Here is a 56,628-nt window from a genome sequence, read left to right on the forward strand (position 1 = left end):
TGCTGTAAAAGGGTCGTAGTTTTGGCGATGAGGCACTGCTTCACGGGGCGCGATGGACTTTGGAGTGTAGGAACTACAAAGGTCGGAACGCCCCGTTTTTATGCCCCAATTTTAGTAGGGTAGAGTGGTGCCGGCGTATACCCGTTGGTAGCCCAGGGTGTCGAGGGGGCCGGTTACAAAGCCAGTGGCTGTCGTTGTTTTTAGGTAAATGACCACGCCCGTGAGCGGCACTACTTCGGTGCCATCCCATTTATCGAAAGCCAGCCGTGTAATGGAGCCGGCCTGGTTGATATCGGTTTGCAGGTACACGGTTTCGAAAGCGCCTTCGGAGCTGCCGTGGTTGATGGGCGAGAGAGCCGAAATCTGGTTGCCGGCGGTGACGGTAACGACCTGCGCGGCTGCCGTGCCCGCCGTGCCAAGCAAGGCCAAAGCACTAACGATAAGGGAATGTAAGGGTTGGGTCATGGGAAAGGGAAGTTGGGGTTGAAAAATTCAGCTTACAAAGTAAGAAAGTATCATTCATTAAAGACTAGCGCAAAAAACGCTCCCGACCCGGCTGCTTCCGTGAGTAGCTTTGTGGCATGGAACGACTCATCATTCTTGATTTCGGCTCGCAATACACGCAATTGATAGCCCGACGCATTCGCGAACTGCACGTATTCTGCGAAATTCATCCCTACACGCACGCCCCGACCCTCGCTTTAACTGAGGATATTCGGGGCGTCATTCTTTCCGGTTCGCCGTGCTCGGTGCGGGAAGAAGGAGCCCCCAACCCCGACCTGAGCCACTTGCTGGGCCACGTGCCGGTGCTGGGCGTGTGTTACGGGGCGCAGCTGCTGGCCCAGCAGGGCGGCGGCTCGGTGCTGCCCGCCACCATCCGGGAATACGGCCGGGCCCGACTGGCGGAGCTGAACGAGGCCTCGCCGCTACTGGCCAATATGCACGCCGATTCGCAGGTGTGGATGTCGCACGGCGATACCATCCAGACGCTGCCGGCCGGCTACGATATTATCGCCAGCACGCCCGAAGTGGCGGTAGCCGCCTTCCACATTGCCGGTCAGGACACCTACGGCATCCAGTTTCACCCCGAAGTGACGCACTCGACCGAAGGCAAGCAGCTGCTGCGCAATTTCGTGGTCGACATCTGCCGCTGCGAGCAGAGCTGGACCCCCGACCACTTCGTGGATTCGGCCGTACTGGCCCTGCAAAACACCATTGGCCCCGATGAGCAGGTGATTCTGGGCCTCTCGGGCGGGGTAGATAGCAGCGTGGCGGCCTTGCTGCTGCACCGCGCCATCGGCCCGCGCCTGCACGGCATTTTCGTGGATAATGGCCTGCTGCGGCAGGACGAGTTTGCCACCGTATTGAAAGCCTACGAAGGCCTGGGCCTGAACGTGACCGGCGTGAACGCCGCGCCCGAGTTCTACGCCGCGCTCGAAGGACTGACCGACCCGGAAGCCAAGCGCAAGGCCATTGGCCGCACCTTTATTGAAGTGTTCGACCGCGAGGCGCACAAGGTGGAAGGGGCCGCGTGGCTCGCGCAGGGCACTATTTATCCCGATGTAATTGAGTCGGTTTCGGTGCATGGCTCGTCGGTCACCATCAAGAGCCACCACAACGTGGGCGGCCTGCCCGATGATATGAACCTGAAAGTGGTGGAGCCGCTGCGCATGCTCTTCAAAGATGAGGTGCGCGAAGTGGGCGCGGCCCTGGAGCTGCCCGCCGAGATTCTCAACCGCCATCCGTTCCCCGGCCCCGGCCTGGGCATCCGCATCCTCGGCGACGTTACGCCCGAGAAAGTGGACCTGCTGCAACGCGCCGACAGCGTGTTCATCAACCTGCTGAAAGAATACGACCTCTACGATAAAGTGTGGCAGGCCGGGGCCATGCTCCTGCCCGTGCAAAGCGTGGGCGTGATGGGCGACGAACGCACCTACGAGCGCGTGGTAGCCCTGCGCGCCGTGACCAGCGTGGACGGCATGACCGCCGACTGGGCGCACCTGCCCTACGAATTCCTGGCCGATGTGAGCAACAAAATCATCAACCAGGTGCGGGGCATCAACCGCGTGGTGTACGATATTTCGAGCAAGCCCCCGGCGACGATTGAGTGGGAATAAGGCAAGGCCGAATGAACAAAAGAACGTCATGCTGAGCGCAGCCGAAGCATCTCACGTGCAATGGTAAATCCAGTCGATTGAATTACTCGAGCACGCGAGATGCTTCGGCTACGCTCAGCATGACGTTTTTCTTTAACCAAGAACAACCAGCGAAAATGCGCTTCTGGTGCCTCCAACACATGCCCGATGAAGGCCCCGGCCACGCCGCCGACTGGCTGGCCGCGCACGGTCATTCGCTCACCTTCACGCGTTTGTTCGAGCCCAACCCGCAATTTCCGGCCATGGGCGACTTCGATGGCCTGCTAATTCTGGGTGGAGCCATGAGCGTGCATGACGAGGAGACCCTGCCGTGGCTCCGCGCCGAAAAGGACTTCATCCACGAAGTATTGCGGGCGGGGAAGGTAACGCTGGCTATTTGCCTGGGCGCGCAGCTGGTAGCCGAGGCGCTGGGCGGCGAGGTGCGGCCCAACCCGGACCCGGAAATCGGGTTCTGGACGGTGCGGTTTTCGGCCAAGTCGCTGGAACACCCGCTGCTGCGCGGGTGGCCCGAGAAAGCGGCCGTGCTGCACTGGCACCTCGATACGTTTACGGTGCCGCCGGGGGCCATGCGGGTGGGCATGTCGGCGGCGTGTGCTACGCAGGGCTTCGTGTGGGGCGATGGGGTCATCGGCCTCCAGTTTCACCCCGAAATGACGGTGCCGATGGTGGAAAAGCTGATGCACTCTGAAGGGCACGAAACGGCCGGGGAGCAGGAATTCGTGCAAACCGCCGAGCAGATTCGGGCCAAGATGAAATCGGTGTGGAAGGGGCGAAAGCTACTGGAGGCGCTGCTGGCGAATATGGTGGCGCTGCATGAAGCCGAGACCACGGATTAGCACGGATTTAAGCGGATTTCACGGATTTTGTGGACGATTGGACTTGGCGATATTTTTCACTTACATGGGGGCATGTGCCCAAGCCAATCGCGAGATTGGTCCCCTGCAAAATTTGATTATGGGTTTCCGTCCACAAAATCCGTGAAATCCGCTTAAATCCGTGCTAATTCGTGGTCTAGAAACCCTTCGGCAGCTCAATTCCCTTAATCGTCTTGTATAGGCTCAGCGCGTTCTGGTCCGTCATACCAGCCACGAAATCGGTGAGCAGCAGGATTTTCTCATAGGGCGATACGCTTGCCTGCTGGCCTTCGGCGCGGAACTGCTCGGGCAGCAGGAGCAGCAACTTGCGGCTGCGGTGGCCCTGGCTGGCGTCGAATACGGCGCAGAGGAAAGCATCGAGCAGGCCACCGAGGACCTCGAAACCAGCGGCTTCTATCTCGAGCACCGGGCGGCTGCGGTAGAGCTGGTTGATGCTCAGGCGCTGCACTTCCTGCAAATCGGTCCAGCAGCTTAGCTCTTTGATGAGGGGCTGGTCGTACTCGCCGCGCAGAATGGCGGGGGCGTGGTGGGAAAATAGCTCCGCCAGCTCCGTTACCAGCTTGCCGATGAGGCGGGCGCGGACATAGCCTAGCTCCTCGCGCCAGTCGTGCCACTGCACGCTGCCGATGCGGTCGGCGGGGTCGTTGAGCATCTTTTTGAGCAGCGGCAGGCCGGTTTCGGGCGTGATGAGGCCCAGCTTCAGGCCGTCCTCAAAGTCGATGATGCGGTAGCAGAGGTCGTCGGCCGCTTCGACCAGGAAGGCCAGCGGGTGGCGGTGGTAGAAGCCGGCGGCCGCGTCTTTCGGCAACAGCCCCAGCTCGGCGGCGACGTGCTGGAAGCGGGCACTTTCGGTCTGGAAATGGCCGTATTTCTTCTCCGAAGCGCCGCCTTTTTTCGCTGTATCGGCCACCAGGCTGGGCTTGGGGTATTTGGTGAATGCGCCCAGCGTGGCGTAGGTGAGGCCCAGGCCGGCAGTGCCGGTACTGTGCGCCGCGTAGGTGTGCGTGAGGATGCGAAAGCCGGCCGCGTTGCCCTCAAAATGCTGCAAATCGGCGACTTCGGCGGCGCTCAGCTTCTCCAGATACGGGGCAGCGGCGGCACTGAGAAAATAGCTGCTGATAGCATCCTCGCCGGAGTGGCCGAAGGGCGGGTTGCCGATGTCGTGGGCCAGGCAGGCGGCGGCCACGATGTCGCCGCAGTCCTGGTCGAGGTTGGGCAGGAGCTGGGCCAGTTCGGCGTCATTCTCCAGCAGATGGCGGGCGGCGAGGCGGCCCAGGGAGCGGCCCACCACGGCGGTTTCGAGCGAGTGGGTGAGGCGGGTGTGCACGAAGTCGGTTTCGGGCAGGGGCATCACCTGGGTTTTGCGCTGCAGGCGGCGGAAGGCCGAGCTGAACACCACCCGGTCGTAGTCCTGCACGAAGGCCCCGCGCACGGGGGCGGCACTGGCGGCGGAAAGTTGTTGGTCGGGGAAGCGGCGCTGCGAGAGCAGGCGCGGCCAGTGCATGGTTTCTTCGGAAGGCATGGGGCAAATGTAGCGGCTGCCGGGGCGGGCGGGCTACTCCTCGTGCGCCCGCCCCAGCAGCCGTACCGTGCCGTAGCCCACCAGCAAAAACAGCCCGAATACCAGCGTGACGCCCCAGGTGCCGGGGAAGCTGAACGGATGCAGAATCCGGTTCACGATGTCGAAAAACAGCGTGAGCGGGTTGGCCAGCACATCCCAGGAATTAAACCGCAGGTAGCGGCCCAGGTAGATGCCGAAGCTGCTGAGCAGCAGCGCCAGCGTGGCAAAGGCCCAGCCGGCGGCCGTGCCCAGCCGCAGCTGCACCAGCCGCTGCATGTCGGCCAGGGAGGCGTAGGCCAGCATCAGCCCGTTCCAGGCGCAGCTCAGAATCAGGGCCAGGTCGTACCACAGTGGCACGCCGGCCCGGCGTTCGAGGTGAAACAGGTCGGTGAGGATGTAGGGTGCGTTGGGGAAGAACAGGAGCCACGCCGCGCCCACCGGTACCAGCAGCCGCGCCCGCAGCGGCCCCTTAGCCGTGCCCAGCATGGTGCTGAGCGCGAAGGGAATGACGGCCAGAAACAGGTTCCAGACCAGAAACAGGAACAGCCCGCGCCCGGTCATCAGCACGCGGCCTACCACCAGCAACAGGCTCAGGCCAAGGGAGGCGGCCAGCACGAAAACCAGGGTGAGGCGGGCGCGGGAAAACGGCAGACTGGCAGCAGCAGGGACTCGCATATACCTAAAGATAACGCCGAAATTCCGGCCTTTATTTTGAGTCCACTCGCGGCAAGTCCGGGCCGGCTACTCCCTCGCCGGTACATCTACCCCCGCCGCGAAGCGCAGCTGGGCCTGGGTTTGGGCATATTTGGCTTGCAGCTCGGCCAGCTTCTGGCGGGCCGCAAGCAGGCTGGACTCGCGGGAGTTAATGAAAAATACGGTGCTTTCGCCGTTATCGAAGCGAATCAGCTCGCCGTCGCGCAGGCGTTGGTAGTTGGCCGTGGCCTGCTGCTGGAGGCGCAGCTGCTCCACCAGGGCCTGCCAGTCGTTGGCGGCGGTTTGCAGGGCGTTACCAATCTGGCGCTGGTCCTGGTCGAGCTGCAGGCCGGCATCGCGCAGCTTGAGCTGGTTGAGCTGGCGCTTGGCCCGCTCGGCACGGAGCAGGAGCGGGTAGGCCACACTCAGCCCCAGCTTGTAGTTGTTGGTCGAATAGCCGCCCTGAAACGGTTGCGGATTGCCTTCGAACGGCCGGCCGGGCAGGAGCAGGTTGTAATCGACGTTAATTTTAGGCAATAGCTTGTTGAGCAGCAGGCGGCTTTCCAGCCTCAGCTGCACCTGCTTCACGCGGGTTTTCAGCAAGTCGGGGTGCAGCTGCTGGGCCTGGGCGGCCAGGGCGGCCAGCGTATCGGGGGGTAGGGCACGCCAGGCGGGGGCGGGCGGCAGGGGTTGGGCGCGGGCGGCAGGCGGCAGCTCGCGGGGGCGGCTCTCGCCGTCCCAGAGGTAGCTGGATGCTACCAGCGCGGCATTTTGGGCCTGCACGCGGGCAGCGGCGCGCTGGCCCTGGCGGCTTTGCAGTTCGGCCTGGGCCTCCACCGAGTCGATGGCGGCCAGGTCGCCGGCCAGCGCGCGCAGCCGGGTGGCGGCAAAGCGCACGGCGGCCACCCGCTCGTTGGCGGTCAGCAGGCGCAGGCGCTCATCAGCCAGGGCCCAGTCCCAGTAGTCCTTGGCCGCGCTCAGCAGCAGCTTGTTGCGGATGGCGCGGCGCTCGGCTTCGGCCAGGCCGGTGAGGGCCTGAGCCACGCGCAGGGCGGTGCGGCGCTCGTCTATCAGCAGGCCCTGGCCCAGGGGCACGCTCAGGCCCACGTAGCTCAGGCCGTCGGTGGCGGTGTAGTCCTGCGGGTTCACGAAGGGGCCCACGCCGCGGTCCCAGCCCGCTTTCACATCCACGCCAAACCAGGTGGGCACGCGCAGGTAGGTTTCCCAGTCGTGAAAATATTCGGTTCCCTTGAGCTGCTTGCCGTAGTATTTGCCGTTGAGCGCAGGGTCGAACGCCCCGCGGGCCTGGCGGATTTCCTGGCGCGCCCGCTCGGGGTTCAGCGCCGCTTGCCGGGCCACGGGGTGGTACTGCGCCACCAGGTCCAGAAACTCAGACAGCCGCAGCACCACCGAATCGGCGGCCGGAGTTTGGGCACTGGTTAGCATCGGCTGCCACAGCAGCAGTAGCAGCGCTACGCCAAAACGCGAGAGCCATGCAGCAGGTCCTGGAATTAAAAGCGAGAAATCAAAAATTAAAAATGCCCGACGACGGTGTGCTAAGCGACTCACTTTTAGCTCTTCTTCTTTAATTTCTAATTCAACCCTGCCTTTGTTACTGCTCACCATAGCCGGGGTCTTTAGTTGCCTTCACCGTTTTGCCGCCCTTGGCGGGCTGGCCGGCCGGGTAGGCGGTGGCGTCGCCCACGTAGTTGGGCGGGAAGCCGTTGATTTGCCGCCACAGCTCGTACCATATTGGCACATCGTCGAGCAGGGCCCAGCCATACACGCCGGAGCCCACGCGCAGCGGCGCGGGCCAGGCCTCGGTACCCGGCTCGTGCGTTACCAGAATACGGTATTGGCCTTGCGAGTCGATATTGTCAATCACCTGCACCACGCCGCCGAAGGTGCCGAAACTGCTGCCCGGCCAGCCCGTGAACACCAGCGCCGGCCAGCCATCGAACTGCAGCCGCACCAGCCGGCCCACGCGCAGCAGGGGGACGTCCATGGGCTTCACGTAGAGCTCGGCGGCCAGGCGCGGGTTGGAGGGCATCAGTGTCACCAGGTCCTCGCCTTCTTTCACTATTTCGCCTTCGCCTTCTTTCAGGGCGCGCACCACGTAGCCGGTTTGGGGGGCCGTGATGAAGTAATAGCCCGCCCGGATGCTCAGGTTGGCCAGCTCGTTGCGCATCTTGGCAATTTCGCCCTCGGTGCTGAACTGGTAGCCCGTGGCCGAGCGCCGTTCGCTCTCGCTCTTGGCCAGCTTATCGGCGTAGTCGGCATCCAGCGACTCCAGCTCGATGCGCGCACTGATGGACTCCTGGCGCGAGGCGGCCAGCTTGTTCTCCACGGCCTGCAGCTTGGCGGCGCTCTCCTGAAACTTTAGGCGGCGCTGCTCCAGCTCGGTCAGGCTTTTCAGGCCCTGCTTGTACAGGAATTCCTGGCGCTCCTGCTGGCGTTCGGCAATGGCAAAGTCGGCCCGGGCTGCCACCAGTTCCGCCTGGTCCGAGCGCACCTTTAGGTCGGCCTGGCGCACTTTGTTGCGGGCCTTGCCCAGGCTGGCCGCCAGGCCCAGGCGCAAGGCATCCTGCTGGCCGCCCAGGGCGCGGGTTTTGGCCGCGTTTTCGCGCAGGCCATTGATTTTGGCTTCGAGCTGCTCGCGGGTGCGGGTCAGCAGCTCGGGGTCGAAGTATTTTTCCTTGATTTCCACGATTTCGGCCAGCGTGTCGCCTTTGCGCACCAGCTGCCCTTCCTGCACCCGCCAACTCTTGATGCGCCCGCCAATGGTGCTGGGCACGGTTTGGGGGCGGTCCTGGGGGCGCAAGGTGGTCAGCTTGCCGGTCGAGCGAATGTTCTGAGTCCAGGGCAAAAACCCGGCGGCCAGCACCAGCAGGCCCAGGCCGCCGGCCCAGCGAGCCAGGGTCCGGCCGGCCCGTGGCGTGCGCACCCTGGCAAAGGCCGTGAAACGGTGCGCGTCGGGATGAGTTTCGGGGTTGGGATGTTCGGCAAAAGGCATTGTTCCGAGCGAATAGCTAGTAGCTAATAAGTAAGTAGCCAGTATTAAGTAATCAGTAGTCGGACCTCAAAATGCTGTCAATCAATAATTAATAACATGGCTGACTACTGAATGCTTATGTCTGACTACTTAATATGGTTAAAATCTTGCAGGAGTCGGCTATTTGCGGGCCGACCGGGATGGCAACCCGTTAGTTTTCGCCGGCCACCAACACCCCCCGCAAGGCGGGCGAGTCGCGCAGCTCCTCCAGGGTACCCTCGGCTACCAGCTTGCCCTCGTCCATTACGGCCACACGGGTCAGTAAGGCCAGCAATTCGGGCTGCGTAGTGGCCACGATAACCGTCCAGGGCAGGTCGGGGGCCACCAGGCGGCGCAGCGTGCGCACCTGCTCGGCCAGGGCGGCGGCGGGCAGCAAGGCATCGAGCAGCAGCAGCCGGGGGCGGCTCACCACGGCGCGGGCCAGCAGCAGCTTCTGGGTAGCGCCCGAGCCCAGCGAATAGCCGGGCCCCACGCGGGAGTTGAGGCCATCGGGGTGGGCATACAGGTCGTCGCGCAGGCCCACTAAGTCTACGGCCCAGGCCGCGTCGGCGGCCGTCAGGTGGGTCTGGCCGAGCGTAATATTTTCGAGCACCGTGCCCGAAAACAAATGTTGGTGGACCAGGCTGTCGCCCACGGCGGCGGCCAGGGCATCGGGGCTCAGGTCGGGCAGGGACAGTCCGGAATAGGCCACCTGCCCGGTGTAGCCATTCAGCTGGCCGGCCAGCAGGCGCAGCAGGGTGCTCTTGCCCCCGCCGTCGGCTCCTACCAGCGCAAGGTGGTCGCCGGCGGCCAGGGCAAACGTCACCCCCTCCAGCACGTTGCGCGTGGCCTGTGGGTAGCGGTAGGTGAGGTCGCGCACGGCCACGGTCAGCCCGGGGGCCGGCTCGGTGCCAGTGACGGTGCCAGTGGGCAGGGCGGCGGTACCGGCGGGCGGCGCCACCGTTTCCAGGTCCAGCACGTGCCCGATTTTGTCGATGGCCGTGAGGGCGTCGTACACGATGTCAATTTTGAGAATGATTTTCTCAACCGCGTTTATCGTGACGATGATGACGATTTCGGCCGCCACAAACTGCCCGATGTTAATCTGCTTGTCAATCAGCAGCCAGCAGCCAATGCCGAGCAGCCCCGCCGTGATGAGGGTTTTGAATATTACGAAGCCCCACGACTGGGCCACCAGCACCCGAAAATGGGCGTCGCGGGCGCTGAGGTGGCTGTTCAGCAGCTCGTCGGTGCGGCCCAGGGCCAGGTTCTGGCGGGCCGGCAGCCGGAAGCTGCCCACCGTGCGGGCCACGTCTTCGAGCCAGGCCACCACCTGGTACTTGTATTTGCTCTCGACAATGCTCGTGCGCAGCCCGCGCGGCCCGGTGGCGGCAATCAGGCCCCAGAGCAGCAGCACCAGCAGCAGCCCAAATACGATGAAAATGGGATGATAGAAGGAGAGCAGCACCAGCCCGAAGACGATTTGCAGGCCGGCCGCCGAAAACTCGACCAGCATGGTGGCCAGGCCCTTTTGCAGGGTGGGCACGTCGAGCAGGCGGTTCATGAGCTCGGGGAGGTATTCGCCCTCCAGGGACTCGGCCCGTACCCGGGGGAGGCGCACGGCAAAGTCCAGCGCCACCCGCGCCATCAGCCGCTGCTGAATGTACTCAATCAGGTGCAGCTGCATAATCTGGAGGCCGCCCACCAGCAGCGTACCCAGAACGATGAACCCGATGAGCACCACCAGCGAGGTGCTCACCGCGCCGCTGCTCACGAAGCCGATAACGGACTGCACGCCCAGCGGCAGGCTCAGGCTGATGACGCCCGCCAGGGCCGCGTATATGTAGAGGTAGACAATGTCGCGCCGTTCGGCCGCCAGCAGGCGGAACAAACGTTGCACGGGCGACAGGGAAGAAGCGTCGGACATTACCTGAGAATAAATGGGCTGGTGATACAGTTAGGGTAAAAAAGGGAGTTGCCGGGGCTTCCCCACGCACACCATACGTTACGTCTGGTCGGCCAGGGTTGGGTTGTTAAGCGCGGCAAATGCCAAATGTTCGAGAAAAGCGCAGATGGCACTTTCGGTGTTTAGGGGAGGCGCATCGGCGAGCGAGGGCAGGTGCTTGGAAAAAAAAAGCTGCTTGCGGGCGGTTTCCAGCAGCGTGCTTACCAGGGCGTGCGGAAACAGGTAGGCCGGATTTATTTCCTGTACCACCGTCACGATGCCGGCCGCCAGGCGCTTGTATTCCCGAAACAAACCGGCCTCGTTGTCCTCGTCCACCTCCTTGGTGAGGTAGGCTTTCGAAGCCTCACTCACTACGATGCGGTAGAGGGCGGCTTCGTCGAGCTGGGTGGTGGCGGGGTCGTCGTAGTGCGCGCGGGTGAGGATGCCCAGCACCAGGCGCAGGCGGGTGCGCGCGTCGGGCACGTTGTGGGTATGAAACCGAATCTGGTACCCCAGCCAGGCCCAGTGCCAGCTCACCAGGTACACCAGCAGCTTGTGCTTGTTCTCGAAGTAGCGATAGAGGGAGGCCTCAGTGGACTCGATGCGCAGGGCCAGTTTCTTGAACGTGAACTGCTCGAAACCGATTACGTCAATCAGGAGAATGGCCTCGGCTACCAGGCGACGGCCCAGGTCGGTGCTCTGCGGGTCGCGCAGGTACAGCTTTTCGTTGAGGTCGATGCGAAGCGTTGCGTGCATAAGAGAGCGAGAAAGCAAGCAGAGAAGGCGGTGAAATAAACTACAAAGAAACACGCTGGGCCGCGCCCATCATTCGCCCTGGCCCAGGGAGAAGGCCCGCACGCCGTTCATGAGGTACAGGTGTTCGGTCTTGATGACGTACAATTGGTGGTCGGCCAGGCGGTGCAGCAGGGCCAGAATATCTGCAAAAGGCATGCGGGTGAAATCCGGTTGGGCCCCAGTCACCCGCGCACTCGCGGCCACGAAGCGGCAGCGCCAGTGGTCGGTGCAAAAGGTTTCGGGGTGGCCATCGGGGTACACCTTCACCCCCCGGTTGGTGATGAGCTTGAGCTGCAACTGACTACCGGTGAGGGCTTCCAGCTGCTGGCCCAGGGTGGCGGCCTGCTTTCCATCCCAGCGCAGAAACACGTCGATGCCCACCAGCTGCTGCGCTACGGGGGCCTTGCCGTAAAGCGGCGTTTCGGTAGCTGAAGGCGGCGGGGCAGCGGCGGGCAGTGCGGGCATGGCCGCCAGCTGCCTGGGCTCGCGGCCCAGGCGGGCAATCACGGCATCGGCAAATTCGGTGGTGCTCACCTTGGCCCGGCTGGTGTCGGCCCGGTAGATGTCGGCCGGGTGCAGGCCGTCTTCCAGAGCGCAGAGCCAGGCGTTGTGGATGCGGGCCGCCACTTCGTGCTGGCCCAGGTGGCCCAGCATCAGCACGGCGGCTTGCAGCAGGCCCGAGGGGTTGGCCACGTTCTGCCCCGCGATGTCGGGGGCCGAGCCGTGGATGGCTTCGAACAGCGCGCCGTGGTCGCCAATATTGGCCGAGCCGGCCAGCCCCACCGAGCCCGTGAGCTGGGCCACGATGTCGGAAATAATGTCGCCGTACAGGTTCATCGTCACCACCATGTCGTAGCGCTCGGGCGTATCGGCCAGCCGCGCCGCACCGATGTCGATAATCTGGTGGTCCTGCTCAATGTCCGGGTACTGCCGTCCAATTTCCATGAACACCCGGTGAAACAGCCCGTCGGTGAGCTTCATGATGTTGTCCTTGGTCATGCACGTAATGCGGCGGCGGCCGTGGCGGCGGGCGTACTCGAAGGCAAAGCGCACGATTTTCTCGCAGCCCGACCGGCTCACCAGCTTCAGGCACTGCACCACGTCGGGGGTTTGCTGGTGCTCGATGCCGGCGTAGAGGTCCTCCTCATTCTCGCGGATAATCACAACGTCCAGCGTGGGATGGCGGGTGGCCACGGCCGGAAACAGCGAGCGGCAGGGCCGCACGTTGGCGTATAGGCCCAGGGTTTTGCGCAGGGTCACGTTCAGGCTTTTGTAGCCCCCGCCCAGCGGCGTGGTGATGGGGGCCTTGAGCAGCACCCGCGTGCGCCGCAACGATTCCCAGGCTTCGGGGCCGATGCCGGAGCTGTGGCCGGCCCGGTACACGGCCTCGCCTACCTCAATGAACTCCGGGGCCAGGGCGGCCCCCGCCGCTTCCAGCACCCGCAGGGTCTGGGACATGATTTCGGGGCCGATGCCGTCGCCGATGGCAACGGTGATGGGGACTTTGGGCATTATGGCTGACATGAGCGAATGGCGTGAAGGATAAAAGTAGAGCGGAGGCCGAACCAGGCGGGCCCCCAAATGACCACGCAAAGTTATACACACTTCTCCAATTAATAGTTTTACTTTTAAAAAAAATAGTCAAATAACTTAGTCTGATAGAATCACTAAATTATTTTGCCTTCGCTGCAACTTTTGAATAGGCACTTGTGTATATGATAGCAAGACTATCAATAATGGTAGTTTGACTACAAAGGTCCCATTGTCATGATACGCCCTCCGTATTCTTCATCCCACCTGCTTTGGCACCGCGCCAGGGCAGCGCGCCCCCGGCCCGCCGGGGCGGCCCCAGGCACGCCTACGATGTCGAGCTCAGAGGCCATCCGGGCGTTGGTCGAAACCTTTGGGTCCTATTGCTGGCACCGCGCCCTGCTGGTGCGGGGCCGGCGCACGGTGGCCGGCCTGCTGCTGGCCGGGGCTGCCCTGCTGGGCGGGGGCTGCACCACGGTGCGCCAGGGCGAAGTAGGGGTGAAGCGCACCCTGGGCCGCCTCGACCAGCAAGTGGTGATGTCGGGGCCCAAGGCGTTCAACCCCTTCCTGACCACCATCATCAAGGTGCCCGTCACGACGCAGAACCTGGAGATTCGCTCCAGTCTGCCGTCGAAGGAAGGCCTTTCGATTGCGTCGGATATCTCGATTCTCTACCGGGTGAAGGCCGACCAGGTGCCCGGCATTTTGCAAACCACCGGTTTGGGCTACGAGAACGTCCTGATTCTGCCCGTGTTCCGCTCGGCGGCGGCCGATGTGTGCGCCCGCTACTTTGCCAAAGACATGCACAGCGCCGAGCGCTCGGTGATTGAAAAGGCCATTCTTACCCAGATGAACGGAGTGCTCACCATCCGGGGCTTCGAGATTGAGAACGTGCTGCTTAAGAACATTGTCTTGCCCGGCGGCCTGGCCAAGGCCATTGAGGACAAGCTCGAATCGGAGCAGGAGGCCCTGCGCATGGAGTTCCTCAAGCAGCGCGAAACCCGCGATGCCGAGCGCCGCGTGATTGAGGCCGAGGGCCAGAAGCGCATCGCCGTGGTGCGGGCCCAGGGCGAGCAGGAGGCCAACATCATTCAGGCCAAGGGCAAGGCCGAGGCTATGCGCATTGAGGCGCAGGCCGTGCGCCTCACCAACCAGCTCATCAACCGCGACCTGACCCCGGCCGTGCTCAAGTACAAGTCCATCGAGGCCTTCCGGGAATTGGCGAAGTCGCAGAACGCGAAGACCATCATCACCGACGGCAACACACCCCTGGTTAACACGCTGGCCCAATGACGATGACCCGGTTTGCGCTTGTGCTCGCCGCGTCGCGGTCGCCGCCTCGGGTCGCGGGCCGTTGGCTGCTGGTGCTGGCCCTGCTGCTGGTGTGGCTGCCGCACCCGGCGCGGGCCTGCTGCTGGGGTTCGAGTATCCGCTGGCGAAGAAGGTGCTGCTGATGGGGGATTTTATCTCGGGCCGCAACGCTACCAGTGTTTCGGTGCTGGGTATCAACTACCTTGCTACGCGGCGAGTGCAGCTGTGCCTGGGGGCGCTGGTGCCCAACCCCGGCAGCCATAACCGGGCCGGGGTGGTGTTCGAGCTGAACCTGCTGGGCTATGATGCCGAAGACGATGCCCCGCCCGGCGGGCACTGAGCCGCCTTCTGTTTTTCCGTTTCACGCCCTAAGTTCACTTCGCCATGTATCGCTCGCTGCTGTTGCTATTCGTGTTGCTGCTGCCCCGCCCGCCGGCCGCGGCCCAGGACCTGGAGCTGATACAAAACCGGGCCTTTCAGGTGACCTACGCCGTGCCCCCGCGCTGGGCCCTGACGCATCAGCGCACCGACTCGGTGGAGGTGCTGCGCTACCACAGCCCCGACGACGATGCCCGGCTGTGGGTGGGGCAGCTGCGGGGCCGGCACGCCAAACTGCCGCCCGCCCGCGCCTTGCAGCGGCTGCTGCGCCACCTGGGGGCCACCCGCCACGAAGAGCACCGGATGTCGTCGCACGGACTCGACTTTCTGGAGAGCACCGGCACGTGCTTCGTGGGGGGGCGCGAGCTGCGCTACGATGCCCGCGTGACCACCTACCAGGGCCATCTGCTGCTCGTGTATGTGTACGCTACGCCGGCCGTGTTCACAACCCAAGCCCCGCTGCTGCACCAGATGCTCGACAGTGTCACGCCGCAACGGGGCAAGTAGCCGCCCCGGCCGGCTGGTCATTTCACTTTTTTCATCAACCTTTTTCCATTCATCGCCATGAAATCTATGCTTTTGCTGCTCGCTTTGCTGCTGCCGTTGGGCCTGTGGGCTCAATCTGAACCCGAAATACACTACGAGTCCGTCCGTAGTCCCCAGTACCAGCTCCAGTACCAGGTGCCGACCGGCTGGGACCAGCTGCGCCAGACGAATGATACCACGGTGTCCGTGACCCACCTCAGCCCCGGCCGCGACTTGATGCTTTACATCGGACAGCTGCGTGGGGCCGCCACCCGCATGACGCCCGACCAGGCCCTGTACCACCTGGCCGAGCAGTTCGGCATCACGGTCAATAAACAGTTTTCCACCACCTACAACGGCATTCAGTTTCTGGAAACCACCGGCTCGGGCAACCGCGACGGCCAGCTGCTGCGCTACGATGCCCTGGCCGCCCGGCACCGGGGCCACGTGCTGCTCGTCTGCGTGTCGGGCACGCCCAGTGCCTTTGCCACCCACGAGCCAGTGGTGCAGCACATCCTGCACAGCCTCGCTACCTACAAGCCGCGGCAAGCGCCGCGCCCCTAGCGCGGTTTGTAAAGCAGTGTACTGAGTTGGGAATTAAGAGTTATAAGTTAAATATTTGACAAACTGAATTTTAATCCTCAACCCTCAACCCTTAACTCTCAACTCTTAACTCTCCTTATGATACTCTTCAACCTGCTCACGATGAGCGCCCGGCATGCCCGCGAAGCCACCCAGCTAGTGCTTACCCAACACCTGGCCACGGACGTGTTCGTGGACGAGGCCATTGACAACTATTGTCTGGGGGCTGATGGCACCGTTGGCGTCCAGCCCTTGTACCGGGTGCTGTTTCTGACCAAGGCGCTGCTCTACCGGCGCATCGAAGAGCTGCTGACCACGCATTTTCCCGGCAACGACTTCCGCATCTACGCCACGGCCGTCACCCACGTCAACGATGCCGAGGCCAACCGGGTGCGGCAGCTCTGCGCGACTGAGCCGGCCGGGGCGGGCGCTGTCTGATGGGTAGGCGCTGCCCGCCGCCAACTGTCTTTTTCCCCAACCTTATTTTTTCATTCCCATGTAACCCACTTCTGTTTCTTCGCACTGGATTTTTCTGGCGTACCTGGTGCTCACGTTCTACTGCCTGGGCGCGGCTGTCATGAACGAGTTTATGGAGCATCAGAGCTGGGCCGACCTTGGCCCTTACCTGATTGCCAGTGACTTCGCGGCCTGGCACCTGGCCACGGCCCAGCACATCGTGCCCTTCCTCACCGTGTCCGCCGTGCTGCTGAGCGGCGTGCTGGTGCTGCTCTGCTGGCAGCGGCCTGCGGCCGTGCCCCGGCCCGCGCTATTGCTGGCCCTGGCTTGCCACGCGGTATTCTGGGCCTCCACCATATTCGTGCAGTGGCCCCTGGAAAGCGCGCTGAGTGAGGGCCAGTTCTCGCCCGATATGATGACGCGCCTGCTGCGCACCGACTGGCCGCGCAAGGTGCTGCTGGTGGTTGAGGCCCCGCCGGCCGTGTTCATGGCGCATCGGGTGCTGGGTGCGGCCAGCGCCGAGGCGAGCCGCGAGCTGGCGTGGCGCTAAGGCTGTCGCCAACGGTGGGCGTAGCGGGTGCGGCCGGGCGTTGCGTACTTTTGCGCTGCTCTCTTCGCATCCCCTATGCCCATTGTTTTTTTTCGCCAGCCGCTGGTTTCCTGTTGGCTGTTGAGCTTGCTCGTATTGATTGGAGGTACCCCCGCGCTGGCCCAAACGCCCGCTAAGCCCCGGCCCACCGCCGTGCCCCCCGCCGAGGCCTCGGTGCGCTACCGCAGCGGCAAGTCGCAGCTCGACCAGGGCCACTACGCCGCCGCCCTGGCCCAGCTCGAACCGCTGGCCCAGCCCACCGCCCGCTTCGCCCGTGCCGCCGATGCCGCCTACCTGGCCGCCGTGGCCGCCGCCCGTCTCAAGCAGTGGCCCGAGGCCGAGCAGCTCCTCAACCTGCTCCGCACTGAGTACCCGACCTACCCTAACCTGCCCGACGTGCTGTTCCTGCAGGGTCAGGCTTCCTTCGAGCAGGAGGATTTCGATACCGGCCTCAAAGCCCTGGCGCAGCTGCCGCCCGACAAGCTCACCCCCGAGCGCGAAGCCCTGAAAGTCGTCTACCTGCCCCGCATCAAGGAGCGCACCACCTGGCTGCGCAACCTCAAGCGCTACCCCGACGATGCCACCCTGGCCCGCGCCTACGCCGACCGCCTCGTGTTTGGCGGGGCTTACACCGATGCCGACCGCCCGCAGCTCGATGAGCTCATCGGCAAGTTCGGCCTCGACCGCGCCCGCTACACGCCGCGCCCCCGGGTCGGCAAAAAGTCCAGCTACAACGTGGCCGTGCTGCTGCCCTTCGAGCTCAATGACCCCAGCTGGCAGACCCAGCGCAAAAATCAGTTCGTAACCGACCTCTACGCCGGCCTGCGCCTGGCCCAGGACAGCCTGCAACGCGCCGGCCACCCCATCCAGCTATTCGCCTACGACACCGGGGCCGACACCCTGGCCCTGAAGCAGCTGCTGACTCTGCCCGAGCTGGCGGGCATGGATTTGCTCATCGGCCCGGTGTATAAATCGGGTGCCCGGCTGCTGGCCCGCTACGCCCGCGAGCATCAGATTGTGTGCGTCAACCCGCTCTCGCAGGATGGCGACCTCGTGCTCGATAACCCCTGGCACTACCTCTTCGCGCCCAGCGCCGCCACCCAGGGTCGCGCTGCCGCGCAGTTCGCCCTGAGCACCTACGGCGCGGGCCGGCCCGGCATCATTCTGCACGAAGACAGCAAGGACGAAACCGCCTTTGCCAACGCCTACAAAGCGACTTACGAGGGCGAGGGTGGTAAAATCAGCACCTTGCGCCGTTTCAACCCCGATGTGGACGAGAGCCTGGCCGCCGCCTTCGCGGGCCTCGACATGGCTAATGCCAGCCACGTAGTAGTCGCTTCCGATAACCGCCGTATCGGGCCCTATGCCATTCGGCAGCTTCAGCTTCAGCCCGCCGCCACGCGCCCTGGCCTGGTAGCGCCCGGCTCCTGGCTCGACAATCCGCGCCTCGACGTGGGCCAGCTCAGCGCCCCCGGCCTGTATTTTGTGCAGCCCAAGTATTTCGCCGAGCAGGGGCTGGGCTACCGCCGGTTCCGGCAGCTGTACCTGCAGCGCCAGCGCCTGCCGCCGTCGCAGTTTGCCAGCCAGGGTTTCGAGATGCTCCTGTATTTCGGCACGGCACTGTTCCAGTACGGCCCGGCTTTTCAGGCCAATCTGGCCGGAGCCGAGCCGGTACCCGGTGCCATTTTCGATGGCCAGAGCTACAGCGGCGGTGCCCACGACAACCAGGTAGTGCCCATTGTGAAGCTCAGCAACCTGGAGTTGCAGGTGTTGCGGTAAAACTGCAAATTCAGCCCAGCCATTCACATTTGGCCCCTGAATTTGTTGTACTCTGCGTACCTCCGCGTTTTTCTCCGCGCACCTCTGCGGTAACTTCTCACTCGCCTCTCCCCACATCCCAAACGGGTCAGCTCAACGACTCCCCCCTCCGATAACCATGCTCAATCTCACCACTTCCACCGCCCTCTTCGAACGCGCTAAAACCCTCATTCCCGGCGGGGTAAACTCGCCGGTGCGGGCCTTTCGCTCGGTGGGCGGCTCGCCCGTGTTCATGGCCAGCGCCCACGGCGCCTGGCTCACCGACGTGGACGGCAACCGCTACATGGACTTCATCAACTCCTGGGGTCCGATGATTCTCGGCCACGCCCCGGAAGTGGTGCTCGACGCCGTGCGGGCCGCGCTGCCCAACTCGCTCAGCTTCGGCGCACCCACCCACCGCGAAGTTGAGATGGCCGAGCTGATTCGGGAGATGGTGCCCAGCATTGAAAAAGTGCGGCTCGTGAATTCCGGCACCGAAGCCTGCATGTCGGCCGTGCGGGCGGCGCGGGGCTACACCGGCCGCGCCAAAATTATCAAGTTTGAAGGCTGCTACCACGGCCACGGCGACGCTTTCCTGATTGCGGCCGGCAGCGGGGCCCTCACCGCCGGCGAGCCCGACTCGGCCGGCGTGACCGCAGGTGTGGCTCAGGACACCCTCACCGCGCCCTACAACGACCTGCCCGCCGTGCAGGCCCTCGTCGCCGCCAATCCCGGCCAGATTGCCGCCCTCATCCTGGAGCCCGTAGTAGGTAATATGGGCCTCGTGGTGCCCGCCACCGGCTTCCTGGCCGGCCTGCGCGCGCTGTGCAACAACCACGACATCGTGCTCATTTTTGATGAGGTGATGACCGGCTTCCGCCTCGCGCCGGGCGGGGCCCAGCAGCTCTACGGCATCACCCCCGACATGACGACGCTGGGCAAAATCATCGGCGGCGGCCTGCCCGTGGGCGCATACGGCGGCCGTGAGGACATCATGAACTGCGTGGCTCCGGCCGGCAAAGTCTACCAGGCCGGCACACTCTCCGGCAACCCGATGGCCACAGCCGCCGGCATGGCCCAGCTGCGCTACCTGCACGAGCACCCCGAACTCTACACCGCCCTCGAAGCCAGCAGCGCCCGCCTCGCCGACGGCACCCGCCAGATTGCCGCCGAGCTCGGCCTGAACTACACCGTGAACCGCGTGGGCTCCATGTTCAGCCTGTTCTTCACCGATAAGCCGGTGCATAATCTCGACGATGCCAAGCAGTGCGACACCGCCGCGTTCGGCCGCTACTTCCACGGCATGCTCAACCGGGGCATCTACCTCGCGCCCTCGCAGTTCGAGGCCCTGTTCGTGTCCACGGCCATCACCGATGAGCTGGTGGAGATGTACCTGACGGCCTGCCGCGAATCGTTGGTAGAGGCCCATCGCGCAAAGTAGCGCGAAGTTGAAAAATCAAGTTTCGCAAAGGCCGCCTAATCCCGGCCTATCGAGGTATGAACAGTCGCCGGCCTTTGCGAAACTTAATTTTTCAACTTCGTGAACCGCAGGAAGGCGGAGCCAAACCTTGCGCTCTACCTTTGCCCGATGTTAAAACTACGCCTGTTAAGCTTTTTTCTGCTCCTCACGGCGCTTGCTCACGCCGAAACCCCGGCCCAGGCCAACAAGCGCCTCTTCGATAAAACCATCGATGAGCTGAACTTCCGCACCATGGAAACGGTGTACGACAAGTCGTTCACCCGGGGCAAGTTTCCGCTCACGCTACGCACCGCCGCCGCCCGCCGGCAGTTCGACGGCTTCGGTACCAATGCCGGGCTCAAGCAGCTGTTTTTGAACTACAACGGCATTGCCGAGCGCTATAAAAACCGCTTCGGCAACGGCCCCATGACGTTGGCGGAGTTCGAAAAACAGCTCAAATCGGTGCTGCTGGACAAGAATTTCGAGTTCTTCATCCACAACCTGCCGCGCGATGAGCGGGTGGCCCTGGTGCGGGCCGAGCAGCGCCTCATTCAGCAGGCCACCGCCCAGTTCAATGCGTCAGGGGCCGAAGAAACGGCCGCCATTCCGCCCGCCGACATCGACGCCCAGCCTGAAGCACCCGTCACGGCCCCGCTCACCACCCACGATGCCGACAACAATGAAGCCGCTCCGGCCGACGAAGTGCCCCTGACCAGCGCGCCCGCTGCCAGCACCGGCCCCGCCGCAGCCCACGACTGGCTCGACTACTTCACCCTGCTGCTCAGCCTGACCAGCGTATTGCTTCTGGCCCACCTCATTATCAACGTGCTGCCAGGTCTCAGCCGCCGCATCAACAACCTGTCGGCTGACCCCGAGCCGGAGCCCGAGCCCCGCAGCCTGGCCAGTCGCCTGCGGCCCACGCGCTCGCCCGGCCTGCGCGAAGACCGGTACGAGGACGATGAGGACGACGACGAAACGGAACGGCCTCAGCCTTACCGCCACGACGACGACTAAGAGGCAATCCGAACAGGCCGTCATGCCGAGCGCAGCCGAGGCATCTCGCCCGCTTTGTTGAGGTGGCGGCTGATTACTGCTGCACGCGAGATGCCTCGGCTGCGCTCGGCATGACCGTTCTTTTCTTGCCTATTCGGATAGGCTCTAAGGAGCGACAGAAACGTTATCTACCGGTCGTGCTTCGGCAGGCTCAGCATGACGGTCTGCTTTTTTAAGATTTACCAATCCCCACCCATGATTCTTACTGACCAGCAAATCCTTGCGGAAATCGAAAAAGGCGCCATCGTTATTGAGCCGTATGACCGCAGCTGCCTGGGCACCAATTCCTACGATGTGCACCTTGGTAAATACCTGGCCACCTACCGCGATGAGGTGCTGGATTCCCGCAAGCACAACGAAATCGACACCTTTGAAATACCCGAGGAGGAAGGCTTCGTGCTGCAGCCCGGCAGGCTCTACCTTGGCGTGACGCAGGAGTACACCGAAACCCACGCCACCGTACCCTTCCTCGAAGGCAAGAGCAGTGTGGGCCGTCTGGGTATTGATATTCACGCGACGGCCGGCAAGGGTGATGTCGGCTTCTGCAACTATTGGACGCTGGAAATCAGCGTATCGATGCCCGTGCGGGTGTACCGCCACATGCCCATCGGCCAGCTGATTTATTTCACCGTGCAGGGCGATGTAGCCACGCTGTACAATCGGAAAGAAAACGCCAAATACAACGAGCGGACCGATAAACCGGTGGAGTCGATGATGTGGAAAAACAACTGGTAACATATTCGGTGGGCACTATATCACCCCCATAATCCAGAACCGGAAGCCAATTTTCTTCGTTTAATTGGGTAACCGGCTGGTTAGCTACTGGCCCGGTCCTTGCGTAAGTGCGTAACGAAACCCCTACGACGATGACGAAGAAAACCGCTTTTGCCTCCCTTATTTTGGCCCTCTTGGCCGGTACTGCCAGTGCCCAGCAAGCATCCGTTGGCCCCGTTGCAGTGCAGGATAAAACGCAGTCCAGCCCCCGCCTCAATCCCGTGGAAGCCCGCGCCGACCGCCTGAGTAACAAGATGGTGCGCGACCTGCGCCTCAATAATTACCAGGCCACCAAACTCCGGGCCATCAACGCCGATAAAATCGCCAAGATGGCGGCCATCGAGCGTAAGAACGCAGGTAATCCGAAACTCATTGACGAGCAGTGCAACGGCGTTTGCAAAGAGCGCGACAAGGAGTTCCAGGATTTTCTAAGCACCGACCAGTATAGCGCCTACTTTGGCTCCCGCGCCACTTATTACCAAGCCGATAAGGACTATGCCAGCCAGTCGTCCAGCATCCTGCTCGCCGATGCCGTGCAAAATCCTGCTCCCGTTCGCGCCAACAATGCCTCGGTAGCACCGGCCCGCACCAAGCCGGTTAATCGGCCCGCCGGCAACCTCGGCCGGAACGCCCGATAAAAACCGTAGCACACGCTTTAGCTTGTGCATTGCTTGAAGTAAAAAAAGAAAAGCCCCGCCGGAATTATCCAACGGGGCTTTTTCATGTCCAATTAACCCACGCTAAAGCATGTGCTACTAGCCGTTCTGTTCCTGCCGGTCCAGATAGTCTGACAGCTCTTTGCAAAGCTCCCGCATCATATCGGCCATTTTCTTGTCGTTGGTGGCCGTTACGATATTCTCAGCCATCGAACCGATGTTATCGACGCAGAAGCGCTTCATTTCGTCAATCGGCATGTCTTTGGTCCAGAGGTCAATTTTCATGGTGCCCGCCTGCTCCCGGTCCCACAGCGCGATGTTGATGGCCTTGGCAAAGTGGATGTCCGGGCCCGCATCGGTGGCCGACCAGCTGATGGCCTCCGGCACCTTGTTGTCGTCGAGGGCAATGCTAAAGCGGATTTCTGATTTTTTCATGGGTTGTATATCGAAACGATAAAAGAAGAACGTCATGTCGAGCGTAGCCGAAACATCTCGCATGCAGCAGTAAACCAGCAGATTGGATTACTTCCACACGCGAGATGTCTCGGCTGCGCTCGACATGACGTTCAGGTAAAACGTTCTGCTAAACGTAGTTATTGAGCATCACCGGCATCACCAGCATCAGGATACTCTCGTTGTCATCGGCCTGAGTGGGCATGAGCAGACCGGCGCGGTTGGGCGTGCTCAGCTCCAGGGTAATTTCCTCGGAGTCGATGTTGGAGAGCATTTCGAGCAGGAAGCGGGCGTTGAAGCCAATTTCCATGTCCTCGCCGTCGTACTGGCAGGTGAGGGTTTCCTTGGCTTCATTGCTGAAATCGAGGTCCTCGGCCGATACCACCAGCTCGGAGCCGGCCAGGCGCAGGCGCACTTGGTGGGTGGTTTTGTTGGAGTAGATGCTGATGCGGCGCACCGAATTCAGCAGCTCGGCGCGGTTGATGATGAGCTTGTTGGGGTTGCTCACCGGAATCACGTTTTCGTAGTCCGGGTAGCGCTCGTCAATCAGGCGGCACACGAGGCGCATCTGGTTGAAGGAGAAGAAGGCGTTGCTCTGGTTGAACTCGATTTTCACCGGCGTGGCCTCCGAGGGCAGCGTGCCTTTCAGCAGGTTGAAGGCTTTGCGCGGGATAATGAGGTTGGCGGTCTGGCCGGCGCCCACGTCCTGGCGGCGGTAGCGCAGCAGGCGGTGCCCGTCGGTCGCCACGAAGGTTACCTGCGAGTCGGCCAGCTGCACGAGAATGCCGGTCATGGCCGGGCGCAGCTCGTCGGTGCTCACCGCGAAAATGGTTTTGTTGATGGCCCGGGCCAGCGACGACGACGGCATCTCAATCGGGGCCGAGCCCTTCACCACCGGCACGCGGGGGAAATCGGCGGCATTCTCGCCGGCCAGTTTGTAGCGCCCGTTGGCCGAGCTGATTTCGATGGTGTAGGTTTCCTCGTCCAGCGTGAAGGTCACGGGCTGGTCGGGCAGGTTCTTCAGCGTATCGAGCAGGATGCGGGCGGGCGCGGCGATGCGGCCGGTGTCGCGGGCCTCCACGGGCAGCTCGGTAATCATGCTCGTCTCTAGGTCGGAGGCGGTGATGGTGAGCTTACCGGCCTCAATCTCAAAGAGAAAGTTCTCCAGAATGGGCACCACGGGGTTGTTCGTAACCACGCCGTTGATGCTTTGCAGCTGCTTGAGCAGCGCGGAGGATGATACGATGAATTTCATGGTGCGAGGCTGGGGATGGGGGTTGGCGGAGGGCAAAGATAGGGGGTTGGGTTGGGCTTTGGAAGGGCGGCCGGGATTTGTGAACGGCTATTCTGGTAATGCCGTTTCTTTGAAGCTAAGCTGTATATTTAACAGACTAAATCACCTTCGCCATGACCAAAGAAGAAGTAATTGAGGCAATGAATACCTTGCCCGAAAAATTTGACCTCGATGCCTTAGTCGAGCGCCTTATCTACGTTGAGAAAGTTGAAGAAGGCTTCGCGGCAATTGAGCGCGGAGAGTCCAAGACACACGAAGAAGTAAAGGAACTAGTGAAATCATGGCGCAAATAATCTGGTCGAATCCTGCTATTAAGGATTTGCACCAATTGCGCGAATTTTATTCGCAGTTCTCCGAGGGCTATGCCGACCGGCTTATTGATAAGCTGATTGCACGAGTGGATATTCTGATAAACTTCCCTCAGAGCGGCCGCATGGCCCCACAGTTCAAGGACGGACTTACGCGAGAGTTAGTCAGCGGCAACTATAGCATCATTTACCGAATTCAGGATGCCGATACGGTTACCATCTCACGCATTCAAAGCAACGCGAAGCCGCTCACAAGGCTGAACTAAACGCGCATCCAGTTCAAAATTGGCGTTACGATTGCCAGAATCACCAAGGCTGCCATTGCCAAGGATAGTAGTGCAGCTATTGTATTCAATACGACGACCCGGCCGACGTTGGTGTAGCTATTTTCATACTCACTCGCTAACTCCTTTTGCACGCGCGCCTTATTCCGGTAGCGGAGAAATAAATACGCAACGCCGATTGGCGCGAGCACCAAAAAGGCAATGACCTCCCCGAAGACTGCGCTGAATATTTCTTCCATGATGTGCGGGATTAAAGCTGGGTAGGTAAACGAAGCTACTGGGTTACGCCCCAAACCCCGCATACCGCCGCTTGCGCCGCCACGCCCGCACCGCCCCAAACAACCCCAGCAGCCCCAGCGGCGCGCCCAGGTTCAGCAGCTGCCAGCCGCGGCGCTGTTCGGCCAGCTTCACTTTGTCGAGGGGGCGGAGGGTGATTTGTTTGCCGCGCACGGCGATGAGGCCGGTTTCATCAAGCAGGTAGTCGGTGGCGTTCAGGACCAGCTCGCGGTTGGCGAACTCGGTGTTAGCGAGGCGGTCGAAGCCCAGGCGGTAGGGGTTGCCGGTTTTGGGGTCGATTTCGGAGCGGATGAAGTCGCCGTCGGAAAGCACCAGGACTTTGCTGGGCTTGGCGTTGGCCGGCTTCTCGGGCTGGAACTGTAAGGTGCCGGGCCGGGCGCGGTTGGCGAACAGCGAGGTAAACTGGCCTTCGAGCAGGTAGCCCACCGGCTGAAAGCCTTTCTGGTAGAGCTTGGGGTTAGGCTCCAGACGAGCGTCGTTGAAGTTGATGGGCACCGGGGCGGGCAGCACGCGGGTGTAGCGTGAGGTGCTGAGCAGCGCGGTTTTGCGGATGCCGGTGGCCTTCACCGTGTCGAGGTTGCCGGTGAATTTCAGGTACACCGCGTCGAGGTTGCGGGTGATGGGGTGGGGGCTAAACTTGTTGATGAGCGGGTAGAGCTGCCAGGGCATGGGCTCGATTTTGGGCTTGTTGCCATCCATGCCGGTCACGAGCGGAATCTGGCCGCTGTTCAGGTCGAGCAGCAGGTTCTGGTTCAGGCGCAGGCCGTATTTGAAGAACAGGTCGTCGAGGTTGAGGTCGTAGGGCGTGGCCAGGGCCACGCCGTTGCGGGCCACGCTGTCGAGGTCCACGCGCAGGGCATCGACGAAGAACATGGCCCGGCCGCCCTGGGTGATGAACTGGTCGAGCTTGAACTTATCGTCTTCGGAATACGGCGTTTTGGGCTGGGCCACCACGATGGCATCCAACGCGCTCAGGTCCTTTACCTTGCTGAGCGTCACGCGGAACACGTCGTACTGCTGCTGCCAGCTGCCGAGCATGTCGCCGGCCTGCACGTTGGTTAGCTCGCCGTGGCCTTCCACCACGCCGATGCGCTTGCGCAGGGCCGGCACCAGCGTGCGGATGGTGCTGGCCAGCTCGTATTCCAGCCCTTCGATGCTTTGGTTGAGGCGCACATCGGCGGGGGCGGCCTGGTTGCCGCGCAGCAGGAGCACCGATTTGTCTTTGCCGCCCACGCTCACCACGGCGTAGGGGAAGATGATTTTCTCGACGCGCTTGCCGTTTTCGGTGGCACCGAGGTTGGTGGGTTTCAGGCCTTTCTTGAACAGCGAGGTGTAGAAGGCATTGCGGGCGGCTTCGGTGCTGGCCGCGCTGGGGTCGATGAAAATGTAGTTCAGGTTGGCCCCGCCATAGACCTGGAACTCGGTCAGGGTTTCGCGCACGCCCTGCTCCAGACGGCGGAAGGCGGGTGGGAAATCGCCGGTGAGGTACACCGTGACCGTGACCGGCTGCTTGAGGTCGCGCAGCAGCGCCTTAGTGGCCGGCGACATGGTGTAGCGCTTTTCCTCAGTCAAATCGAGCCGGAAAAAGAAGCGTTGGGCAATAAAATTGAACAGCAGCAGCCCCCCGATAATGGCGGCAAACGTGAGCAAGTCGCTGCGTTTTCGGGTTGTAGCGTATGCTTTAGCTTGCGCTGGTTCGAACGAGTTTTCGGATGGATTCATAGGTGCTAATTGATGGCAGATGGGAACAAGCTAAAGCGTGTTCTACTACCAATTTCGACTCCGTAAAGCCAGGCGCGTGGCCTGCAACGCCACCGCCACCACACTAAAGAAATAAACCAGGTCCCGCGAGTCAACCAAGCCTTTGCTTAAGTCGCGGTAATGCGCCGCGATGCCCAATTGGCTCACGTAATAAGCCGAGCTGCCTTGTAGCACGGAAGCCAAAGAATCGAAGCCGGAATAAATCAGAAAACAACCAACCACCGCCACCAGAAAGGCAATAATCTGGTCGCGCGTGAGGGCCGAGGCCAGCACGCCGATGGCTGCGAAAACTGCCGCCAGCAGCGCCAAGCCTAAATAAGAACCTACCGTAGCGGCCGAGTCAATATTGCCTTCCGGACTGCTCAATTTATACACGGAGAAATAATAGAGCAACGTCGGAATTAAGGCCAGTAAAGCCAGTAATAAACACGCTAAATATTTGCCGCCAATTATCTGTCCGTCAGTGAGCGGGCGAGTCAGCAGCAGCTCAATTGTCCCCGCTTTTTTCTCCTCCGCAAAGGTGCGCATAGTAATAGCCGGAATCAGGAACAGGAATATCCAGGGAGCTAAGTTGAAGAGCGTCTGCAGGTCGGCGTAGCCGTAGTCGAGCACGCTGCTATCGGGGAAAACCCAGACGAACAGGCCGGTGGCAATCAGAAAAACCCCCAGCACCACGTAGGCGACGGGGGAGTTCAGGAAGGCGTTGAATTCTTTTTGGAGTATTGTTAGCATATGTTTTGACCGTCATGTCGAGCGCAGCCGAGACATCTCGCGTGCAACAGTAATTAGTTACCCGAGCGAGATGTCTCGGCTGCGCTCGACATGACGTTCCTTAATTCTTAGTTCTTACTTCGTCAATTCCCCAAAAACTTCTTCCAGGCTCTGGTGCTCCTGCCGCAGTCCGAGCAGAATCCAGCCTTCCTGCCCGGCCAGGCGCGATACGGCGGCGCGCACGTCGGTACCCGGCGCGGTGCGCAGCAGGACCGCGCCATCGGGGGCCAGCTCGACGTGCCGCACGTTGGGCAGCCTGGCCAGCTTGGCGGTATCAACCGCGCCCTCAAACTCGGCGCGAACCACGGTTTCGCCGGCGGCGCGGGCGGCCAGCTCGGCTACCGGGCTGTCGGCCACCAGCTTGCCCCGGCTGATGATGAGCACGCGCGAACACAGGGCCGTGACTTCGGGCAGAATATGGGTGCTGAAAATGACGGTTTTATCCTCGCCCACCTCGCGGATGAGCTGACGGATTTCCAGAATCTGGTTGGGGTCGAGGCCGGTGGTGGGCTCGTCGAGAATGAGCACGTCCGGGTCGTGGATGAGGGCCTGGGCCAGGCCCACGCGCTGCCGGTAGCCCTTGCTGAGCGCCCCGATTTGCTTGTTTTGCTCGCGGCTCAGGCCCACGCGGCGCACCAGCTCGGCCACGCGGGCTCGCAAGCCGGAGCCCCGCAGCCCGTGCACTGAGCCGATAAATTCGAGGTACTCGTGCACGTACATGTCGAGGTAGAGCGGGTTGTGCTCGGGCAGGTAGCCCACGTGGCGGCGCACTTCCAGGCTGTCGGTGAGCACGTCGTAGCCGGCCACGCGCACGGTGCCGGCGGTGGGAGGGAGGTAGCCGGTGGCAATCTTCATGGTCGTGCTTTTGCCCGCGCCGTTGGGCCCGAGAAAGCCCACGATTTCGCCCTTACCCGCCGTGAAGCTGATGTTGTCCACGGCGTTTTGGGTGCCGTAGGTTTTGGTCAGGTGCTCGATTTCTACCATGTGGAACTGAGTATCAGAAAGAACGTCATGCTGAGCGAAGCCGAAGCATCTCTACTGCGCAAGTAATTAATTAGTATTGAGGTAAAGATGCTTCGGCTGCGCGGACGCCAGATGAGCATGACGTTCTTTCAAAATCAACTCATTTCACCTGCGCCGGCCGCAATTGAATTTCCGAAATCATCGTGGTGTCCGGCGCTTCAATAGCGTGTACAATGGCAGCGGCAATGTCTTCGGGCTGCATCTTGTGCGGGTCGGGCGTGGCACCGGGCTCCTTGCCGTTGAAGTTGGTTTCGACCGAGCCGGGCATGACGCACGTCACCCGAATACCGTCCGGCCGCACTTCCTTAAACAACGCATCAGAAAAGCCGCGCACCGCGAACTTCGTGGCGCAGTAGCCTGCCATGCCGGCCGTGCCCGCCGTGCCAGCCAGCGAGGCCACATTGACGATGTGGCCCAACTGCTGCTGTTTCATCTGCGGCAGCACGGCGCGGGTGCAGAGGAAGGTGCCCAGCACATTGGTGTCGAACATCGTTTTCCAGTCCTCCGTCCTGAACCCATCAATATCACCCATAATGCCCAGGCCGGCATTGTTCACCAGCACATGAATTTCGGGCCCCAGCTCGCGCCGGGTATTGGTGAAAGCTTCCGTTATGGAATGTTCATCCTGCACGTCGCATTCGAAGAACTGAAACTGGTCGTGCGCCAGGTCCTCGGGAGCGGTGCGGGCCCAGCCGGCCACGGCGGCCCCGCGCGCCAGCAGCGCTTCGACGGTGGCGCGGCCAATTCCTTTGCTGGCGCCGGTCACGATGGCAACTTTACCGGTAAGGTCCATTTATCTTTGGGAAAAGTAAGGAATGCAAATGCACTGTACGAGTTTGCGGCCGCAAGTTAGCGGCCCCGGAGGGTTTGGGGTTCTGCGCGGGCTGGCCCGCGCCGGTATAGTGCTGGCCCTGATGGCCGGAATGACGGCCTGCGCCCCCGGCCACGGGGCCGATTGCCTGAAAAGCACCGGTGCCGTTGTTACGCATCGGCGGGAGGTAGCCGCCGGCCTCATCACCGTTTCGGCCTACGATAATGTGGACCTGCGCCTCGTGCAGGATACCCAGACCTATGCCGAAGTGCGCGCCGGCGAAAGCCTGATTGACGATATCACCCTCACCCGCAACGGCAATACCCTGGAAATTGCCAACACCAGCAGCTGCAATTGGACCCGCAGCTACGACACGCCCCGCGAGGTAACGCTGCACGTACCGCGCATTACCGACGTATTTCTGCGCGGTCAGGGGAATGTCAGCACCGTTGGTCAGTTTCAACAGGATACTATTTTCTTCCACCTGGTGGGAGCCGGCGACTTTGACCTGAACGTGCAGGCCCGCCAGCTATTCATCGACCAGTACGAGCTGGGCGATGTAAAGCTGAACGGGACGGCCATCGAGATGAACTTCACGGTGGGCGGCTCCGGCCGGCTTTTCGCCTCGGGCCTGATGCTGCGCCGCTGCTACTTCACCATGACGCGTGACAGCAACGGTGATGCCCGCGTGCGCGCCGCCGACGCCGTGGCCGGCATCGTGGCCGGCAATGGCACCCTGTACTACGGTGGCCCGCCCGCGTTCACGGATATCCGCGTGACGGGCAAAGGAGGTAAAAAAGCGGAGTAAGGTTGTCCGACTGAGCGCCGCTCAGCCGGACAGTCCCGATTACCCCAAGTCCCCCAGCTGCGGGCGAATCAGCAGCTCCTCCACCACGGCGTGGGGCGACATCGAGAAGGCGGAGAATATAGCCTCCGCCACGTCTTCGGCCTGCACAAACCGCTCGGGGGGCAAGTCGACTCCGGCCCAGCTGGCCGTGAGGGTGGGGCCGGGCAACACGGCGGTGACGCGCACGCCGCTGGTTTTCAGCTCTTCGCGCAGGTTCTTGCTGAAGCCCAGCAGCGCGTGTTTGGCAATGCCGTAGGAGCCCCCGTTGGGGTAAGCCATGATGCTGGCCGTGGAGCAGATATTGAAGATGTGGCCCCGGCCGCGGGCAATAATGCCGGGTAGCAGCGGCAACGTCACGTCGTAGGCGCTGAGCAGGTTCACGGCCAGCATCTGGCGAAGCTGGGAGCCATCGAGCGGCTCGTCCTGCAGGCGGCCGGGCACGAAGGCCCCGGCGTTGTTCACCAGCACCTCAATGGGTAAGCCCAGGGCCAATACGAAGGCCGCGAAACAGGCACAGTCTTCGGGCCGGCTGAGGTCGGCGGGCAGCGTGTGCAGCACGGCCCCGGGAACATCGGCGGCCATGGCGGTTGTGAGGGCGGCCAGGTCGGGGGCCGACCGGGCGCAGGTGGCCACCGGGTAGCCGGCACGCAGAAACCGCGATACCACGGCCTGACCGATACCTTTGCTGCCGCCGGTCACGACAATTAAATTTTCGTTGGTTTGCACTGTGTTCGCGTGATTTTACGTAAGGTTGCGGGTTGCCTCTTTTATCGCCGAGACCAACACCCTGGCCCAACCTACGGTTTTTATTCTTAGTTATTTCTCATGCTTAAAACTTTCGGCTCGTTCGTCCTCTTCCTGCGCGGCATGGTTACGCGCACCGAGCGATTCAGCGTACTGTGGACGCGCACCCTCGACGAAGCCATTCTCATCGGCGTCGACTCGGTGGTAATTGTATCTATCGTGTCGGCCTTTATCGGGGCCGTAACCTGCGTGCAGATTGCCTACAACCTCACCAACCCGCTCATTCCGCAGTCCACCATCGGCTACATGGTGCGCGAAATGACCATTCTGGAGCTGGCCCCCACCATCACCAGCATCGTGCTGGCGGGCAAGGTGGGCAGTAGCATCGCCGGCGGCCTGGGTACCATGCGCATCACCGAGCAAGTATCGGCGCTGGAGGTGATGGGTATCAATTCAACTTCGTACCTCGTGCTGCCGCGCATTCTGGCGGCGCTGCTCATGTTCCCGCTGCTGGTCATTCTGGCCATGCTGCTCTCCATTCTGGGCGGCTACCTGGCGGGCACCCTCACCGGCGTCATGACGGCCCAGGACTATATCGAAGGCATTCGGACCGATTTTATCCCTTACAACATCCTCTTTGCCCTCATCAAGGCCGTGGTGTTTGCCTTTCTGGTTTCGGGCATTTCCTCCTTCAAAGGGTATTACACCACCGGCGGAGCCCTCGAAGTGGGCGCGGCCAGCACCGGAGCGGTTACCAATTCCATTATCGCCATTCTACTGGCCGACTTTGCCCTGGCCGCCCTGCTCCTTTAAGGCAATGAGTGAATGGGTGAAGGAGCGAATGAATGAATGATAATTCCATCATGTAGCTCCTGAAATCCTTCACCCATTCGCTCCTTCACCCATTCACTCATTGATTTCATGATTGAAGTATCCAATATTGAAAAGTCATTTGACGGCACGCCCGTGCTCAAAGGCATTTCGTGCGTGTTCGAAACCGGCAAGTGCAACCTCTTGCTCGGTGGTTCGGGCACGGGCAAAAGCGTGCTGCTGCAGTGCATTGTGGGCCTCATGAAGCCCGATATCGGCTCCATCACCTTCGATGGCACGGTGTACACCAACAGCAAAATTGACATCCGGCAGGAAATCCGGCGCAAAATCGGGATGCTGTTCCAGGGCTCGGCTTTGTTCGACTCGATGACAGTGGCGCAGAACGTAGAGTTTCCGCTCCAGATGCTGACCCCCGAAATGACGCCCGAAGAGCGCCGCGACCGGGTCGAATTCTGCCTCAAGCGCGTGGGCCTCGAAAATGCCGGCAACAAGATGCCCGCCGAAATTTCGGGCGGCATGAAAAAGCGCGTGGGCATTGCCCGCGCCATCGCCCCGCAGTGTACCTACCTGTTCTGCGATGAGCCCAACTCCGGCCTCGACCCCGCCACCAGCATCAAAATCGATAACCTGATTAAGGAAATTACCCACGAATACGACATCACCACCGTCATCGTGACGCACGACATGAACTCCGTGATTGAGATTGGTGAGCACATCATCTTCCTCCATCAGGGGAAAAAGCTCTGGGATGGCACCAAGGATGAAATCCTGAACGCGACCGTACCCGAGCTGCGCGACTTCATTTTCAGCAGCAGCCTGGTGCGCGCCGCTAAGCGCGTCGACGATGAAACGGAGGGTGGCATCTCCGCCTTCGCGGAAGAAAGCGAAGCCGGTGGCGGTATCTAAATCACTGAATCGCTGATTGCCGCTGATTAACCGTGATTTCGCTGATTATCGGCGAGACCAAAGTGCAACTGCAAGTCAGGCTAGAGGAAAGTGACAAGTCAATATAAAACCAAAAAAGCCGTTCAACTGAGCGGCTTTTTTTGGTTAAAAAAATCAGCGAAATCACGGTTAATCAGCGGCAATCAGCGATTCAGTGATTTGAGGTGGGCCAGATGGTGCTGCCCGTGCCAGACGTACAAGGCCAGGGCCTGGTCGAGGGTGAAGGTGTGCTCAGTGGCGGGGTGGTAGAACGTGCGCTGCCACTGCGCATCGGTGAGGTGCTGTAGCAGCGTCACCCAGCGCGTGTGCAGGGCCTCCAGCAGCGTGAGCGACACCGTGACGGGCGTGGCGGCTACGTCGGGCAGCTCGGCCCAGGCTTGCTGGTCGTAGGGGCGCACCGTGGGGTTCTCCTCCGTCAGGGCCAGGCGGAAGCGGAAGTAGCAGTTCATGTGCGAGTCGGCGAGGTGATGGATAACCTGCCGGCCCGTCCAGCCGCCGGGGCGGTAGGGGCGTTGCAGGCCCTCGCCGCCCACTTCCCGGGCCGTGGCCGTGAGCTGGGCTGGCAAGTCAGCCAGCTGTTGAATGAGAGCGGTGCGTTCGGTGGCACTCAGAGGGCCGTCGGGCAGGTGGGCGTGGCCAATGGGATAACTGAGGTCCATGCGATTGAATTAAAAATGAAGAATTAAAAATTAAAAATTTGGGGCTGCCAGAATTAAGAAGTAGTGCCTAAATAATCGTCACTAAAAAAGCACGTCATGCTGAGCGAAGTCGAAGCATCTCGCGTGTGGTAGTAACTCAATCGATTGGTTTACTGCTACACGCGAGATGCTTCGACTTCGCTCAGCATGACGTTCAAATTCGTGTCGATTATTTATCCATAACTACTTAAAAAAAAGCTGATGGATTGAGAGTAAGCTCCCAGTCCATCAGCTTTTTTAATTCTTAATTCTTCTTTTTTAATTGCTCCTTAGCCGTTGCGCTTGTTGAGCTCGTCGCGGATTTTGGCGGCTTTCTCGTAATCTTCTTTTTCGAGGGCCTGGGCCAGCATTTTGGTCAGCTCATCGAGCGAGACCTGGCCGCTGGGCTCACGCGGCTCGGGGGTAGCCCGCGGGGCGCGGGGCGTGTCGTCATCCTCGTCGTCGTCCTCTTCGGCATCGCCTTCGGTGTCGGCTTCGTCGAGGTCGGAAAGGATGATACCGGCTTCGCTGAGTACGGTTTCAACTGTAAAAATGGGCACCCCGAAGCGCAGGCCGATGGCAATGGCATCGGAAGGCCGGGAGTCGATATCGAACGTGGTAGCCCCGTCGGAGCACACGATGCGCGAATAAAACACGCCCTCCTTGAGGTCGGAAATCACTACTTCCAGAATCACGACGTGCACGTGCTCGGCAAATGATTTGAACAGGTCGTGGGTGAGCGGGCGGTTGGGGCTGATTTTTTCGATTTGAATGGCAATGCTTTGCGCTTCAAACATGCCAATAATGATGGGCAGGCGGCGATTGCCGCCCTTCTCGCCCAGAATCAGCGCGAAGGAACCAGACTGCGACTGGCTGGACGAAAGGCCCAGGATTTCAAGCTGGATTTTTTTCAAGGGAATAGGGTGAACTGGGTGTCGGAGTGCTTAGGACGGATTGAAAGGCCCACAAAGAGGCCAGGCAGCTATGAAGTACGTGCAAATAAAGAAAAGTCCGGCTATCTGCCGTCGAAAATGCCCGAAAATAACCTCTGCCGCAAAAAAAGACTTGGGGACTCAGGTCCCGGCTTTCTCACGAATGCCACGGGCCTAAGTCCCCAAATACGTTTATTCAGGCTTAGCCCAGCGCCTTTACGGCCGCCGTCAGCTTGGGCAATACGTCGAAAACGTCGCCCACGATGCCATAATCGGCTGCTTTGAAGAAAGGAGCTTCCGGGTCTTTGTTGATAACCACAATCACCTTCGAGCTATTGACGCCAGCCAGGTGCTGGATGGCCCCCGAAATGCCGCAGGCAATATACAGGTTCGGCGATACCGTGATGCCGGTTTGGCCCACGTGCTCGTGGTGAGGGCGCCAGTCCACGTCCGACACCGGCTTGGAGCAGGCCGTGGCCGCGCCCAGCGCCTTGGCCAGTTCCTCAATCAGGCCCCAGTTCTCGGGGCCTTTCATGCCCCGGCCGCCGGATACCACGCGGTCGGCTTCGGGCAGCAGCACGCCGCCGGCCTGGTCCTGCATGATAACCTGAGTAGGAGCATCGGCGAAGTCAGCATCGGCCAGCTGGGCCGAGAAGCTGCTTACTTCGGCCGTTTTGCCGGCATCGTGCTTGGCTTCGGTCGAGTTTTTCTTCACGGCGATGATTTTGCGGTCGCCGCTCAGGGCCACGTCCGAAAACGCTTTGCCCGAGAAAGCCCCGCGCTTCACCATGAAGTGACCACCCTCAATTTTGGGCAGCTCCACTACGTTGGTCGCCAGGCTGGCCTTCAGGCGAACCGACAGGCGCGAGCCCACGGCCGCGCCAATGTTGGAATTGGCCAAAATAATGATTTTAGCCTGCTCCTGCTCGGCCGCCGTGGCGATGAGCTTGGTGTAGGCGTTGTTCACGAAGTCCTTCAGGCGCGGCTCGGCGTCGTGCAGCACTTTCGTGATGCCCTGCTCGCCCAGGAGGGCCAGATTGGCGGCGTTGGCTTCGCCTACGGCAATGGCCGTGGCGGTGGTGCCCAGCATGGCGGCCACCTCGGCCCCGTAGGAGGCCACTTCCAGCGACGACTTTTTTACTTCGCCGTCGGCGCATTCAACTACAACTAATACAGACATGGTTTTTTATAATTAGTAATTAATAATTATTAATTAAGAATTCCGAAACGAGGCTTTTGCTGGTTGAAACGACTGCAAAAGCAATTATTCATTCTTAATTACTAATTACTAATTGATGTTTAGATGACTTTGGCTTCGTTGCGGAGCAGCTTGATGAGCTCGCCGGCATTCTCAGCGTCGATGAGCTTCACGCCCTGCTTCTTGGGGGGCAGCGCGAACTCGGCTACCGTGGTGCGGGCGGGCTCGCCCACGGCGGGCACCACGCGCAGGGGCTTGGTGCGGGCCGTCATGATGCCGCGCATGTTGGGGATGCGGGGCTCGCACATGGGCTGCTGGCACGAGGCTACGAAGGGCGTATTCACGGTCACGATTTCTTTGCCGCCTTCGATTTCGCGCTCCAGCGTGGCGGAGTTGCCGCTCATATCCAGCTTCATGGCCGGGGCCACGGTGGGGATGCCGAGCATTTCGCCCACCATGCCGTGCACCTGGAAGCCGTTGTAGTCGATGCTTTCCTTGCCCATCAGAATCACGTCGTAGGCACCTTCTTTGGCGACGGCCGCAATCTGCTCGGCCACGAAGAAGGCATCCTGCGGGGCGGCGTTGACGCGGATGGCGTCGTCGGCCCCAATGGCCAGGGCCTTGCGAATGTTGGGCTCGGTATCGGCTTCGCCCACGTTGAGCACCGTCACGGTGCCGCTGCCGGCGGCTTCTTTCAGCTCGATGGCGCGGGTGAGGGCGTATTCATCCCAGGGATTTATCACGAACTGGACCCCAGCCTTGTTGAACTCCTTGTTATCGGGCGTGAAGGTGATTTTGGTGGTCGTGTCGGGCACGTTAGAAATGCAAACCAGAAACTTCATCTAAACGGGGTTTGGGTGGCGAAATCAAAAGAAATGCGGCATGCATAACAACCTGTAGGAACCAGGGGCACGCGGCGGCAAAACTGGGGATAACCGACGAACGGTAGAAAAGCCGCAATTTTGCCCCAAAGGTAAACAAAACTCCCTCCCTGATGAACACGCCGTCCACCCGTTTGCAGCAGCTGCTGGCATTCTACGCCGATGACCCGACCGATGCCTTCACTATCTACGCCCTGGCTACCGAATACCGCGCTCAGGAGCCCGAACGGGCCTGGGAATATTATCAGAAACTGCTGACCGAACACCCGGACTACGTGGGGACTTATTACCACGCCGGCAAGCTGTTGGAGCAGTTTAATAAGAAGAATGAAGCCGAAAAAGTTTACCGCGATGGTCTGCGCGTGGCCCGCAAAGCCGGCCAGCAGCACGCCGCCAGCGAATTGCTGCAAGCCCTGAACAGCTGCCTGGGCCTGGACTACGAGGATGACTAGGCGCGGGCGCGTTCCTTTGCAGCCATGGCAACGAAAATTCTGCTGGTTGAAGACGAGCCCAAGGTGTCGGCCTTTATCCGGCGCGGGCTGGAAGAGGAAGGCTTTGAAGTAGTGGTAGCGTACGACGGCTCCTTCGGGCAGCGGCTGGCGCTGAGCCAGGAGTTTGATTTGGTGATTCTGGACGTGATTTTGCCCGGCCAAAGCGGACTGGAAGTGCTGAAGGCCGTGCGCGCCCAGGACCAGGAGCTGCCCGTGCTCATGCTCACGGCGCTGGGCACCACGCAGGACAAGCTGCTGGGCTTCGATGGCGGGGCCGACGACTACCTGGTGAAGCCCTTCGACTTCGTGGAGCTGCTGGCCCGCGTGCGTGCCCTCACGCGGCGGCGCCGCCGTGGCGAAACCAAAGGCAGCCAGCTCACCCTGGCGGACCTGACCGTGGACACGGCCGCCAAAACCGTAACCCGGGCGGGGCAGCCCATCAAGCTCACGGCCCGCGAATTCAATCTGCTGGAATTGCTCCTGCGCCACCACGGCCGGGTGCTGAGCCGGGGCGAAATTGCCGAGCACACCTGGGAAGCATCCTTCGACACGGGTTCGAACGTGATTGACGTGTACGTGAACTACCTGCGCAATAAGGTGGATAAAGGGTTTAATAAAAAGCTCATTCACACCGTAGTGGGCATGGGCTACGTACTGCGGGAGGAATAAAAAATGACCATTCGAAACCGGTTGACCTGGCTGTTTATGGCGATGGTAGCGGTGCTGCTGCTGGTTGTGCTGACGGTGATTTTTGCCCTGCAGGTGGGCTACACGCAACGCGAGTTTCGGCAGCGGCTGCACGACCGGGCCCAGGTGACCGGCTATATCTACCTGGAAAAGGATGAGATGCGCGCCGGCTCCTTCCGCGACTTCGAGAAGAAGTACCTGGAGTCGCTGAACGACGAGATTTTGCAGATTTACGACGATAAGCTGCGGGTGCGCTTCCTGGCCGAAGACGAGCGTCTGCGCTTGTCCGAAGCCACGCTGGCTCGCATTATTTCTAACGGCGAGCTGTATTTTACCCTGGGGCCGCGGCAGGCACTGGGAATTTTTTACCACGATAACCAGGGCGATTTCGTCATCCTGGTGGCTGCCGAAAATACTTCCGGGCACCGCCGCCTGGCGCACCTGGCCATCATCATGGGGGGGATTTTCGTGGGCAGTCTGCTGCTTATCTACATCCTGGGGCGGCTGTTTGCGGGGCGGGCGCTGGCCCCCATCGCGGCGCTCAACGACCAGGTGGACCGCATCACGGCGCAGGACCTGCACCGGCGCGTGGACGAAGGCCGCCTGCGCGCCAGCGAGCGCGACGACCTCACCCGCCTGGCCCGCACCTTCAACCGCCTGCTCGGGCGGCTGGAAGAAAGCTTTGCCGGCCAGCGCACGTTCGTGAGCAACGCCTCGCACGAGCTGCGCACGCCACTCACGGCCAGCATCGGCGAGCTGCAGGTGCTGCTGGCCCGCGACCGGCAGCCCGCCGACTACCGCGAGGGCGTGGCCTCGGTGCTGGCCGAGCTGCAACAGCTCAAACTGCTCATCAACAACTTACTGGACATGGCCCAGGCCGACGGGGCCGTGGCGCTCGACGAGGACGTGCGGCTCGACGAGCTGCTGTGGGAGGTGCGCGAAGCGGTGCCGCCCGCGCTCCGCAACCGCCTGCGCATCGACCTGGGCAATTTGCCCGACGACCCGGCCGAGCTGGAAATCAAGGGCAACCGGGCGTTGCTGTCGCGCGCATTGGGCAACCTGGTCGACAATGCGCTGAAATACTCCGGGCCGGCGCAACCGGTGGAAGTCGCCCTGCGGTGCGCGGCCGGGCAGTGCCGGATTCGGGTAGCCGACGCCGGGCTGGGCATCGCGGCCGATGATTTGCCCAACGTGTTTCAGCCGTTTTTCCGGGCGGCCAGCGCGCGCGGGGTGGCGGGCCACGGGGTGGGGCTGCCGTTGTCGCGCCGAATCGTGGAGCTGCACGGCGGCACGATAGCCATCAGCTCCGAGCCGGGTCGGGGTACGGTGGCGGAGGTGGTTTTTGGCGCCTGACGGGAACCCGGCGAAAGTTTTTTCTGAAAAAAACGTATTCTAATCCGTTTCTAATGCGCCTCTAATACGAGCCTAATCCGGGCACCGGAATTTTGTGACATATCCTCTGATTGTCGCTTAACCCATGCTTCGTTTTCTGCTTCTGCTGGCCGGCCTGCTGGCCACCGCTGTTCCCCTAATCAACGCGCAGACGGCCCCGGCCGCGCCGGCCGCCGCCGATACCGTTCGCCTGACGCTGGCTGAGGCCGAGCAACGCTTTGCCCAGAACAACCTGTTGGTCATTGCCCAGCAGTACAACGTGACTATCGCCCAGGCGCAGGCGCTGCAAGCCCGCCTGATTGACAACCCCACGGTGTATCTGGAGCAGGACCTGATAGGCCGCAAGGTGATGCGCCGCGAGGTGCCGGCGGGCACGCAGGGTAGCGAAATGATTATCAGCTTCCAGCAGCTGGTATCGCTGGCCGGGCGGCGCAAAGCGGCTGGGCGCGTGGCCGGGCAGGGTACCGTGGTGCAGCAGCTCAACCTGGCCGACCTGCTGCGCAACCTGCGCTACCAGCTGCGCACCACCTACTTCGACCTGTTTTTTAAGCAGCAGACGCTGAGGGTGTACGACACGGAAATCACCTCGCTGACGCGGACCGTGGGCCTGTACCAAACGCAATTCGATAAGGGTAACATTGCCCTGAAGGAAGTCATTCGTCTCAAAGCTTTCCTGTTTTCGCTGCAAAGCGAGCGGCAGGCCATCCTCGACGACGTTGCCGCGGAGCAGGCCGACCTGCACGTGCTGCTCCGCGATGCCTCCGGGGCGCGGTACCGCCCGGCCGTGAACCTGGCCCTGACCCGCAGCCTGCGCCTGAACTACACCGAACAGCAGCTGGCCGATACCGCCCTGGTGGCCCGCACCGACCTGCGTGCCCGTCAGGCCGCCCTGGAGCAGCAAAACCTGAACCTGAAGTACCAGCAGAAGCTGGCCACGCCCGACCTGGCCGTGGGCTACACCTACGACCGGGCGGGCTCCTACATCAACAACTACAACGCCCTGACGCTGGGCATCGCGGTGCCGCTGTTCAACCGCAACCAGGGCAACATTCAGACGGCGCGGGCCCAGATTGCCGGCAGTAGGGCGCTGGTCGACCAGCAGCAGCTCATCGTGCGAGGCGAGGTGCGCCAGGCCTACGACCATGCGGCGCGCAGCGACGCCCTGTTTCAGAGTGCCGACCGCGACACCACGCCCTTCGCCCGCCTCATGGTGGGCATCGAGCAGAGCTATGCCAAGCGCCTGCTGAGCGTGGTGGAATACCTCGACTTCTTCGAGTCTTATAAGAACAATCTGGTGCAGCTCAATACCTTGCGCGCCAACCGGGTGCGGGCTTTCGAGCAGTTGAATTTTGCCGTTGGTAAGCCGGTATTCCGGGCCGAATAGGCTTTTTGAACGAAAAGGGAACGTCATGCTGAGCGCAGCCAAAGCATCTCGCGTGGGGTAGTAACTCAATCGTCGGCAACGATGCGAGCGAGATGCTTCGGCAAGCTCAGCATGACGTTCTTTTAAAGAAAACAGCTAAAAAAATATGAACCGCACCTTTCTCGCATTGCTGACCGCCGTTGTCCTGGTCGGCTGCTCCAAACCCGAAGTAAAAGAAGAAAAGAAGGAGGGCTTCCGGCTTTCTGACACCATGATGCAGCAAATTGTGCTGGACACGGTGCACCTGCGCCCGGTGCAGGATGAGCTGGTGCTGACCGGCGAGATTGCCGCCGATGGCGACAAGACCGTGCAGGTATTCCCGCAGGTGGGCGGGGTGGTCGAGCAGCTCAACGTGGAGCTGGGTGACAAGGTGACCAAGGGGCAGCTGCTGGCCGTCATCAAATCGGGGGAGATTGCCGACGTGCAGAACCAGACCACGGCTTCTACTTCCGACCTCGACATTGCCCGGAAAAACCTGGCTGTGGCCGAGGATATGTACAAAGCCGGCCTGAACTCGGAGCGCGACGTGGTGTTGGCCCGCGCCGAGGTGACCAAGGCCCGCGGCACGGCGAACAAAAACGCGAAGCAGCTCAGCGTGTATGGCGTCGGCAAGGATGGCATGTACGAGCTGCGGGCCCCCATTTCCGGCTTTATCACCGAGAAGAAGGCCACCGAGCACGAGCAGTTCAACGTGAACGACAGCAACGTGGGCAACCTCTTCACGGTGAGCGACCTGGATGATGTCTGGATTATGGCCAACGTGTTCGAAGCGGACATTTCGAAGGTGGCGGTGGGCTATTCCGCCGACGTAACCACGCTGTCGTACCCCGACAAGCACTTTCGGGGCAAGATTGACAAAGTATTCAACGTGCTGGACCCGGATAGTAAGGTGATGAAGGTGCGCGTGCGCCTCGATAATCCCGGCTATCTGCTGAAGCCGGCGATGTATGCCCAGGTGCGCGTGGAGAATACCGAAGGTGCCAAGGCCCTGGCCGTACCCGCTAAATCGGTGGTGTTCGATAAGGACCGCAACTTCGTGATGGTGTACCGCGACCGCACCCACGTGGAAACCCGGCCCGTGACCATCAGCAAAACGGTGGGCGACTACAGCTACGTCACTTCCGGCCTGAAAGCTGGTGACGTGGTGATTGCCAGAGACCAGCTGCTCGTGTACGACGAGCTAAACGACTAGAGAGGGAGTGAACAGTTGGCAGTGAGCAGTGAACAGGCCAGAAAGGCGCTGTTCGGGCTGGCTGCTGCCGATACTTTTCACCAACCTGCTCATTGTTAACTGCTAACTGCTAACTGATTCAATGAATAAGTTCATCCAAGGCATCATCGCCTTTTCGTTAAAAAACAAAGGCTTCGTCTTTCTGATGACGCTGGTCGTGGTAATCATGGGCGTGGTGAGCTACCGCAACACGCCCATCGAAGCATTTCCGGACGTGACTAACACGGAAATCACCATCATCACGCAGTGGCCCGGCCGCTCGGCCGAGGAGATGGAGAAGTTCGTGACCGTGCCGATTGAAATCGCGCTGAACCCGGTGCAGAAAAAGGCTTCGGTGCGCAGCACCACGCTCTTTGGCCTGTCGGTGGTGAAGGTGATTTTCGACGACGGTGTGGACGATGCCTTCGCCCGCCCGCAGGTGAACAACCTGCTGCGCGAGGTGGACCTGCCCGATAACATCTCCCCCGACGTGCAGCCGCCCTACGGCCCCACCGGCGAAATCTACCGCTACACGCTGGAAAGCAAGACCAAAACGGTGCGTGAGTTGAAAACCCTGCAGGACTGGGTGATTGAGCGCAACCTGAAGGCCGTGCCCGGCGTGGCCGACGTGAACAGCTTCGGCGGCGAGGTGAAGGACTACGAAATCAGCGTGAACCCCGGCAAGCTGCAGGATTTCGACCTCACGCCGCTCGACCTCTACAACGCCGTGCAGCGCTCGAACATCAACGTGGGCGGCGACGTGATTAACAAGGGCCAGCAGAACTACGTGGTGCGCGGCATCGGCCTGCTGAACAACATCTCGGACATTACCAATACGGTGATTAAGAACGTGAACGGCGTGCCGATATTGGTGCGCGACGTGGCCAGGGTGACCGAATCGGCGTTGCCCCGGCTGGGCCAGGTGGGCCGCGGCATTCAGGACGACAAGCTCGAAGGTATCGTGGTGATGCGCAAGGGCGAAAACCCGTCGGAAGTCATTGCCCGCCTGCATGCTAAAGTGGACGAGTTGAACTCGAAAATTCTGCCGCCCGACGTGAAGATGAAAACCTTCTACGACCGCCAGCAGCTGATTGACTTCTCGACCGAAACCGTGATTCACAACCTCCTGGAGGGTATTGTGCTGGTCACGCTCATCGTGTTCCTGTTCATGGCCGATTGGCGGACCACGGTCATCGTGTCCGTTATCATTCCGTTGGCCCTGCTGTTTGCCTTCATCTGCCTGCGGCTGAAGGGTATGAGCGCTAACCTGCTGAGCATGGGCGCCATCGACTTCGGTATCATCATCGATGGAGCTGTGGTAATGGTCGAGGGCTTGTTTGTGGCGCTTGACCATAAAGCCCACCAAATGGGCATGGAGAAGTTCAATAAGCTCTCCAAGCTGGGCCTCATCAAGAAAAGCGGGCGCGACATGGGCAAGGCCATTTTCTTTGCCAAGGCCATTATCATCACGGCTTTGCTGCCGATTTTCTCCTTTGAAAAAGTAGAGGGCAAGGTCTTCTCGCCGCTGGCCTGGACGCTGGGCTTCGCCCTGCTGGGCGCCCTGGTGTTCACGCTCACGCTGGTGCCGGTGCTGGTGAGCATCCTGCTGAAAAAGAACGTGCGGGAGAAGGACAACTTCTTCGTGCGGGCCGTGAACAACGGGGCGAACCGGTTCTTTCGCTTCACGTACGGCCGCAAAACGGTCAGCCTGGTTATTGCCTTCGCCGTGACGGCGGTGGGCCTGTATTCCTTCTCGTTCCTCGGCTCCGAATTCCTGCCGGAGTTGAACGAGGGCAGTATTTACGTGCGCGCCCAGCTGCCGCTGAGCATCAGCCTGGAATCGAGCAACGACCTGTGCAACCAGATGCGGCGGGTATTCCTGAGCTTTCCGGAAGTGAGCGACGTGGTGAGCCAGACCGGCCGCCCCAACGACGGTACCGACCCGACCGGCTTCTACAACAACGAATTCCTCGTCCAAATCAAGCACACGCCGGAAGTGGAAAAGGAGATGAAGAGCAAAGCCAACCGCGAGGATTTGGTGGCGCGCATGAAGACCAGGCTCGACCGGTTTACGGGCGTTGACTTCAACTTCTCGCAGCCCATCACCGACAACGTGGAGGAAGCCGCCTCGGGCGTGAAAGGCTCGATTGCCGTGAAGATTTACGGTACCGACCTGGCCACGCTCGAAGCCAAGGCCCGCGAGGTGTACGAAATTTTGAAAACGGTGCGCGGGATTGATGACCTGGGCGTGCTGCGCAACATCGGCCAGCCGGAGTTTCACGTCGACCTCGACGAGCGCCGCATGGCCAGCTACGGCGTGAATAAGCTGGACGCCAACTCGGTGCTCGAAATGGCCGTGGGCGGCAAGGAAGCCACGCAGCTTTACGAAGGCGAGCGCAAATTCCCCATCCGGGTGCGCTACGAGCCGCAATTCCGCCAGACGCCCACCCAAATCGCGGCCCTGATGGTGCCTACGCAAAATGGCAAAACCATCCCGCTTACGGAAGTTGCCAACATCAGCTCCGTGACTGGCCCCAGCCTGATTTACCGCGATGATAACCGCCGGTTTGCCGCCGTAAAGTTCAGTATCCGGGGCCGCGACATGGGCTCGACCATCAAGGAAGCCCAGGAAAAAGTGAATCGCCGCGTGGCGCTGCCCAAGGGCTACGAGCAAAAATGGACCGGCGACTTTGAGAACCAGCGCCGCGCCCAGGAACGCCTGAGCCAGGTGGTGCCGGTGTCGCTGGCCCTCATCTTCTTCATCCTGTTCCTGTTGTTCGGCAACCTGAAGGATGCGGGCCTGGTGCTGCTCAACGTGCCGTTCGCCATCATCGGCGGCATCGCGGCGCTGCTGATTACGCACACCAACTTCTCGATTTCGGCCGGTATCGGTTTCATCGCCCTGTTCGGCATCTGCATTCAGAACGGCGTGATTCTGATTTCGGTCTTCAAACAGAACTTGGTGAAGAAGATGACGCTGGACAGCTCGATTAACGAAGGCGTGATTTCACGGGTGCGGCCCGTGGTGATGACGGCCCTCATGGCCACCATTGGCCTCATGCCGGCCGCCATTTCCACCGGCATCGGCTCCGAAACCTCTAAGCCCCTGGCCATCGTTGTAATCGGCGGCTTGATAACGGGTACCATCTTGACCCTCTTTATCTTCCCGCTGGTGTTCGAGCGGTTCTACCGGTCGGAGCACACCAAATATGTTCCCCTGCCCGACGAGCGTGATTATCTGGAGCCCGTAGCGGTTCACTAACGCAGTTCCGCTTTTTGTGTACTGAGTTAAAAGTTGAGAGTTAAAAGTTAAAAATCAGATACAATGAGTTTTAACTTTTAACTCTCAACTTTTAACTTTCTGCAAAAGCGTACACTAACCTGAAAACCGCTGTAGGGATTTTGATTTTAGGTTCAGGCGCAAAGCCCGCTGCCCGGTTGGACAGCGGGCTTTGCGCCTGAACCTAAAATCCGCCATTCAGCCGCAACGGTAAAACCAAATATTACTTGATAATCAAGAAGTAAACTTGCGCTTCCGCAAATCCGTCCACAGCGTCACCGCTTCGGGCGCGGCGCGGGTGAGCAATACGCCAGCCGTGTAGAGCACCGTGAGCACGCCGCCGCGCAGCAGCAGTGTGAGCCAGGCGTTGCTGGTTTCGGGCAGGGCCCAGGCGGCGAGGCCGGCTACCACCGCCACCGCCAGGATACGGGCAATGCGGCCATCAAACGGCTGCAAGCCGTAGCTGCGCCACACGAACCAGGTGCGTACCACGTTGATGCTCACCAGCGCAATGCCGTAGGACAGGGCCGCGCCGGCCAGCCCAAACCGGGGAATCAGCAGCCAGTTGAGGCCCACCACGGCCGAGGCTAAGGTGATGTTGAAGAGTAAGTCGAACCGGTAGCGGGGCGACGTCACGACGATGGTGGCATTCACGCCCGTGATGCCATCGACGAGCCGGGCGGCCAGCAGCAGCAGCACCGCCGAGCTGCCGGCCGCGTACTCGGGCCGGTGGATGAGGCCGAAGATGAAGTTCAGATTCAGGCCGATGCCCAATGCCAGGTAGCAGCCCAGCAGCGTGTTCACGCGCGTAACCCGCTGGTAGAACAGGCCCATTTTGGCCAGGTCATTCTCCTTCCAATATTCGGCGATGAGTGAGAAGGCCGTTTTGTTGAGCGCCCGGAAGGGCAGGGTAAGGGCCGTGCTGATGTTGGTGGCAATGAGGTAGATGCCCGCCGCCGCCAGGCTGAGCTTGGCTCCCACCATGATGTTGTCGATGTTGAGCAGCACCGTGCCCGAGATATTACTCAGCAGCGCGAAGCCGCCAAAGGCCAGCATTTCGCCCAGCGGCTTGATGCGCAGGGCCGCCCGCGTAGGCCGCAGGTGCAGCTCACCGATGGCCGCCAGGTAGCCCGCCAACAGCAGCGCCACTACTGCGTAGGCCCCCGCGTAGGCCAGCACAAACCCCGCGAAACTGATGTAATGCGCGCTGTATGCCACGGCCGCGCCCACAATGAGCAGCCGTAGCAAAATCTCCTGGCAAAAGGAAGAAAACGACGTGTGAAACAGCGACTTCAGGTAAGCATCCTGCAAGGCCCCGAGCATGATGGCCCCGGCCAGCAGGATAGCCACGCCGTAGTGCTGCGAGAGCAGGGTAGCATCTTCCGCCGCGTACCAGCGCAGCACGAAGGGTTGGCCCAGGCTCATCACCCCCGCCACGATGACGAAGCCCAGCAACGGCAGCCCCAGCAGCAGCGGCAGAAACCCGGCGTGATTACGCCCCTGATTGCGGAAATACGGAAAATACCGCAGCCCCGCGCTCCCAAACCCAAAGGCGCTGAGCTGCGCGCCAATGGTGGCAAAGGACACCAGCAGGCCCGTCAGGCCAATTTGGCCGGGCGTGAGCAGCCGCGGCAGAATCAGAATGGTGTTGACAAAGCCAATGGCGAGGCCGACGTAGGAAATCAGGGCGTTGCGGATGCCCTGGCGCTGAACAATGCCCAAAAGAGTGACTGAGTGATGGAGTGACTGAGTGTAGCACATGCTTTAGCTTGTGCATCGTGAGAAGGCACAAGCTAAAGCATGTGCTACAAGCTCAAAGTTCGGCCACAATCTGGCTTCCGGTGCGGAATGCCGCGCCGCGCGCCCGGAGGTGTTGCATAATTTCGGCGAACTGCACTGGGCCGGTTACGGTGTTGGCCGGGTCGAAATGGTCGTTGTGCCAGAGCACAGTAGCCACGCCGCCAAACTTCTCAATTTCCGCGAACATCGGTTGCAAAGCCGGCAAAATCTCCTCGGCCCGCAGCTGCAAATAGTTGGGGTGATGCAGCGTGGTATCCATCACGTTGAGCGGAATTTCCAGGAAATTGTGCGCGCCGCCGGTGGCAAAATTGAAGGGATAAAAGGGCTGGCAGTACGAATTGCGGAAGCCAAAATGCTCGGCAAAGCCCAGCGTAGAATCGTAGCGAAAGCCCGCCGCCGCTACCAGTGCCGGGGTAGCGCGGGGCTCCCAGCGCAGGTAGTGAAAGCGTAAGCCCGCAATGTCGGGCCGCAACGCTTCGATTTCACGGCCCAGCCGGGCACCGCCGTCAGCAGCCGTACCAATGCTGCCGTGCAGGCTGATTTCGGCCCCGGCTTGCTTCAGCCGCCGCAGGCGCTCCCGCAGCGAAGCAGCTATTTGATAATCGGCATTCGGGGTGCCATCGGCCCCCGGCTGGTGCTCGGGCAGGATGAAAAACGTGGACCGGGCCCCAAACCCGGCCACGGCGGCGGCCACGGCTTCCAGGTTGTCCCAGGTATCGGGTCGGGTAAAATGCTGCCACGCCAGCTGCCCGAATTTCAGCAGCTGCCCTTGTCGCAGGGCAGCTTTGGCGGGGGCCTTCCAGGCACTGCGCAGGTTGTCGATGTCGTGGGTGATAAAGGCGGCAAACGGCGCATCGGCGGCCCAGCGGCGGGGCCGCAACGCCACGCTCGTGACGTGCTCCACGGCCGTTTTCAGCACGTCGAAATAGTAGTTCACCACGGGTAGGGCCACAAAACCGTACTGCTGCTGCACGCTGCCCGCGTAGGGAAACCGGCCGTGCCGGTCGCGGGCATCGGAAAAATACTCCTGCCAGCCGCTGAGCAGGTAGAAGGCGGCAGAAATAACATCCGCGCCAATGGTGGCCCGGCCCGTAGCCAGCTCCAACAGGGATGCTTGTGGCCGGGAGTCGAAGAAAAACGGTACCCGCCGGCCCGCCCATTCGCGGATGTTGGGCGCCGGCGGGTACGGGGTGGCGACCCGGAAAAAGCCGCTGGCGTGGTTGGCCACCATCACGCCCAGCGGGGTGGGAGCGTACCCAATCGCCACGTCGGGCACGGCCTCAAACGCCAGCCGGAAATGCCTCAACACGTAGGCCAGCCGCGTCTCATCCGAAACCAGCGCGGCAACGGGGGGCGGCAAAGATGACGAGTGAGTTGAGGTTGGCATTGAATCAGAACTACAATATTATCAGTTGGTTGAATTTGTCTGGTTAAGCCAGTTATTTAGTAACTCTAAGGTATGGGGCTGGCTGCGTCCCTCGTATTCGGTGCCCAGGCTGGCGTTGTAATACACGGCCCGTTGGTAAAGGTCGGCGGGCTTGAGCTGGGCATATTTTCGGAGGATGGCGGCCAGCCCGGCCGGCGAGTCGGCGCGGGCCACCAGGCCGCGGGCGGCGTAGCCGTAGTAGTCGTCGGTGAGCGGGTTGGTGCCGAAGCGGTAGTAGATGCTGGCCACGTTGAGCAGCGTGGCTTCGAGGTGGGTGGAGGTGTCGGCCGCTACCAGCGCATCCTGCCGCAGCAGGAAATTGAACACGTTTTCCTGGCGGGCGTCCGACCATTCCAGGCCGGGCAAGCGCCGGCGCAAGGGCTCAAAATCGCGCCCGTCGCTGGGGTGCGGCCGCAGGGTGAAGGTGAGGGTCGGCAGTTCGCGCAGCAGGTACACCAGCGTCTCGACGAGGGCCGGCATCGGGTCGTGGATATTACAGGCCAAGCCCACGCGGCGCACGGTCGGGGCCGTGTTTTTCCGGCTCAGATACCTGTCAGCTTTGGGCATGCCCACCAGCGCCACGCGGCCATGCACGGGGCCGCATTGCCGATACTTATCCATGGCATCCTGGCCTTCCAGCAGGTTCAAATCGAAGCCCAGGGGTGGGAAATTGGCACTCACGCTGGCGTGCTGCACGTAGGCGGTGGGCACGCCCTCGGCGCGGCAGGCCAGCAGCAGGGAGCGGGTATCGTCGTTGTGGTCGTTGGAGAAGATGACGGCCCGCGGCCGGTAGTGCCGCAGCGCCCTCCGGTACACTTCGTAGTAGCCAATGGCGTAGAAAATGAAGTCGAAGAACCGCCAGGCCCGGCCGCCATCGGTTTTCAATAAGCCAAAAAACGCTAGAGGTAATTGCCAGTAGTACAGCAGCTTGCGGCGGAGCGACAGCCGGTTCACCATGCCATTGTAGCGCCCAATGTTCTTGGCCTGGCCCGCTACAAGCACGGCATCGGGCCGGGCCGTCCGGATAAATTCCAGGGCGTCGTAGTTGTTGGCGCTCACCACGTAGAGCCAGACTTTGCCGTGCAGGTCGTCCCGGTTTTTAATCGGTTGAAACACGTTGCCAACCAGCCGCAGCCCCGCGTAGCCCAGCACCCGCGCCAGGCGCTTCAGCGGGTTGGCGGGCGAAATATCGGCCAGGGCGGCCGGGGGTAAGGCCGCAAATATCGCCGTGAAGCGCAGCTGCAGAATGTCGCGCAGGCGGGGAATGAGGCTTAGGGTAGGAGGGTGTGAGGGTATGAGAAAAGGAGTTGAAGAAGGTTCTGAAGTAATTGGAGACGTTGTAGCCATGCTTTTGAAACCTAGAATTCAAACCAAAGTATCACCCTCATAAGTAGGTCGTGGGAATTAGTTTGACTTATCAGCACGTCATGCTGAGCCCGTCGAAGCATCTCTACCGCTTCGCTGAACGGCCCTGCTGAAGCGGTAGAGATGCTTCGACTGCGCTCAGCATGACGTTCTTTTTTATTGCAAAGTAATTCCCACGACCTACTTACCCTCATACCCTAAACTGCCTCCCAGGTGAGCGGGGTGCCGGGTTTCAGGGCTTTCGCCGCCTTGCGGCCGAGCACCACTTCCCAGTTGCGGGGCCAGAGGCCGTCGCCGGGGCGAATGATTTTCAGGTTATCGGTCGTGAATTCCTCGCCCGCCGCGATGGGCTTGGCCACGTAGATGCTGCGCTTGTAGAGCCGGCTTTTTTCCTCGCCGGTCTGGATGCAGAGCTGTACCGAGCCCAGGGCCTGGTGCGCCCGCTCGGTTTCTTCCACCAGCATTTTGAGCTCGTGCGGCTCCAGCGAAAAGGCGGCATCTACGCCGCCTTCGGCGCGGCTCAGGGTAAAGTGCTTTTCGATGACGCAGGCCCCCAACGCCACGGCGGCCACGCTCGCGCCCACGCCCATGGTGTGGTCGCTCAGGCCGATGGGACAGCCGAAGGTTTCGGCCAATACCGGGATGGTGCGTAGGTTGGTGTTGGCCGGCGAGGCCGGGTAGGTGCTGGTGCATTTCAGCAGCACCAGCTCGCGGCAGCCGGCTTCGCGCAATACCCGCACGGCGTCGTCAATCTCGGCCAGTGTGGCCGCGCCGGTGCTCACAATCACGGGCTTACCGGTGGCGGCCACCTTGCGCAGCAGCGGCCAGTGGGCATTCTCAAACGAGGCGATTTTGTAGGCCGGCACGTCCAGCGTTTCCAGAAAATCCACCGCCGTCTCGTCAAATGGCGAGCTAAAGGCCAGCAGGCCGTGCTGCCGGGCGCGGGCAAATAGCTCGGCGTGCCACGCCCAGGGCGTGTGGGCTTCCTGGTAGAGCTGGTACAGATTCTTGCCTTCCCACAGCGACTGGCCCTCTTCGTCGATGGCAAAGCCGGTGTCCATCGTGATGGTATCGGCGGTGTAGGTCTGTAGCTTCAGGGCGTCCACGCCGGCCGCGGCGGCGGCATCCACCAAGGCCAATGCCCGGTCCAGGCTCTGGTTGTGGTTGCCCGACATCTCGGCGATGATGAACGGCTTGTGGGCGGGGCCAACCGGACGGCCACCGATGGTAATTTCGGTCATGGGGTGATTGGGGCAATTTCGAAGCGCAAAGGTACACGGGCCGTAGCGCGATGTAGCGCGGACTTTGTAGTCCGCGAGTGGAACCGTTGCACTCGCGGACTACAAAGTCCGCGCTACATCGCGCTACACCGCGCTACATCGCGCTACACCGCGCTACAGCTCATCCAGCGAGTGAATGCTCCTATCCGCCTCGTGCGCCGCGTCGGCCTCCAGGTGCGCATAGTTTCCCCGCAGAATACGCACGGTTTTAAACCCCAGCGGCTTGATGCCCACAAAGTCCTTGCGCACGTTGTCGCCCACGTAAATCACCTCGGCGGCGCTCACGCCCTCGCGCCGGCAAATCAGCTCGAAAACGTGCGGATCGGGCTTGGCCCGGTGGCGGCCGTAGCGGTTGGTGAGGTAGGCGTGGCGCACCCGGCCGGCCAGCGGCAGCGCGGCCACCTTGCGGGCCTGCACTTCCTTGTGCCCATCGGTGACGATGTAGAGCGGCCAGGCGGCAAAGCGGGCCAGGCAGCGCTCCGCATCTGGAAACAAGGCCAGTTGGGGCAGATGCTGGCGGTAGGCGCGCAGGCAGGCTGCCACGAGCGTTTTGCTCCAGCGGCCGTGCTGGCGCAGCACGTTATCAAACACCTGGCCCCGGCCCTGCGTGACTTCTTCCGCAATCATACCCGCCGCCAAAGTTTCGGCCGGCACGTCCAGCAGCGGACTCAGAAACGCCGCCACCGCCCGAAAGCCACTGTGGACGTAGCTCAGCTCGGGGTAAAGCGTGTCGTCAAGGTCGAAAACGAGGACGGGCATAAAAGGGAGTTAAAAGTGAAAAGTTATGAGTTAAAACCATCTGCTTAAAAGGGGATTTTAACTCATAACTTTTCACTTTTAACTTCTTTCACCACGTCCGTCGCTGCCCGCACCTGGCGGAGCGGCCCGGCGGCCGGCCGAAACGGAAAATCCCGCAAATCAGCACCGGCTGCTTCCTGCAAAAACCAAAAGAATGAATCGACGCCCGCCGCGATACCCAGCGTGGAAGCCCCGCCAAAGCGGCAGTTGCACTCAATGATGTGCAGTCCACCCGCATCGGTGAGCAAGGCTTGCAGCACGAAAGGCCCATACAGGCCCAGCTTTTCCACAATAGGCGTAAGGCGGGCTACCAGGGCCGGGTCGTGGATAGTGGTGGTCACCTGCGACTCGCCCCGCACCACCACGTCGCGGGTACGGGCCACGAGGCCATGGACCCGCCCGGCTCGGCTCAGGTAGCCGTCCACGCTGATTTCGCGGCCGTGGATAAAGGGTTGAAATATAGGCTCCTGCAAGGTCTGGGCGTGGGCCACGGCGGCGGCGTAGGGCAAGTTGAGCCCGAGGCTGAGCGAGCCGGCCCCGTGCCGCTCCTTCACTACAAAGGCGGTGTCAGCGTTGGGTTGGTCACTAATTAACGCATCGATACTGAGGCTGGTAGCAATGACCGGCAGGCCCGCTTTCATTCCGAATGCGGCAAATTCCAGCTTATCGAGGCAGCGGTGAACAGCTTCGGGCGCGCTCACCAGCACGGCGATGCCGGCCTCGGCCAGGGCCGCGCGGTGCCGGCTCCAGAACGCCAGCTCGCCATCGCGCGTGGGTATTACGCGGCTGATGCCCCGCGCCTGACAGTGGCTAATGATGGCGGGCAAATGCTCATCGGTAGTGATGGGCATCACCCAGCTCGCCTCGGTGAAATGAAAGCCCAGCGCGTGCGGGTTAAGGTCGCCGCCAACGACTTTGATACCCGGATTCAGACGTTTGGCGGCGTGCTTCACGGCCTGGGCCAGCGGTACTTTGGCCGCCAGGCTGCTGATGAGAATGTGCCCCGGGCCCCTAGCGGCGGTAGTTTCGTCGGCGGCTATGGTAGCCTGGCGCGCCCGCTCGAAGGCGATGATTTCGGGAATGGCCACTTCCAGCGTGGTCGGCGGCAGCCAGTCGATAACCCGCGACCAGGCCGTCATATCGGCCTGCGAGGCTTCGAAGGGAATAGCCGAGGCCACGTAGGTGGCCCGCAGGTCGGGGAAGTTTTGCCGCAGTACTTCGACCACATCGGCCACGCGACGGGCGCGGCCGGTGCCCAGGTTGATGAGGCCCGTGACCGTTTCGGCGGCAGCCAGGCGGAGCAGGCCCTCGGCCGTGTCGGCGGCGTAGAGGTAGTCAAAAAAGGATTCAGCCCCGTACACGGTGATTTCCTCGCCGGCCAACAGCATCCGCACCCAGCGCGAGGTAATGTCGCGCCCGTTGCGGCCGTAGCCGCGGTAGATGCGCGGAGCCACGGTGCTAAACTGCGCCGCCCGAAACGTATCCAGGAAGCGCAGCTCGATTTCGTGGGCCAGCTTGGCCATGCCCGTCAGGTTGCGGGGCAGAATGGGGTCGGTTTCGCGCAGGCTGGTGGGCTCCTCCGGCACCTCGGCCCCGGTGTAGAGCGCCGGGTCGTAAATCAGGTAGCTGGAGGCGAATACCACGCGGCGCAGCGAGGGCAGGTCTTTCTGCACCGTCATCAGGTGGTGGCTGAGCTGCACGTTGTGCCGGAAATTCTCCTCCCAGAAGCCGTAGGTTTCGGTGGAGCGCTCGAACGTGGCGGCGAGGTGAATGAACAAATCGGGCGCGAACACGCCGATTTCCTGTTCGGTCAGGAAGTTCAAATCGCCCTGCCGGTACTGGAACCGCGCCGGAAAATCGGCCGGACGCGGCTTGATGTCACCCACCAGCACCTGAATATCAGCGTCCAACGCCGCCAGACGGCGTGTCATTTCCTGGCCGATTACGCCGGCCCCGCCGCTGATAAAGATTCGTTTAAAGGGTAGTTCCAAAGGCTGTGGCATAGTCGGCGGCCAGCTGGCCGTGCATCAGTGAGTCGGCAAAAGTACCGGGCCTTAGCTGCACATGCTGCCGTAGGCGGCCTTCGAGACGAAACCCGGCTTCTTCCAGAATGGCGACGTGGGCCGGCCGGATGTCGTAGGTTTCGGTAAACAGGCGGTTGAGCTTCAGTCCATCAAATGCCACCTGCCCCAGCAGCCGCAGGTGTGCCCGGAAATCCTGGCGGTAGGTGGTTGGATTGGCGGCCCGGGCGGGGTCGGCCAGGAAGGAAACTTCCGCCCGCGCATCGGGCCAGGAGATGTGGACTAAGCCGCCGTAGGCAATGAGCTCATCGTGGTGCAGTAAGGAAAACAGCAGCTGGCCGGGCCGTTCCTTCTCGAACAGCGGCAGGACAACTTTTTGAAAATAAGCATCCTGTTGCGCGGCGCTCAATGGCTCGGCTTGCCGAAGGACATCTAACTGGGCATTGCGCCAGGCCCGAATAGGCTCCCGGTCCTCATAGCGGATGGGGACGAGGCGGTAGGCTTCGTGGCGGAATTCGGCTTGCGGGAGGGGGCGGTAGGTGGTCACGGCTGGGGACAAAAAAGAACGTCATGCAGAGCGTAGCGAAGCATCTTTACCGCGCACTAATCAACACCTCTGCAACGAAGCGGTAAAGATGCTTCGACTGCGCTCAGCATGACCGTCCAGTAGTGTTACACCACCAAATACGAAATCAACGGATTAAGCGGGCTGCGGCGCAGGGCATAATTCGCTATGCCGAACACCTCGTCAAACGCCAGCGTTTCGCCGGGAAATTCGGGGCAGTTCAGCTCATCGAAGGCCACGATGGCCCCTTTGGTGAGGCGGGGCCGGATGGCTTCGAGGCAGGCTTTGGTGGGGGCGTAAATGTCGAAATCGAAATAGGCGAAGGCGATGACGGTTTCGGGGTGGTCCTTCAGGTAGCGGGGCACGGTTTCGGAGGCATCGCCGGCCACCAGCTCAAACTTGCGCTTGTGCGGGATGGGGCTGTCGGCTTCGTGCAGGGCCAGGATTTGGGCGAGGTGTTGCTGGTAGTTTTCGGTCACGCCGTAGTCGCCTTCCTTAACCAGCTGGCCGTCCTTGGCATCGACGGAGGGAAAGCCGCCAAAGGTGTCGAAGCCAATGATTTTGCGGTTGTAGTTAAACGGCTCGTAAATGCCGCGCAACGCGTGCATCAAGGCCAGGTTCTGACCCCAGCGCACGCCGAATTCCATGGCCACGCCGTGTACCGGGATGATTTGTTGGTAGAGCTCGGTGAAGAACAGCAGGCGCGAAAACGTCTGCCGGTTCAGGTACAAGCCCAGGTTGTTGAGCAGTTCGGTGTTCGGAATGGGCGACTCGCGCAGGGTCTGGGCGAAGCCTTCGCGGCGCAACTGCTCGGGCGCGGAAGCCCCGCTGAGTACGGAAATAGGGGAGGACATGATGGTGCTTGGTTGGCGGTGCTTGGTGCTTGGTTAATCGTGAAAGAATGCGGCGCTGGAGGCAAACTGGCCAGCGATGTGCCAAGCACTAAGCACCAAGCACCAAGCACCAAAGTTCTAAATCGGCTGTAAAAATGCGACAATACTGCGGCCCAGCCCTACGCCGGCCAGGGCTTCGTAGTAGGCCGCTACGGCTGGCAGCGGTGTCGTGCGCAGCAATAGGTTGTCCTGTTCCAGGCGGGCGTGGTGAGCCCCTTTGCCTGCTTCGCGGTTCACCACGTAGTTGGCATTGGGATTTAGCAGGTTGAGGTCAATGGGTTGGTCACCAAGGGTTTTTGTGACGTGCCAGCCCGTGGCTTCCGCCAGGTTGCGCAGGCCGGTGGGGTTGAAGTAGGAGAGGTGGTCGGGTAGCACCACCCAGAAGGGCCGGTCAATCTGCCCGCTGTCGAGCAGGTGCTGTTGCAGGGCCGAAAAATCGTTGGGCACGTCCACGACCAGCACGCCTGCCGGCTTCACCAGCGCCCGGCAGAGGCGCAGCAGGTCGGCGGGTTCCAGTACGTGTTCGAGCACGTTGTCCAGCCACAGCACCTCGAACTGCTGGCCCGCCGCCACCAGCTTTCGCAGCTCTTCATAAAGGTCGCCGGTACGCAGGTACTCTCGTAGCGCGGGGTGAAATTTCTCCAGGCTGAAGCTGCTGAAATCCAGGCCCAGCACCTCCCAGCCCTGCCGCTGGAAATAGTCCAGCGCCCAGCCTTCGCCGCAGCCGATATCGAGAAAACGCCGGCCGCTGGCAGTACCTGCCGCCGCCGCCGCATCCGATTCGGTAGCCGCCGCCGTTGCATCAGTTGCGTCAACTGCGGGGTTTTTGCCCTTCCGCAGCTCTTGCAGCACCCAGTGGCGCAGGCGCAGCTTGCCTTCGATGTGCTCCAGCTCGGCGGGCGGGTAGGCGGCTTGGTAGGTGGTCAGGTTTTCCTGATAGTAGCGCCGGGCGTAGTAGTCGCGCAGCTCCCCGGGCGTGGGCTTGTGCTTGATTTCGTAAAATCCGTACTCGTTCAGGCGCAGGGTATCGGGCAGAATCATGCTGTTTTTTGCTCGATGTGCGCGTTCAGGGCCATGATTTCGGGGTGCGCTTCGAGTAGGGCCAACAGGGCCGATACGTCGAGCTGCTCGGCGTGGTAGTCCTCAATCAGCCGGCGCAGCACTTCGTAATCCTCGGCCGTGTCGAGCGTGATGCGGAAGCGACTAAAGTCACCGTCGGGCCACATTTCATCCCGGAAAATCACGCGGCCAGCCGTGGCCGGGTTGGCCTTGATGTAGGGCGTGACGTGCTCCCGCTCGTAGGGCAGCGTGGCGATGGTGTGGGCTTCGGCCAGCATTTGCATCGAGAAAATCTCGAAATCCAGCCCGCGTGGAAACGTGCGGATGATGGAATTGGAGCGGTACACCAGTGGGTTTCCTTCGGCCAGATACCGCTCCACGGCGGCTCCGATGAGGTGGCCGTCCACCAGCGGGCAGTCGGAAGTCACCCGCACAATCACGTCGAGGCCAAACTCTTGGGCCGTGCCGTAGTAGCGGGCCAGCACGTCGGCTTCGCTGCCGCGGTGGTACGGGATTTTATTGGTCTCGGCGTAGGTAGCCAGCAAGTCGTCGGCCGGCTCGGTGGTGGTGGCCAGGTACACGGGCAGGCCGCTTTGGCGCAGCCGGGCTATGTGGTAGTCGAGCAGCGGGCGGCCGGCGGCGGGCAGCAGCACCTTGCCGGGCAGCCGGGTGCTGCCCATCCGCACCTGCGAAATGATACCGGCGCGCAGCATTA

55 protein-coding genes (1 of these 55 only partly in view) are annotated in these 56,628 nt (G+C 61.4%); 24 read left to right on the forward strand and 31 right to left on the reverse strand.

Annotation, left to right across the window (positions count from 1 at the left end; all coding sequences use genetic code 11):
- Positions 1-111: 111 nt before the first annotated feature.
- On the reverse strand, positions 112-465 hold the full coding sequence (locus tag ABD819_RS13585; RefSeq protein ID WP_345125213.1) for a hypothetical protein: 354 nt from the start codon (positions 463-465) through the stop codon (positions 112-114).
- Positions 466-581: 116 nt separating this feature from the next.
- On the opposite strand from ABD819_RS13585, the gene guaA reads away from it, so the two are divergent.
- Together guaA and ABD819_RS13595 are read left to right on the forward strand one after the other, a co-directional pair.
- Positions 582-2,117, forward strand: a complete 1,536-nt coding sequence (guaA, locus tag ABD819_RS13590; protein ID WP_345125214.1) for a glutamine-hydrolyzing GMP synthase — start codon at positions 582-584, stop codon at positions 2,115-2,117.
- A gap of 155 nt (positions 2,118-2,272) precedes the next feature.
- A complete protein-coding gene (locus ABD819_RS13595; RefSeq protein ID WP_345125216.1) occupies positions 2,273-2,992 on the forward strand; it encodes a type 1 glutamine amidotransferase in 720 nt (239 codons plus the stop codon).
- A gap of 175 nt (positions 2,993-3,167) precedes the next feature.
- Here ABD819_RS13595 and dgt read toward each other — a convergent pair whose 3' ends face one another.
- The 7 genes from dgt to ABD819_RS13630 all read right to left on the reverse strand — a co-directional run bounded on the left by dgt (position 3,168) and on the right by ABD819_RS13630 (position 12,580).
- Positions 3,168-4,553 carry a dGTP triphosphohydrolase gene (dgt, locus tag ABD819_RS13600; protein WP_345125217.1) on the reverse strand — a complete coding sequence of 462 codons (1,386 nt, stop codon included), beginning with the start codon at positions 4,551-4,553 and terminating at the stop codon, positions 3,168-3,170.
- Positions 4,554-4,586: 33 nt separating this feature from the next.
- On the reverse strand, positions 4,587-5,267 hold the full coding sequence (locus ABD819_RS13605; protein ID WP_345125219.1) for a DUF1361 domain-containing protein: 681 nt from the start codon (positions 5,265-5,267) through the stop codon (positions 4,587-4,589).
- A gap of 66 nt (positions 5,268-5,333) precedes the next feature.
- Positions 5,334-6,731 carry a TolC family protein gene (locus ABD819_RS13610; RefSeq protein ID WP_345125221.1) on the reverse strand — a complete coding sequence of 466 codons (1,398 nt, stop codon included), beginning with the start codon at positions 6,729-6,731 and terminating at the stop codon, positions 5,334-5,336.
- A gap of 166 nt (positions 6,732-6,897) precedes the next feature.
- A complete protein-coding gene (locus ABD819_RS13615; protein WP_345125223.1) occupies positions 6,898-8,298 on the reverse strand; it encodes an HlyD family secretion protein in 1,401 nt (466 codons plus the stop codon).
- A 190-nt stretch (positions 8,299-8,488) separates the two neighbouring features.
- Positions 8,489-10,216, reverse strand: coding sequence for a peptidase domain-containing ABC transporter (locus ABD819_RS13620; protein WP_345125225.1), 1,728 nt, complete (start codon positions 10,214-10,216; stop codon positions 8,489-8,491).
- Between the two features lie 105 nt (positions 10,217-10,321).
- Positions 10,322-11,017, reverse strand: coding sequence for a TetR/AcrR family transcriptional regulator (locus tag ABD819_RS13625; RefSeq protein WP_345125226.1), 696 nt, complete (start codon positions 11,015-11,017; stop codon positions 10,322-10,324).
- Positions 11,018-11,086: 69 nt separating this feature from the next.
- Positions 11,087-12,580 carry an NADP-dependent isocitrate dehydrogenase gene (locus ABD819_RS13630; protein ID WP_345125227.1) on the reverse strand — a complete coding sequence of 498 codons (1,494 nt, stop codon included), beginning with the start codon at positions 12,578-12,580 and terminating at the stop codon, positions 11,087-11,089.
- Positions 12,581-12,823: 243 nt separating this feature from the next.
- Here ABD819_RS13630 and ABD819_RS13635 point away from each other — a divergent pair, with 243 nt between their 5' ends.
- The 11 genes from ABD819_RS13635 (at position 12,824) to ABD819_RS13685 (ending at position 22,148) form a co-directional block, all read left to right on the forward strand.
- On the forward strand, positions 12,824-13,879 hold the full coding sequence (locus ABD819_RS13635; protein ID WP_345125228.1) for a prohibitin family protein: 1,056 nt from the start codon (positions 12,824-12,826) through the stop codon (positions 13,877-13,879).
- 91 nt (positions 13,880-13,970) lie between these two features.
- Positions 13,971-14,237, forward strand: coding sequence for a hypothetical protein (locus ABD819_RS13640; protein WP_345125230.1), 267 nt, complete (start codon positions 13,971-13,973; stop codon positions 14,235-14,237).
- 44 nt (positions 14,238-14,281) lie between these two features.
- A complete protein-coding gene (locus ABD819_RS13645) occupies positions 14,282-14,782 on the forward strand; it encodes a hypothetical protein (protein ID WP_345125232.1) in 501 nt (166 codons plus the stop codon).
- Positions 14,783-14,839: 57 nt separating this feature from the next.
- Complete coding sequence (locus ABD819_RS13650) at positions 14,840-15,364, forward strand: hypothetical protein (protein ID WP_345125233.1); 525 nt, start codon at positions 14,840-14,842, stop codon at positions 15,362-15,364.
- A 117-nt stretch (positions 15,365-15,481) separates the two neighbouring features.
- Positions 15,482-15,820, forward strand: coding sequence for a hypothetical protein (locus ABD819_RS13655; RefSeq protein WP_345125234.1), 339 nt, complete (start codon positions 15,482-15,484; stop codon positions 15,818-15,820).
- A 106-nt stretch (positions 15,821-15,926) separates the two neighbouring features.
- Positions 15,927-16,388, forward strand: a complete 462-nt coding sequence (locus ABD819_RS13660) for a hypothetical protein (protein ID WP_345125235.1) — start codon at positions 15,927-15,929, stop codon at positions 16,386-16,388.
- 75 nt (positions 16,389-16,463) lie between these two features.
- Complete coding sequence (locus ABD819_RS13665; protein ID WP_345125237.1) at positions 16,464-18,206, forward strand: ABC transporter substrate-binding protein; 1,743 nt, start codon at positions 16,464-16,466, stop codon at positions 18,204-18,206.
- Between the two features lie 157 nt (positions 18,207-18,363).
- Positions 18,364-19,665 carry a glutamate-1-semialdehyde 2,1-aminomutase gene (gene hemL, locus ABD819_RS13670; protein WP_345125239.1) on the forward strand — a complete coding sequence of 434 codons (1,302 nt, stop codon included), beginning with the start codon at positions 18,364-18,366 and terminating at the stop codon, positions 19,663-19,665.
- A 147-nt stretch (positions 19,666-19,812) separates the two neighbouring features.
- On the forward strand, positions 19,813-20,697 hold the full coding sequence (locus ABD819_RS13675) for a hypothetical protein (protein WP_345125241.1): 885 nt from the start codon (positions 19,813-19,815) through the stop codon (positions 20,695-20,697).
- Between the two features lie 234 nt (positions 20,698-20,931).
- Positions 20,932-21,471 (forward strand): dCTP deaminase, encoded by a 540-nt coding sequence (gene dcd, locus ABD819_RS13680; protein WP_345125242.1) that lies wholly within the window; start codon positions 20,932-20,934, stop codon positions 21,469-21,471.
- Between the two features lie 131 nt (positions 21,472-21,602).
- Positions 21,603-22,148, forward strand: a complete 546-nt coding sequence (locus ABD819_RS13685; protein WP_345125243.1) for a hypothetical protein — start codon at positions 21,603-21,605, stop codon at positions 22,146-22,148.
- A gap of 117 nt (positions 22,149-22,265) precedes the next feature.
- Here ABD819_RS13685 and gldC read toward each other — a convergent pair whose 3' ends face one another.
- Positions 22,266-22,664, reverse strand: coding sequence for a gliding motility protein GldC (gene gldC, locus ABD819_RS13690; RefSeq protein ID WP_345125244.1), 399 nt, complete (start codon positions 22,662-22,664; stop codon positions 22,266-22,268).
- Positions 22,665-22,749: 85 nt separating this feature from the next.
- The gene (dnaN, locus tag ABD819_RS13695) at positions 22,750-23,874 is read right to left on the reverse strand and encodes a DNA polymerase III subunit beta (protein WP_345125245.1); all 1,125 of its coding nucleotides are present in this window, start codon (positions 23,872-23,874) and stop codon (positions 22,750-22,752) included.
- A gap of 152 nt (positions 23,875-24,026) precedes the next feature.
- On the opposite strand from dnaN, the gene ABD819_RS13700 reads away from it, so the two are divergent.
- Together ABD819_RS13700 and ABD819_RS13705 are read left to right on the forward strand one after the other, a co-directional pair.
- On the forward strand, positions 24,027-24,206 hold the full coding sequence (locus ABD819_RS13700) for a hypothetical protein (RefSeq protein ID WP_188560759.1): 180 nt from the start codon (positions 24,027-24,029) through the stop codon (positions 24,204-24,206).
- Entirely contained in the window at positions 24,194-24,487 is a 294-nt protein-coding gene (locus ABD819_RS13705; protein WP_345125247.1) for a type II toxin-antitoxin system RelE/ParE family toxin, read from the forward strand. Before ABD819_RS13700 ends, ABD819_RS13705 begins: the two co-directional genes overlap by 13 nt.
- Here ABD819_RS13705 and ABD819_RS13710 read toward each other — a convergent pair.
- The 5 genes from ABD819_RS13710 to ABD819_RS13730 all read right to left on the reverse strand — a co-directional run bounded on the left by ABD819_RS13710 (position 24,484) and on the right by ABD819_RS13730 (position 29,150).
- On the reverse strand, positions 24,484-24,744 hold the full coding sequence (locus ABD819_RS13710) for a hypothetical protein (protein ID WP_345125248.1): 261 nt from the start codon (positions 24,742-24,744) through the stop codon (positions 24,484-24,486). The two genes, ABD819_RS13705 and ABD819_RS13710, sit on opposite strands and share 4 nt — an antisense overlap.
- Positions 24,745-24,787: 43 nt before the next feature.
- Positions 24,788-26,524, reverse strand: coding sequence for a gliding motility-associated ABC transporter substrate-binding protein GldG (gene gldG, locus ABD819_RS13715; protein ID WP_345125249.1), 1,737 nt, complete (start codon positions 26,522-26,524; stop codon positions 24,788-24,790).
- Between the two features lie 45 nt (positions 26,525-26,569).
- Positions 26,570-27,295: a gliding motility-associated ABC transporter permease subunit GldF gene (gene gldF, locus ABD819_RS13720; RefSeq protein ID WP_345125250.1), complete on the reverse strand. Its 726-nt coding sequence runs from the start codon at positions 27,293-27,295 to the stop codon at positions 26,570-26,572.
- Between the two features lie 114 nt (positions 27,296-27,409).
- Positions 27,410-28,318, reverse strand: a complete 909-nt coding sequence (gene gldA / locus ABD819_RS13725; protein WP_345125251.1) for a gliding motility-associated ABC transporter ATP-binding subunit GldA — start codon at positions 28,316-28,318, stop codon at positions 27,410-27,412.
- Positions 28,319-28,457: 139 nt separating this feature from the next.
- A complete protein-coding gene (locus ABD819_RS13730; protein WP_345125252.1) occupies positions 28,458-29,150 on the reverse strand; it encodes an SDR family oxidoreductase in 693 nt (230 codons plus the stop codon).
- A 43-nt stretch (positions 29,151-29,193) separates the two neighbouring features.
- Here ABD819_RS13730 and ABD819_RS13735 point away from each other — a divergent pair, with 43 nt between their 5' ends.
- Entirely contained in the window at positions 29,194-29,976 is a 783-nt protein-coding gene (locus ABD819_RS13735) for a GIN domain-containing protein (RefSeq protein WP_345125253.1), read from the forward strand.
- Positions 29,977-30,015: 39 nt separating this feature from the next.
- Here the strand turns inward: ABD819_RS13735 and ABD819_RS13740 are convergent, their stop codons facing one another.
- Positions 30,016-30,741 carry an SDR family oxidoreductase gene (locus ABD819_RS13740; RefSeq protein WP_345125255.1) on the reverse strand — a complete coding sequence of 242 codons (726 nt, stop codon included), beginning with the start codon at positions 30,739-30,741 and terminating at the stop codon, positions 30,016-30,018.
- Positions 30,742-30,840: 99 nt separating this feature from the next.
- On the opposite strand from ABD819_RS13740, the gene ABD819_RS13745 reads away from it, so the two are divergent.
- Both ABD819_RS13745 and ABD819_RS13750 read left to right on the forward strand, forming a co-directional pair.
- Positions 30,841-31,572, forward strand: coding sequence for an MlaE family ABC transporter permease (locus ABD819_RS13745; protein ID WP_345125257.1), 732 nt, complete (start codon positions 30,841-30,843; stop codon positions 31,570-31,572).
- Positions 31,573-31,680: 108 nt separating this feature from the next.
- Entirely contained in the window at positions 31,681-32,496 is an 816-nt protein-coding gene (locus tag ABD819_RS13750) for an ABC transporter ATP-binding protein (RefSeq protein WP_345125258.1), read from the forward strand.
- A 182-nt stretch (positions 32,497-32,678) separates the two neighbouring features.
- Here the strand turns inward: ABD819_RS13750 and ABD819_RS13755 are convergent, their stop codons facing one another.
- From ABD819_RS13755 to ABD819_RS13770, 4 genes are all read right to left on the reverse strand, one after another.
- Positions 32,679-33,194 carry a YfiT family bacillithiol transferase gene (locus ABD819_RS13755; RefSeq protein ID WP_345125260.1) on the reverse strand — a complete coding sequence of 172 codons (516 nt, stop codon included), beginning with the start codon at positions 33,192-33,194 and terminating at the stop codon, positions 32,679-32,681.
- A 308-nt stretch (positions 33,195-33,502) separates the two neighbouring features.
- The gene (locus ABD819_RS13760) at positions 33,503-34,126 is read right to left on the reverse strand and encodes a bifunctional nuclease family protein (RefSeq protein WP_345125262.1); all 624 of its coding nucleotides are present in this window, start codon (positions 34,124-34,126) and stop codon (positions 33,503-33,505) included.
- 220 nt (positions 34,127-34,346) lie between these two features.
- Entirely contained in the window at positions 34,347-35,324 is a 978-nt protein-coding gene (locus ABD819_RS13765) for an electron transfer flavoprotein subunit alpha/FixB family protein (RefSeq protein WP_345125263.1), read from the reverse strand.
- A gap of 119 nt (positions 35,325-35,443) precedes the next feature.
- Entirely contained in the window at positions 35,444-36,184 is a 741-nt protein-coding gene (locus ABD819_RS13770; RefSeq protein WP_345125265.1) for an electron transfer flavoprotein subunit beta/FixA family protein, read from the reverse strand.
- 152 nt (positions 36,185-36,336) lie between these two features.
- On the opposite strand from ABD819_RS13770, the gene ABD819_RS13775 reads away from it, so the two are divergent.
- The 6 genes from ABD819_RS13775 to ABD819_RS13800 all read left to right on the forward strand — a co-directional run bounded on the left by ABD819_RS13775 (position 36,337) and on the right by ABD819_RS13800 (position 44,688).
- A complete protein-coding gene (locus tag ABD819_RS13775) occupies positions 36,337-36,675 on the forward strand; it encodes a tetratricopeptide repeat protein (protein ID WP_345125267.1) in 339 nt (112 codons plus the stop codon).
- 24 nt (positions 36,676-36,699) lie between these two features.
- A complete protein-coding gene (locus ABD819_RS13780; RefSeq protein ID WP_345125269.1) occupies positions 36,700-37,383 on the forward strand; it encodes a response regulator transcription factor in 684 nt (227 codons plus the stop codon).
- 3 nt (positions 37,384-37,386) lie between these two features.
- A complete protein-coding gene (locus ABD819_RS13785) occupies positions 37,387-38,754 on the forward strand; it encodes a sensor histidine kinase (protein ID WP_345125271.1) in 1,368 nt (455 codons plus the stop codon).
- A gap of 124 nt (positions 38,755-38,878) precedes the next feature.
- The gene (locus ABD819_RS13790; protein ID WP_345125272.1) at positions 38,879-40,177 is read left to right on the forward strand and encodes a TolC family protein; all 1,299 of its coding nucleotides are present in this window, start codon (positions 38,879-38,881) and stop codon (positions 40,175-40,177) included.
- Between the two features lie 145 nt (positions 40,178-40,322).
- Positions 40,323-41,408: an efflux RND transporter periplasmic adaptor subunit gene (locus ABD819_RS13795; RefSeq protein WP_345125273.1), complete on the forward strand. Its 1,086-nt coding sequence runs from the start codon at positions 40,323-40,325 to the stop codon at positions 41,406-41,408.
- A 121-nt stretch (positions 41,409-41,529) separates the two neighbouring features.
- Positions 41,530-44,688, forward strand: coding sequence for an efflux RND transporter permease subunit (locus ABD819_RS13800; RefSeq protein ID WP_345125275.1), 3,159 nt, complete (start codon positions 41,530-41,532; stop codon positions 44,686-44,688).
- A gap of 252 nt (positions 44,689-44,940) precedes the next feature.
- Here the strand turns inward: ABD819_RS13800 and ABD819_RS13805 are convergent, their stop codons facing one another.
- The 11 genes from ABD819_RS13805 to ABD819_RS13855 form a co-directional block, all read right to left on the reverse strand.
- A complete protein-coding gene (locus ABD819_RS13805; protein WP_345125277.1) occupies positions 44,941-46,428 on the reverse strand; it encodes an oligosaccharide flippase family protein in 1,488 nt (495 codons plus the stop codon).
- Positions 46,429-46,519: 91 nt separating this feature from the next.
- Complete coding sequence (locus ABD819_RS13810; protein ID WP_345125278.1) at positions 46,520-47,866, reverse strand: DUF7033 domain-containing protein; 1,347 nt, start codon at positions 47,864-47,866, stop codon at positions 46,520-46,522.
- Between the two features lie 48 nt (positions 47,867-47,914).
- Entirely contained in the window at positions 47,915-49,279 is a 1,365-nt protein-coding gene (locus ABD819_RS13815) for a glycosyltransferase family protein (RefSeq protein ID WP_345125279.1), read from the reverse strand.
- A 215-nt stretch (positions 49,280-49,494) separates the two neighbouring features.
- The gene (pseI, locus tag ABD819_RS13820) at positions 49,495-50,538 is read right to left on the reverse strand and encodes a pseudaminic acid synthase (protein WP_345125280.1); all 1,044 of its coding nucleotides are present in this window, start codon (positions 50,536-50,538) and stop codon (positions 49,495-49,497) included.
- A gap of 153 nt (positions 50,539-50,691) precedes the next feature.
- Positions 50,692-51,336: an HAD family hydrolase gene (locus ABD819_RS13825; protein WP_345125281.1), complete on the reverse strand. Its 645-nt coding sequence runs from the start codon at positions 51,334-51,336 to the stop codon at positions 50,692-50,694.
- Between the two features lie 62 nt (positions 51,337-51,398).
- Positions 51,399-53,366, reverse strand: coding sequence for an NAD-dependent epimerase/dehydratase family protein (locus ABD819_RS13830; protein WP_345125282.1), 1,968 nt, complete (start codon positions 53,364-53,366; stop codon positions 51,399-51,401).
- On the reverse strand, positions 53,350-53,943 hold the full coding sequence (locus tag ABD819_RS13835) for a GNAT family N-acetyltransferase (protein ID WP_345125284.1): 594 nt from the start codon (positions 53,941-53,943) through the stop codon (positions 53,350-53,352). The genes ABD819_RS13830 and ABD819_RS13835 overlap by 17 nt, the downstream gene beginning before the upstream one ends.
- Positions 53,944-54,068: 125 nt before the next feature.
- Entirely contained in the window at positions 54,069-54,815 is a 747-nt protein-coding gene (locus tag ABD819_RS13840) for a class I SAM-dependent methyltransferase (RefSeq protein ID WP_345125285.1), read from the reverse strand.
- Positions 54,816-54,932: 117 nt separating this feature from the next.
- Complete coding sequence (locus ABD819_RS13845; RefSeq protein WP_345125286.1) at positions 54,933-55,895, reverse strand: class I SAM-dependent methyltransferase; 963 nt, start codon at positions 55,893-55,895, stop codon at positions 54,933-54,935.
- The gene (locus ABD819_RS13850; RefSeq protein WP_345125287.1) at positions 55,892-56,626 is read right to left on the reverse strand and encodes a cytidylyltransferase domain-containing protein; all 735 of its coding nucleotides are present in this window, start codon (positions 56,624-56,626) and stop codon (positions 55,892-55,894) included. Before ABD819_RS13850 ends, ABD819_RS13845 begins: the two co-directional genes overlap by 4 nt.
- Positions 56,626-56,628 carry the 3' end of a pseudaminic acid biosynthesis-associated methylase gene (locus tag ABD819_RS13855; protein WP_345125288.1) on the reverse strand. Its footprint extends 651 nt past the window's final position, so the window shows 3 of its 654 coding nt (coding positions 652-654); the start codon falls outside the window, past its right edge — the gene reads right to left on this strand; its stop codon occupies positions 56,626-56,628. Before ABD819_RS13855 ends, ABD819_RS13850 begins: the two co-directional genes overlap by 1 nt.

It is taken from the genome of Hymenobacter antarcticus (assembly GCF_039539545.1).
Classification (GTDB): domain Bacteria; phylum Bacteroidota; class Bacteroidia; order Cytophagales; family Hymenobacteraceae; genus Hymenobacter; species Hymenobacter antarcticus.

Excerpts from the sequence above, each read along its gene's own strand:
- ABD819_RS13585 (WP_345125213.1), bottom strand. The coding sequence starts at position 465 with ATGACCCAACCCTTACATTCCCTTATCGTTAGTGCTTTGGCCTTGCTT.
- guaA (WP_345125214.1), top strand. The coding sequence starts at position 582 with ATGGAACGACTCATCATTCTTGATTTCGGCTCGCAATACACGCAATTG.
- ABD819_RS13595 (WP_345125216.1), top strand. The coding sequence starts at position 2,273 with ATGCGCTTCTGGTGCCTCCAACACATGCCCGATGAAGGCCCCGGCCAC.
- dgt (WP_345125217.1), bottom strand. The coding sequence starts at position 4,553 with ATGCCTTCCGAAGAAACCATGCACTGGCCGCGCCTGCTCTCGCAGCGC.
- ABD819_RS13605 (WP_345125219.1), bottom strand. The coding sequence starts at position 5,267 with ATGCGAGTCCCTGCTGCTGCCAGTCTGCCGTTTTCCCGCGCCCGCCTC.
- ABD819_RS13610 (WP_345125221.1), bottom strand. The coding sequence starts at position 6,731 with ATGCTAACCAGTGCCCAAACTCCGGCCGCCGATTCGGTGGTGCTGCGG.
- ABD819_RS13615 (WP_345125223.1), bottom strand. The coding sequence starts at position 8,298 with ATGCCTTTTGCCGAACATCCCAACCCCGAAACTCATCCCGACGCGCAC.
- ABD819_RS13625 (WP_345125226.1), bottom strand. The coding sequence starts at position 11,017 with ATGCACGCAACGCTTCGCATCGACCTCAACGAAAAGCTGTACCTGCGC.
- ABD819_RS13630 (WP_345125227.1), bottom strand. The coding sequence starts at position 12,580 with ATGTCAGCCATAATGCCCAAAGTCCCCATCACCGTTGCCATCGGCGAC.
- ABD819_RS13635 (WP_345125228.1), top strand. The coding sequence starts at position 12,824 with ATGATACGCCCTCCGTATTCTTCATCCCACCTGCTTTGGCACCGCGCC.
- ABD819_RS13645 (WP_345125232.1), top strand. The coding sequence starts at position 14,282 with ATGTATCGCTCGCTGCTGTTGCTATTCGTGTTGCTGCTGCCCCGCCCG.
- ABD819_RS13650 (WP_345125233.1), top strand. The coding sequence starts at position 14,840 with ATGAAATCTATGCTTTTGCTGCTCGCTTTGCTGCTGCCGTTGGGCCTG.
- ABD819_RS13655 (WP_345125234.1), top strand. The coding sequence starts at position 15,482 with ATGATACTCTTCAACCTGCTCACGATGAGCGCCCGGCATGCCCGCGAA.
- ABD819_RS13665 (WP_345125237.1), top strand. The coding sequence starts at position 16,464 with ATGCCCATTGTTTTTTTTCGCCAGCCGCTGGTTTCCTGTTGGCTGTTG.
- hemL (WP_345125239.1), top strand. The coding sequence starts at position 18,364 with ATGCTCAATCTCACCACTTCCACCGCCCTCTTCGAACGCGCTAAAACC.
- ABD819_RS13675 (WP_345125241.1), top strand. The coding sequence starts at position 19,813 with ATGTTAAAACTACGCCTGTTAAGCTTTTTTCTGCTCCTCACGGCGCTT.
- dcd (WP_345125242.1), top strand. The coding sequence starts at position 20,932 with ATGATTCTTACTGACCAGCAAATCCTTGCGGAAATCGAAAAAGGCGCC.
- ABD819_RS13685 (WP_345125243.1), top strand. The coding sequence starts at position 21,603 with ATGACGAAGAAAACCGCTTTTGCCTCCCTTATTTTGGCCCTCTTGGCC.
- gldC (WP_345125244.1), bottom strand. The coding sequence starts at position 22,664 with ATGCGAGATGTTTCGGCTACGCTCGACATGACGTTCTTCTTTTATCGT.
- dnaN (WP_345125245.1), bottom strand. The coding sequence starts at position 23,874 with ATGAAATTCATCGTATCATCCTCCGCGCTGCTCAAGCAGCTGCAAAGC.
- ABD819_RS13700 (WP_188560759.1), top strand. The coding sequence starts at position 24,027 with ATGACCAAAGAAGAAGTAATTGAGGCAATGAATACCTTGCCCGAAAAA.
- ABD819_RS13705 (WP_345125247.1), top strand. The coding sequence starts at position 24,194 with ATGGCGCAAATAATCTGGTCGAATCCTGCTATTAAGGATTTGCACCAA.
- ABD819_RS13710 (WP_345125248.1), bottom strand. The coding sequence starts at position 24,744 with ATGGAAGAAATATTCAGCGCAGTCTTCGGGGAGGTCATTGCCTTTTTG.
- gldG (WP_345125249.1), bottom strand. The coding sequence starts at position 26,524 with ATGAATCCATCCGAAAACTCGTTCGAACCAGCGCAAGCTAAAGCATAC.
- gldF (WP_345125250.1), bottom strand. The coding sequence starts at position 27,295 with ATGCTAACAATACTCCAAAAAGAATTCAACGCCTTCCTGAACTCCCCC.
- gldA (WP_345125251.1), bottom strand. The coding sequence starts at position 28,318 with ATGGTAGAAATCGAGCACCTGACCAAAACCTACGGCACCCAAAACGCC.
- ABD819_RS13730 (WP_345125252.1), bottom strand. The coding sequence starts at position 29,150 with ATGGACCTTACCGGTAAAGTTGCCATCGTGACCGGCGCCAGCAAAGGA.
- ABD819_RS13745 (WP_345125257.1), top strand. The coding sequence starts at position 30,841 with ATGCTTAAAACTTTCGGCTCGTTCGTCCTCTTCCTGCGCGGCATGGTT.
- ABD819_RS13750 (WP_345125258.1), top strand. The coding sequence starts at position 31,681 with ATGATTGAAGTATCCAATATTGAAAAGTCATTTGACGGCACGCCCGTG.
- ABD819_RS13755 (WP_345125260.1), bottom strand. The coding sequence starts at position 33,194 with ATGGACCTCAGTTATCCCATTGGCCACGCCCACCTGCCCGACGGCCCT.
- ABD819_RS13765 (WP_345125263.1), bottom strand. The coding sequence starts at position 35,324 with ATGTCTGTATTAGTTGTAGTTGAATGCGCCGACGGCGAAGTAAAAAAG.
- ABD819_RS13770 (WP_345125265.1), bottom strand. The coding sequence starts at position 36,184 with ATGAAGTTTCTGGTTTGCATTTCTAACGTGCCCGACACGACCACCAAA.
- ABD819_RS13775 (WP_345125267.1), top strand. The coding sequence starts at position 36,337 with ATGAACACGCCGTCCACCCGTTTGCAGCAGCTGCTGGCATTCTACGCC.
- ABD819_RS13780 (WP_345125269.1), top strand. The coding sequence starts at position 36,700 with ATGGCAACGAAAATTCTGCTGGTTGAAGACGAGCCCAAGGTGTCGGCC.
- ABD819_RS13785 (WP_345125271.1), top strand. The coding sequence starts at position 37,387 with ATGACCATTCGAAACCGGTTGACCTGGCTGTTTATGGCGATGGTAGCG.
- ABD819_RS13790 (WP_345125272.1), top strand. The coding sequence starts at position 38,879 with ATGCTTCGTTTTCTGCTTCTGCTGGCCGGCCTGCTGGCCACCGCTGTT.
- ABD819_RS13795 (WP_345125273.1), top strand. The coding sequence starts at position 40,323 with ATGAACCGCACCTTTCTCGCATTGCTGACCGCCGTTGTCCTGGTCGGC.
- ABD819_RS13800 (WP_345125275.1), top strand. The coding sequence starts at position 41,530 with ATGAATAAGTTCATCCAAGGCATCATCGCCTTTTCGTTAAAAAACAAA.
- ABD819_RS13815 (WP_345125279.1), bottom strand. The coding sequence starts at position 49,279 with ATGGCTACAACGTCTCCAATTACTTCAGAACCTTCTTCAACTCCTTTT.
- pseI (WP_345125280.1), bottom strand. The coding sequence starts at position 50,538 with ATGACCGAAATTACCATCGGTGGCCGTCCGGTTGGCCCCGCCCACAAG.
- ABD819_RS13825 (WP_345125281.1), bottom strand. The coding sequence starts at position 51,336 with ATGCCCGTCCTCGTTTTCGACCTTGACGACACGCTTTACCCCGAGCTG.
- ABD819_RS13840 (WP_345125285.1), bottom strand. The coding sequence starts at position 54,815 with ATGTCCTCCCCTATTTCCGTACTCAGCGGGGCTTCCGCGCCCGAGCAG.
- ABD819_RS13845 (WP_345125286.1), bottom strand. The coding sequence starts at position 55,895 with ATGATTCTGCCCGATACCCTGCGCCTGAACGAGTACGGATTTTACGAA.
- ABD819_RS13850 (WP_345125287.1), bottom strand. The coding sequence starts at position 56,626 with ATGCTGCGCGCCGGTATCATTTCGCAGGTGCGGATGGGCAGCACCCGG.